This window comes from Bradyrhizobium acaciae, from assembly GCF_020889785.1.
GTDB classification, from domain to species: Bacteria; Pseudomonadota; Alphaproteobacteria; order Rhizobiales; family Xanthobacteraceae; genus Bradyrhizobium; species Bradyrhizobium acaciae.
Window position 1 is genome coordinate 1 of record NZ_JACMYK010000054.1, and the last position, 45,650, is coordinate 45,650.

Annotated in this window: 52 protein-coding genes and 10 tRNA genes; 27 read left to right on the forward strand and 35 right to left on the reverse strand. The window is 63.8% G+C overall.

What is annotated here, in order from left to right; translation table 11 throughout:
* The 4 genes from H8A92_RS20725 to H8A92_RS20740 form a co-directional block, all read left to right on the forward strand.
* Positions 1-277, forward strand: a 277-nt coding sequence (locus tag H8A92_RS20725; protein ID WP_229197471.1) for a hypothetical protein, incomplete at its 5' end; no start/stop codon positions are given.
* A 5-nt stretch (positions 278-282) separates the two neighbouring features.
* Positions 283-3,150, forward strand: coding sequence for a glycosyltransferase (locus H8A92_RS20730; RefSeq protein WP_229197472.1), 2,868 nt, complete (start codon positions 283-285; stop codon positions 3,148-3,150).
* Positions 3,151-3,383: 233 nt separating this feature from the next.
* A tRNA-Lys gene (locus H8A92_RS20735) sits at positions 3,384-3,459 on the forward strand.
* A 692-nt stretch (positions 3,460-4,151) separates the two neighbouring features.
* Positions 4,152-4,607 (forward strand): hypothetical protein, encoded by a 456-nt coding sequence (locus tag H8A92_RS20740; protein WP_229197473.1) that lies wholly within the window; start codon positions 4,152-4,154, stop codon positions 4,605-4,607.
* A 140-nt stretch (positions 4,608-4,747) separates the two neighbouring features.
* Here the strand turns inward: H8A92_RS20740 and H8A92_RS20745 are convergent, their stop codons facing one another.
* From H8A92_RS20745 to H8A92_RS20830, 18 genes are all read right to left on the reverse strand, one after another.
* Positions 4,748-4,993: a hypothetical protein gene (locus tag H8A92_RS20745; RefSeq protein ID WP_163160236.1), complete on the reverse strand. Its 246-nt coding sequence runs from the start codon at positions 4,991-4,993 to the stop codon at positions 4,748-4,750.
* Between the two features lie 224 nt (positions 4,994-5,217).
* Complete coding sequence (locus H8A92_RS20750; protein WP_229197474.1) at positions 5,218-5,463, reverse strand: hypothetical protein; 246 nt, start codon at positions 5,461-5,463, stop codon at positions 5,218-5,220.
* Positions 5,464-5,637: 174 nt separating this feature from the next.
* Complete coding sequence (locus H8A92_RS20755; protein ID WP_229197475.1) at positions 5,638-6,543, reverse strand: ribonuclease Z; 906 nt, start codon at positions 6,541-6,543, stop codon at positions 5,638-5,640.
* Between the two features lie 119 nt (positions 6,544-6,662).
* A tRNA-Glu gene (locus H8A92_RS20760) sits at positions 6,663-6,737 on the reverse strand.
* 50 nt (positions 6,738-6,787) lie between these two features.
* Positions 6,788-6,862 (reverse strand) — tRNA-Phe (locus tag H8A92_RS20765).
* Positions 6,863-6,888: 26 nt separating this feature from the next.
* Positions 6,889-6,962, reverse strand: a tRNA-Gly gene (locus H8A92_RS20770).
* Between the two features lie 5 nt (positions 6,963-6,967).
* Positions 6,968-7,052: transfer RNA gene (locus H8A92_RS20775), tRNA-Tyr, on the reverse strand.
* Between the two features lie 24 nt (positions 7,053-7,076).
* Positions 7,077-7,153, reverse strand: a tRNA-Arg gene (locus H8A92_RS20780).
* Between the two features lie 32 nt (positions 7,154-7,185).
* Positions 7,186-7,722: an HNH endonuclease gene (locus tag H8A92_RS20785; protein ID WP_163160234.1), complete on the reverse strand. Its 537-nt coding sequence runs from the start codon at positions 7,720-7,722 to the stop codon at positions 7,186-7,188.
* A 57-nt stretch (positions 7,723-7,779) separates the two neighbouring features.
* Positions 7,780-7,855: transfer RNA gene (locus H8A92_RS20790), tRNA-Asp, on the reverse strand.
* Between the two features lie 4 nt (positions 7,856-7,859).
* Positions 7,860-7,943, reverse strand: a tRNA-Leu gene (locus H8A92_RS20795).
* An 89-nt stretch (positions 7,944-8,032) separates the two neighbouring features.
* A tRNA-Ile gene (locus tag H8A92_RS20800) sits at positions 8,033-8,107 on the reverse strand.
* A 5-nt stretch (positions 8,108-8,112) separates the two neighbouring features.
* A tRNA-Val gene (locus tag H8A92_RS20805) sits at positions 8,113-8,187 on the reverse strand.
* Positions 8,188-8,420: 233 nt separating this feature from the next.
* Positions 8,421-8,615 carry a hypothetical protein gene (locus H8A92_RS20810; protein ID WP_229197476.1) on the reverse strand — a complete coding sequence of 65 codons (195 nt, stop codon included), beginning with the start codon at positions 8,613-8,615 and terminating at the stop codon, positions 8,421-8,423.
* Between the two features lie 545 nt (positions 8,616-9,160).
* The gene (locus H8A92_RS20815; protein ID WP_229184979.1) at positions 9,161-9,355 is read right to left on the reverse strand and encodes a hypothetical protein; all 195 of its coding nucleotides are present in this window, start codon (positions 9,353-9,355) and stop codon (positions 9,161-9,163) included.
* 297 nt (positions 9,356-9,652) lie between these two features.
* Positions 9,653-10,129 (reverse strand): hypothetical protein, encoded by a 477-nt coding sequence (locus tag H8A92_RS20820; RefSeq protein ID WP_229197477.1) that lies wholly within the window; start codon positions 10,127-10,129, stop codon positions 9,653-9,655.
* A 46-nt stretch (positions 10,130-10,175) separates the two neighbouring features.
* A complete protein-coding gene (locus tag H8A92_RS20825) occupies positions 10,176-10,340 on the reverse strand; it encodes a hypothetical protein (RefSeq protein ID WP_229197478.1) in 165 nt (54 codons plus the stop codon).
* Positions 10,341-10,429: 89 nt separating this feature from the next.
* Positions 10,430-10,690: a DUF3551 domain-containing protein gene (locus tag H8A92_RS20830; RefSeq protein ID WP_229197479.1), complete on the reverse strand. Its 261-nt coding sequence runs from the start codon at positions 10,688-10,690 to the stop codon at positions 10,430-10,432.
* Between the two features lie 331 nt (positions 10,691-11,021).
* Here H8A92_RS20830 and H8A92_RS20835 point away from each other — a divergent pair, with 331 nt between their 5' ends.
* On the forward strand, positions 11,022-11,822 hold the full coding sequence (locus H8A92_RS20835; protein WP_420831346.1) for a hypothetical protein: 801 nt from the start codon (positions 11,022-11,024) through the stop codon (positions 11,820-11,822).
* 157 nt (positions 11,823-11,979) lie between these two features.
* On the opposite strand, the gene H8A92_RS20840 is transcribed toward H8A92_RS20835, so the two are convergent.
* Complete coding sequence (locus H8A92_RS20840; RefSeq protein WP_229197480.1) at positions 11,980-12,831, reverse strand: 3-hydroxybutyryl-CoA dehydrogenase; 852 nt, start codon at positions 12,829-12,831, stop codon at positions 11,980-11,982.
* Positions 12,832-12,966: 135 nt separating this feature from the next.
* Positions 12,967-13,158 (reverse strand): hypothetical protein, encoded by a 192-nt coding sequence (locus tag H8A92_RS20845; RefSeq protein ID WP_229197481.1) that lies wholly within the window; start codon positions 13,156-13,158, stop codon positions 12,967-12,969.
* A 254-nt stretch (positions 13,159-13,412) separates the two neighbouring features.
* On the opposite strand from H8A92_RS20845, the gene H8A92_RS20850 reads away from it, so the two are divergent.
* The 7 genes from H8A92_RS20850 (at position 13,413) to H8A92_RS20880 (ending at position 17,529) form a co-directional block, all read left to right on the forward strand.
* Entirely contained in the window at positions 13,413-13,562 is a 150-nt protein-coding gene (locus H8A92_RS20850; protein ID WP_229197482.1) for a hypothetical protein, read from the forward strand.
* 157 nt (positions 13,563-13,719) lie between these two features.
* Positions 13,720-13,935, forward strand: coding sequence for a hypothetical protein (locus tag H8A92_RS20855; protein ID WP_229197483.1), 216 nt, complete (start codon positions 13,720-13,722; stop codon positions 13,933-13,935).
* A 129-nt stretch (positions 13,936-14,064) separates the two neighbouring features.
* A complete protein-coding gene (locus tag H8A92_RS20860) occupies positions 14,065-14,304 on the forward strand; it encodes a hypothetical protein (RefSeq protein ID WP_229197484.1) in 240 nt (79 codons plus the stop codon).
* Positions 14,305-14,473: 169 nt separating this feature from the next.
* On the forward strand, positions 14,474-15,763 hold the full coding sequence (locus tag H8A92_RS20865; RefSeq protein WP_229197485.1) for a hemolysin family protein: 1,290 nt from the start codon (positions 14,474-14,476) through the stop codon (positions 15,761-15,763).
* Between the two features lie 118 nt (positions 15,764-15,881).
* Positions 15,882-16,481, forward strand: coding sequence for a formyltransferase family protein (locus H8A92_RS20870; RefSeq protein WP_229197486.1), 600 nt, complete (start codon positions 15,882-15,884; stop codon positions 16,479-16,481).
* Between the two features lie 189 nt (positions 16,482-16,670).
* Positions 16,671-17,030 (forward strand): hypothetical protein, encoded by a 360-nt coding sequence (locus tag H8A92_RS20875; protein ID WP_229197487.1) that lies wholly within the window; start codon positions 16,671-16,673, stop codon positions 17,028-17,030.
* A 67-nt stretch (positions 17,031-17,097) separates the two neighbouring features.
* Positions 17,098-17,529: a hypothetical protein gene (locus H8A92_RS20880; RefSeq protein WP_229197488.1), complete on the forward strand. Its 432-nt coding sequence runs from the start codon at positions 17,098-17,100 to the stop codon at positions 17,527-17,529.
* 68 nt (positions 17,530-17,597) lie between these two features.
* Here H8A92_RS20880 and H8A92_RS20885 read toward each other — a convergent pair whose 3' ends face one another.
* Together H8A92_RS20885 and H8A92_RS20890 are read right to left on the reverse strand one after the other, a co-directional pair.
* Complete coding sequence (locus H8A92_RS20885; RefSeq protein WP_229197489.1) at positions 17,598-17,804, reverse strand: hypothetical protein; 207 nt, start codon at positions 17,802-17,804, stop codon at positions 17,598-17,600.
* 11 nt (positions 17,805-17,815) lie between these two features.
* A complete protein-coding gene (locus H8A92_RS20890) occupies positions 17,816-18,214 on the reverse strand; it encodes a RidA family protein (protein ID WP_229197490.1) in 399 nt (132 codons plus the stop codon).
* 144 nt (positions 18,215-18,358) lie between these two features.
* Here H8A92_RS20890 and H8A92_RS20895 point away from each other — a divergent pair, with 144 nt between their 5' ends.
* The gene (locus H8A92_RS20895; protein WP_229197491.1) at positions 18,359-19,237 is read left to right on the forward strand and encodes a DMT family transporter; all 879 of its coding nucleotides are present in this window, start codon (positions 18,359-18,361) and stop codon (positions 19,235-19,237) included.
* An 87-nt stretch (positions 19,238-19,324) separates the two neighbouring features.
* On the opposite strand, the gene H8A92_RS20900 is transcribed toward H8A92_RS20895, so the two are convergent.
* Together H8A92_RS20900 and cysK are read right to left on the reverse strand one after the other, a co-directional pair.
* On the reverse strand, positions 19,325-19,564 hold the full coding sequence (locus H8A92_RS20900) for a BrnA antitoxin family protein (RefSeq protein WP_163156906.1): 240 nt from the start codon (positions 19,562-19,564) through the stop codon (positions 19,325-19,327).
* A gap of 18 nt (positions 19,565-19,582) precedes the next feature.
* Entirely contained in the window at positions 19,583-20,557 is a 975-nt protein-coding gene (gene cysK, locus H8A92_RS20905) for a cysteine synthase A (protein WP_229197492.1), read from the reverse strand.
* A gap of 228 nt (positions 20,558-20,785) precedes the next feature.
* Here cysK and H8A92_RS20910 point away from each other — a divergent pair, with 228 nt between their 5' ends.
* Complete coding sequence (locus tag H8A92_RS20910) at positions 20,786-21,001, forward strand: hypothetical protein (protein ID WP_229197493.1); 216 nt, start codon at positions 20,786-20,788, stop codon at positions 20,999-21,001.
* A gap of 10 nt (positions 21,002-21,011) precedes the next feature.
* Here the strand turns inward: H8A92_RS20910 and tgt are convergent, their stop codons facing one another.
* Positions 21,012-22,145 (reverse strand): tRNA guanosine(34) transglycosylase Tgt, encoded by a 1,134-nt coding sequence (gene tgt, locus H8A92_RS20915; RefSeq protein ID WP_229197494.1) that lies wholly within the window; start codon positions 22,143-22,145, stop codon positions 21,012-21,014.
* A gap of 208 nt (positions 22,146-22,353) precedes the next feature.
* On the opposite strand from tgt, the gene H8A92_RS20920 reads away from it, so the two are divergent.
* From H8A92_RS20920 to H8A92_RS20935, 4 genes are all read left to right on the forward strand, one after another.
* Entirely contained in the window at positions 22,354-23,532 is a 1,179-nt protein-coding gene (locus H8A92_RS20920; RefSeq protein WP_229197495.1) for a patatin-like phospholipase family protein, read from the forward strand.
* 96 nt (positions 23,533-23,628) lie between these two features.
* On the forward strand, positions 23,629-24,390 hold the full coding sequence (locus H8A92_RS20925; protein WP_229197496.1) for a TetR/AcrR family transcriptional regulator: 762 nt from the start codon (positions 23,629-23,631) through the stop codon (positions 24,388-24,390).
* A gap of 328 nt (positions 24,391-24,718) precedes the next feature.
* Positions 24,719-25,297 (forward strand): PepSY domain-containing protein, encoded by a 579-nt coding sequence (locus H8A92_RS20930; protein ID WP_233285547.1) that lies wholly within the window; start codon positions 24,719-24,721, stop codon positions 25,295-25,297.
* A 289-nt stretch (positions 25,298-25,586) separates the two neighbouring features.
* On the forward strand, positions 25,587-26,624 hold the full coding sequence (locus H8A92_RS20935; protein WP_229197497.1) for an aspartate-semialdehyde dehydrogenase: 1,038 nt from the start codon (positions 25,587-25,589) through the stop codon (positions 26,622-26,624).
* Positions 26,625-26,774: 150 nt separating this feature from the next.
* Here H8A92_RS20935 and queA read toward each other — a convergent pair whose 3' ends face one another.
* The 5 genes from queA to coaD form a co-directional block, all read right to left on the reverse strand.
* The gene (queA, locus tag H8A92_RS20940) at positions 26,775-27,851 is read right to left on the reverse strand and encodes a tRNA preQ1(34) S-adenosylmethionine ribosyltransferase-isomerase QueA (RefSeq protein WP_229197498.1); all 1,077 of its coding nucleotides are present in this window, start codon (positions 27,849-27,851) and stop codon (positions 26,775-26,777) included.
* Between the two features lie 73 nt (positions 27,852-27,924).
* Positions 27,925-28,389: a peptidylprolyl isomerase gene (locus H8A92_RS20945; RefSeq protein WP_021081268.1), complete on the reverse strand. Its 465-nt coding sequence runs from the start codon at positions 28,387-28,389 to the stop codon at positions 27,925-27,927.
* A complete protein-coding gene (locus tag H8A92_RS20950; RefSeq protein ID WP_229197499.1) occupies positions 28,365-28,805 on the reverse strand; it encodes a TonB C-terminal domain-containing protein in 441 nt (146 codons plus the stop codon). Before H8A92_RS20950 ends, H8A92_RS20945 begins: the two co-directional genes overlap by 25 nt.
* 5 nt (positions 28,806-28,810) lie before the next feature.
* Complete coding sequence (locus H8A92_RS20955) at positions 28,811-29,374, reverse strand: peptidylprolyl isomerase (RefSeq protein WP_229184909.1); 564 nt, start codon at positions 29,372-29,374, stop codon at positions 28,811-28,813.
* A gap of 48 nt (positions 29,375-29,422) precedes the next feature.
* Positions 29,423-29,920, reverse strand: a complete 498-nt coding sequence (gene coaD / locus H8A92_RS20960) for a pantetheine-phosphate adenylyltransferase (protein ID WP_050400493.1) — start codon at positions 29,918-29,920, stop codon at positions 29,423-29,425.
* A 267-nt stretch (positions 29,921-30,187) separates the two neighbouring features.
* Here coaD and H8A92_RS20965 point away from each other — a divergent pair, with 267 nt between their 5' ends.
* Both H8A92_RS20965 and H8A92_RS20970 read left to right on the forward strand, forming a co-directional pair.
* Positions 30,188-30,445, forward strand: coding sequence for a hypothetical protein (locus H8A92_RS20965; RefSeq protein WP_229197500.1), 258 nt, complete (start codon positions 30,188-30,190; stop codon positions 30,443-30,445).
* Positions 30,446-30,756: 311 nt separating this feature from the next.
* Positions 30,757-32,655 (forward strand): potassium transporter Kup, encoded by a 1,899-nt coding sequence (locus H8A92_RS20970; RefSeq protein ID WP_420831347.1) that lies wholly within the window; start codon positions 30,757-30,759, stop codon positions 32,653-32,655.
* A gap of 79 nt (positions 32,656-32,734) precedes the next feature.
* On the opposite strand, the gene gyrA is transcribed toward H8A92_RS20970, so the two are convergent.
* The 3 genes from gyrA to H8A92_RS20985 all read right to left on the reverse strand — a co-directional run bounded on the left by gyrA (position 32,735) and on the right by H8A92_RS20985 (position 36,814).
* Positions 32,735-35,461 (reverse strand): DNA gyrase subunit A, encoded by a 2,727-nt coding sequence (gene gyrA / locus H8A92_RS20975; RefSeq protein ID WP_229197501.1) that lies wholly within the window; start codon positions 35,459-35,461, stop codon positions 32,735-32,737.
* Positions 35,462-35,673: 212 nt separating this feature from the next.
* Complete coding sequence (locus H8A92_RS20980; RefSeq protein WP_229197502.1) at positions 35,674-36,072, reverse strand: DUF2306 domain-containing protein; 399 nt, start codon at positions 36,070-36,072, stop codon at positions 35,674-35,676.
* 250 nt (positions 36,073-36,322) lie between these two features.
* Positions 36,323-36,814: a single-stranded DNA-binding protein gene (locus H8A92_RS20985; RefSeq protein ID WP_024583984.1), complete on the reverse strand. Its 492-nt coding sequence runs from the start codon at positions 36,812-36,814 to the stop codon at positions 36,323-36,325.
* A gap of 448 nt (positions 36,815-37,262) precedes the next feature.
* On the opposite strand from H8A92_RS20985, the gene H8A92_RS20990 reads away from it, so the two are divergent.
* The 5 genes from H8A92_RS20990 (at position 37,263) to H8A92_RS21010 (ending at position 43,342) form a co-directional block, all read left to right on the forward strand.
* The gene (locus H8A92_RS20990) at positions 37,263-38,006 is read left to right on the forward strand and encodes an outer membrane protein (protein WP_229197503.1); all 744 of its coding nucleotides are present in this window, start codon (positions 37,263-37,265) and stop codon (positions 38,004-38,006) included.
* Positions 38,007-38,021: 15 nt separating this feature from the next.
* Positions 38,022-38,381 (forward strand): hypothetical protein, encoded by a 360-nt coding sequence (locus tag H8A92_RS20995; protein WP_229197504.1) that lies wholly within the window; start codon positions 38,022-38,024, stop codon positions 38,379-38,381.
* 85 nt (positions 38,382-38,466) lie between these two features.
* Positions 38,467-39,096, forward strand: coding sequence for an outer membrane protein (locus H8A92_RS21000; protein ID WP_233285548.1), 630 nt, complete (start codon positions 38,467-38,469; stop codon positions 39,094-39,096).
* Between the two features lie 362 nt (positions 39,097-39,458).
* Positions 39,459-42,443 (forward strand): excinuclease ABC subunit UvrA, encoded by a 2,985-nt coding sequence (gene uvrA / locus H8A92_RS21005; protein ID WP_229197505.1) that lies wholly within the window; start codon positions 39,459-39,461, stop codon positions 42,441-42,443.
* A gap of 101 nt (positions 42,444-42,544) precedes the next feature.
* The gene (locus H8A92_RS21010; RefSeq protein ID WP_229197506.1) at positions 42,545-43,342 is read left to right on the forward strand and encodes a hypothetical protein; all 798 of its coding nucleotides are present in this window, start codon (positions 42,545-42,547) and stop codon (positions 43,340-43,342) included.
* Between the two features lie 82 nt (positions 43,343-43,424).
* On the opposite strand, the gene H8A92_RS21015 is transcribed toward H8A92_RS21010, so the two are convergent.
* Positions 43,425-43,796 carry a VOC family protein gene (locus H8A92_RS21015; RefSeq protein ID WP_229197507.1) on the reverse strand — a complete coding sequence of 124 codons (372 nt, stop codon included), beginning with the start codon at positions 43,794-43,796 and terminating at the stop codon, positions 43,425-43,427.
* A 128-nt stretch (positions 43,797-43,924) separates the two neighbouring features.
* Entirely contained in the window at positions 43,925-44,257 is a 333-nt protein-coding gene (locus tag H8A92_RS21020) for a PRC-barrel domain-containing protein (RefSeq protein WP_229197508.1), read from the reverse strand.
* A gap of 211 nt (positions 44,258-44,468) precedes the next feature.
* On the opposite strand from H8A92_RS21020, the gene H8A92_RS21025 reads away from it, so the two are divergent.
* Positions 44,469-45,032 (forward strand): hemerythrin domain-containing protein, encoded by a 564-nt coding sequence (locus tag H8A92_RS21025; protein ID WP_229197509.1) that lies wholly within the window; start codon positions 44,469-44,471, stop codon positions 45,030-45,032.
* A 140-nt stretch (positions 45,033-45,172) separates the two neighbouring features.
* Positions 45,173-45,577, forward strand: a complete 405-nt coding sequence (locus H8A92_RS21030; RefSeq protein WP_229197510.1) for a c-type cytochrome — start codon at positions 45,173-45,175, stop codon at positions 45,575-45,577.
* The last annotated feature ends 73 nt before the right edge of the window (positions 45,578-45,650 follow it).

Genomic DNA, 45,650 nt, shown 5'->3' on the forward strand with positions numbered 1-45,650 from the left:
CAACGGCAGGCAACGCCGCGCCCGCGCCGGCCGCCTCGCCCTCGCCTGCGCCGACCCCGTCGGCAACACCTGCGCCAGCGTCGAAATAGCCGCGTCGCGCGACCGGGACCGGCCGCGATTTTTTTCGCGGCTGGAACGGCTTGCGCCCTTAAAACGCCATCGCGGCACACCAGTTGTTAAATCGGATGGCGGAGATATCTTTCCCTCCGCCGTGATATTGGTCGAACCCAGGGGACGGGTTCGCTTAGTCCTCAATCTCAGGCCCCGTATGGTTTAACCGCGATGCGCGCCGTCGTCGCCGTCCTGTTGCTTGTCACCGCCGTCCACGCCGCCCTGTGGGGTCTCTTCCAGGAGAAGCAGTCGGCGCCCGATTTCCGTGGCACGCTGCCGAGCCTGTCCTATACGCCCTTCGAGCCGAAGCACACGGTCGTCGATGGCGATGCCGACAAGGTACGCGCCGACCTGAAGAAGCTCTCCACGTTAACGCGCGCGGTCCGTGGCTACTCCTCGACCGAGGGCAACGAACTGGTGCCGCCGATTGCTGCCGAATTCGGCATGAAGGTTACGATTGGCGTGTGGATCGGCACGGATGCCGACCGCAATAGCCGTGAACTTGCGGCCGCTGTCGAGCTTGCAAAGAACAATAGCAACGTCACGGGCATCGTCATCGGCAACGAGACCATCTATCGCGGCGAGCAGGTTCCGATCGAGAATCTCGGTCCGATACCGAAGCTCAAGCCAACCCCTGAAGAGAACGAACGCTATATTGCTGAATCTGCGCGCTTCCTTCGCGAAGAAACCCCGCGCATCGATCAGGAAGAAGAAGGACGGCTTCAAGACGCCAAGGCGCAGCCCGAGGACAAGCGGGATGAAGCCGTTAAATGGGCGATTGCCGAAAACAACGTGCATCGGCTGATCAAGGTGATCCAGCGGGTCAAGAAATCGGTGAGCGTTCCCGTCACGACGGGTGAAATCTGGAACATCTGGCGCGACCATCCGCAGCTCGCCAATTCGTCCGACTTCGTCGCCGCCCACGTGCTGCCCTACTGGGAAAACTTCACCGACAAGCAGGCGGTAGATCAGGCGGTCGACCGCTACAATCTGCTGCGCGACTCCTTCCCCGGCAAGCGCATCCTGATCGCCGAATTCGGCTGGCCGAGCCAAGGCTACAATCTGCGCAGCGCCGTGCCTGGCGCGTTCCAGCAGGCCACGGTGCTGCGCAACTTCGTCGCTCGCGCCGACGCCATCGGCATGGACTACAACATCGTCGAAGCCATCGATCAGCCGTGGAAGTTCTTCGAGGGCGGCGTCGGTCCCTATTGGGGCATCCTCAATGCCGATCGTGAGGCGAAGTTCGCCTGGACCGGTCCGATCACCGATCCGAACTACTGGAAGATCGCGCTGGTCGCCGTGCTGGTCGGGTTGTTCATGTCGCTGCCGATCCTGCGGCTGGACCAACCTACCGTGATGCAGGCGCTGGTGCTGTCGGCCGCCGCCAACGGCGTCGGCGCCTGGGTTGCGACCGTATTCTCCTACTGGACTACGCACTACTTCGTCTGGGGCTCGGCCTTTGCGCTCAGCCTCGGCCTGGTGCTGCTGGTTCCGCTGGTGCTGATCGCGATGGCGCGGATCGAGGAGATCGCGGCGGTGGCCTTCGGTCGTGGCCCGCGCCGGCTGATCGGCAAGAGCGCGCCGCTGGCGCCGGCCACGATCGGCGAGAACGTGAAGTTTCCGAAGGTTTCGATCCACATCCCGGCCTATTTCGAGCCGGTCGAGATGCTGAAGCAGACGCTCGATGCGGTGTCGCGGCTCGACTATCCGAATTTCGAGTGCGTCTGCATCATCAACAACACGCCCGATCCCGACTTCTGGCGGCCGATCCAGGATCACTGCCGGCTGCTCGGCGAGCGCTTCAAGTTCATCAACGCCGAGAAGGTGCAGGGCTTCAAGGCCGGCGCGCTGCGCATCGCGATGGAGCGGACTGCGGCGGACGCCGAGATCATCGGCATCATCGACGCCGACTACGTCGTGCATCCGGACTGGCTCAAGGATCTCGTGCCGGCCTTCGCCGACCCGCGCGTCGGCCTCGTGCAGGCGCCGCAGGAGCATCGCGACGGCGACCGCTCGCTGATGCACTACATCATGAACGGCGAGTATGCCGGGTTCTTCGATATCGGCATGGTCCAGCGCAACGAGTTCAACGCCATCATCGTGCACGGCACGATGTGCCTGATCCGCCGCGCCGCGATGGACAAGGTCGGCGGCTGGTCCTCTGACACGATCTGCGAGGACACCGATCTCGGCCTCTCGATCCAGCAGGCCGGCTGGCTCACGCACTACACCAATGTGCGCTACGGCGAAGGCCTGCTGCCCGACACCTACGAGGCCTTCAAGAAGCAGCGCCATCGCTGGGCCTATGGCGGCTTCCAGATCGTCAAGAAGCACTGGCGGCGTTTCCTGCCCGGCGCCAGCCGGCTGACGCCCGATCAGCGCCGCGAATTCTCGCTCGGCTGGCTCAACTGGCTGGGCGCGGAAAGCCTCGGCGTCGTGGTTGCGATCCTCAATCTGATCTGGGTGCCGATCGTTGCCTTTGCCGACATTGCGATCCCCGACAAGATCCTGACGCTGCCGATCATCGCCTCCTTCGTCGTCTCGCTGGTCCATTTCGTCGCGCTCTACCGGTTGCGCGTGAACATCAAGGCCGGCCAGATGGTGGGCGCCATGATCGCGGCGATGAGCGTGCAGTGGACGGTGTCACGCGCGGTGGCGCAGGGCCTGATCACCGAGCATCTCGCCTTCGCCCGCACCTCCAAGGGCGGCCTGTCGCGGATGTCGATCGAATTCCAGGCGTTCTGGGAAGCCGTGATCGGCGTGCTGCTGCTGATCGGCGCGACCGTGCTGGTCGTGACCAACGGCTACAAGCAGGTGCGGGAGATCTACATCTTCGCCGGCGTCCTGGTGTTGCAGAGCCTGCCATTCCTGGCGGCGGTCGCGATCGCGATCCTGGAGAATTCGCGGATCAACGAGTTCGCATTCTGGCGCAACAGCGCCATTCGCGCCGCCGAACTGATCGGGTTGCGCCCGGTCAGCCTGCCCTCGGTCGCCGCCCCGCAGCAGCCGGTCGGCTCGGAAATCCGCCACGACAGCTAGCGCCTGATCCGGAAAAGTGCGCAGCGGCTTTCCGGAAAGATCATACGCAAACAAAGTCAACTTCAAGAAACGGCCCTAACCTCGCGGGCTGGAACAGCAAATCCGCCGCGACGGTGCACAACTGACCGTCCCTCGGCTATTGACCCGATGGGCCCCGCCCCCTACACAGCGCGGGCTGAAGCATGATCCGGAGCGGTTTCACCGCTCGGTCCGGATCGGATGTTCAGGTGAGTGAGCGCGTAGCTCAGGCGGTAGAGCACGTGACTTTTAATCATGGGGTCGAGGGTTCGAGTCCCTCCGCGCTCACCAAATTAAATCAATCACTTAAGACAGAAACAGACCCAAGCCAGCCGGAAGTCGGTTCGGATCGCGCACACACCATGCACACTGGGCGTGCCCGGTATGGCCTACTTCGCCGCGGCGATAGTAGCCGATGCGATGAACGCCGGCCGGCAAACCTGAGCCAGGCTGATCCGACTGGCACTGAACTTGCGATTTCGTTCTGTGCTGGGATTGCAGTCCCCAGATTGAAACAGGGCGCCGCCGGGACAAATCATTTCGGGCCCGGCGGCGTACTTTTTCGAGACGGTCGGAACAGCATGCCGCCGCCGGCGGGATGCCCGGCCGCCGGCCAGATCAACGAACCGGCGGGTTGTAGCGATCCCAGATCACGGTTCTCGAGACACTCTGCGCCGATCGCGAGATGGCGTCGTCGAACCTGTGATAACGGTCGAACTGCTGCTGCTCATCGCGCAGCTGCGGCTCTTGGGCAGACGGGTAAGGACTATTCGTACCGTTCCAACGATCAGATCCCGACACGACGCAACCCCATCTTGGTTCAGATGCAGGCTGGTTAGCACCGTTGCGCGGGTAGCCCTGTATCGTCGCGGCAACAGCGCCGGCAATCCGCGCAAATATGAGCACACGGATTGTTTCCGTGCTTCTCAGCACGTGAACAGTGCCCCAACCTTTGATTTCGGTGCGATGTCAGGAGCCAGCACATGAAACTTGCCGGGGCAGTCGCAGTTTGGCTCGTGCCTTGCGTCCTTGCCGCAACTGCCAATGCACAGAGCTGCCTCACGGGCCCCATCAAAACGAAGGACGGCTCCTTGCAGACGTGGACCGTCGTCAATCGCTGCGGCGCACCGGTGACACTGCGCTATTCGCTGACAGGCCCCCTCGGCAAAGAACCAAGAAGCGCAACCGTCTCTGCCTGCAGCAGACAGCGGATCGTGCAGACCTTCGAGACAGATCAGATCGATTTTCTCAACACGACCTATGGTCCAGGCTGGGAGAAAATTTGCCCGTCATTGGACGATGAGGTTCGTCCCCAGAGACGACCGGAAAAATCGACCAACGAAGCAGATCAGATCCCTTTCCCATCCATCAGCCCGCCGCCCCTGACCGGTCCCAAGCCGATAGGCCCTGCGGGAGGGAAACCGATTCCCAAAGGATAGCCTCAGAGCTGTAGAATCAATCGGGCATGCTTCAGCACCGCGGCCCGATCAGCGTCGACCGAACTTCACGCTGCCGGGGATGACAAAGTTGCAGCCGTGCGGGGTGCTCCATCATCGCAAATGCCCGGCACGCCGCACGCTCAGGGATCGACCGTGAGCGGCAGCTCGCCCTGACCGCCGGTCCAGTCAATGATCTCGACCTGGAGCCCGCGCTTCAGCATCTCCGACTCGAGGCTGCCGGCGTGGCGTTTCCATTCGGGCGTGGCGCGGACGCGGAATTTCGGATCTTCGCCGTTGGCCTCGAATTCATCGTCGGCCCTGAGCGCGCCGCGGACGGCCTCGTACATCATCTTCAGGCTGGCGTCGGTGAAGGCGCCGTAGTCCATCGGTCGTCTCCTTCGGCACTGTCAGACGCAAAAGGCCGCCACGTAACTTCCCGTGGCGGCCTTCTGCTAGCGGCCCATCCAGACGGACAAGGACGAGGTTGCGTGAGTCGGGTTAACGAAACGTTGTTGGCGCGGCGTCGTCGCTTCATGGCGTCCGCCCACAAGGAAGGGCCCCGCCGAAGCGAGGCCCTTCTCGTAATGCAGCACAATGTGCTCAGGACTTGCTAGTCGTCCCAGTCATGACCACGGATCACGAAGCCGCGGTCGCGATCGTAGTCCCGGTGATGGTTGTACCAGCCATGGTGCCAGCCGCGGTCGTATTCCCGATAGACGCGCGGACCGTCATAGCGATGGCCGTAATAGTCGCGGTCGCCGCCGATATAGACGCCCACACCCTGTGCGCTGGCAATGGTCGGTGCCGCGATCGAGAGTGCCGCAACGGCGGCAAGTGCGTAAGTAAGCTTCCTCATGACATCCTCCTTCCAGTACGGGTGATAACGACTGGCGTCCGCGCACGTTGCAGGAACAAGTTCGGAACTTTCCTGAACGCCTGTTCAACATCGTGGCGAGGTCGACGTGATCAGCCCTTATGTTGAGGAACCCTCGACAGCGTGCGCCGCCGGGAACACGCAGGCTTCCTGCACTCAGATCATGATGCGGTCGAAGTCGATGGCAACCCGGGTGTTCCGGAAGACGCTCGTCGCCTCCGCCAGAATGTCCTCGTCCGGGTAGCGGCCCGAGATGTGCGTGAGGACGAGTTGCTTGACCCCGCTCGCTGCGGCAAGCGCGGCTGCTTCGCTTGCGGTCAAATGTCCGTACTCACGCGCGGTGGCTGCGTCACGCGCGAGAAACGTCGCCTCGATCACCAGCACGTCGGCATCTCCAACGTGTTCGGCCAGCCCCTCGGTGGTTTCGGTATCACCGACAATGACGAGCTTCTTTCGTCCTTCGGCGGGACCAAGCACCTGCTCCGGATCGATGGTGCGGCCGTCATCCAACCTCACCTGCCGTCCCTCCGCGAGCTCCTTCCGAATAGGCCCATCCGGCACGCGCAACGCCAGCAGCCGGTCGGAGAGGAGGTGCCGGCGTATCGCGCTCTGGAAGGAAAACGCGAAACTGTCGGTGTCCCGGTGACGGACCGGGAAACAATCGATGGTGAATTCGCCGGCGTCGATGACGCGGCCCTCGGTCAACGGCACCAGATCGAGCGGGATCGGCGCTCTGCCCTCGCCCCACAGCCCTGCCAGCATGCGCACGACGACATCGAGCGTGCCGGGCCCGCCATGAACGGTCATGGCATCCGGACTTCGCCGCAACCGAAGGGTCGAAAACAGCCCGGGAATGCCGAGCACGTGATCGAAATGTCCGTGGGTCAGCAACAGGTGATCAAGCCGCCGAAAGCCGGCGCCACTCCGCAGCAGCTGGCGCTGCGTCCCCTCGCCGCAATCGACCAGAATCCGCGTGCCGGCCGCCTCGACGAGGATGCCCGGGTGATTGCGCTCGGAAGACGGCACGCTTGCCGACGTTCCCAGAAAAGTCAGCGCGAACATCGCAACACCTGTTGTTGTCGCCGGCCGACGGCTCCCTGCCACCGGGATGAAGCATCTGATGGCAGTCTCGCCCTGCGTATTCAAGCGCCTCGATGCCCGTGACGACGACGAGATGAGGGTGGCACTGCCAGCGGGACTCGAACCCGCGTCAACCGGCTGAAAACCGGTTATCCTGACCGCTAGACGATGGCAGCATGTTTCGGTTTGAAGGCGCGCGGCAGCTCCGCTCGCTGCCGCTGTGAGATGGCGCCCGGAAATGGAATCGAACCACTGACGCGCACGCCTTCAACGTGCCGCTCTACCGCTGAGCTATCCGGGCGAGGTTTGGGAGGTTGCACACGTTGATGGTGCGGACACCGGGAGTCGAACCCGGGCCGCAAGAATGGCGCTCTCGGCGACGACCGCAATCTTTTGTCCGCGGATTTGGCGGGTAACCCTGGAATCGAACCAGGCAGGCGCACAGGCGCAGGCTTTACAGGCCCGCTCAGTCCCCAGACTTGGCGTTACCCCAAACTCGGCGTTACCCGGAAATATGGCTGCCCCGGCACGACTCGAACGTGCGACCTCCGCCTCCGCACGGCGGCGCTCTCATCCACTGAGCTACGGGGCAACAGCCAGCCGGCGGCAACTCGCCGCCGGCTGTCACTTTTCGAGTTCGACGTCCCAGTACAGATAGTCCGTCCAGGACTCGTGCAGGAAGTTCGGCGGAAACAGACGCTGCGCCGCCACGAGGTCGTGCTGCGTCGGCTCGAACGGCTCCCGCAACGGCTTCTGACGAAACCGGTCCTTCCGCATGTTGCAGGGACTGCACGCTGCGACGATGTTGGTCCAGGACGTCTGCCCGCCATCGGCCCGAGGCACGACGTGGTCGAAGGTGAGCTCTCCGCGGAGGTGCTGCACGCCGCAATACTGGCAGCGAAAGCGATCGCGGAGGAAGACGTTGAAGCGCGTGAACGCAACCCGCGTCTGCGGCTTCACGTACGCGCGCAACGCGATCACCGACGGCAACCGCATCACCGTCGACGGGCTGCGGATGACCTGGTCGTATTCCGCGACGACGACGTGCGATCCACGCACCACCGCCCTGACGGCGTCTTCCCAGCCGGACAAGGACAGCGGGAAATAGCACAGCGGCTGGAAGTCGGCATTCAACACCAGCGCCGGATTTGCGGCGAACATCGTCGACCTCCATCAATTTGATTGCGTCATCGTCCTGCGAACGTGTGTGTGTGTGTGTGGCGCCTCCGACGGGAATCGAACCCGCCAATGCTCGATCGACAGTCGAGTCCCGTCACCAGCTGGGTCCGGAGGCAATTTGGTGCGGCCGCCGAGACTTGAACTCGGATGCATGAGGCGCGCGCCCCTCAAGCGCGTGTGTCTACCGTTTCCACCGCGGCCGCAGCGACTTGAGCTTTCGCAACGCTGACTGACTTGCGGCGCGAAAGCCTTCGTATCGAAGGAACGGCCATGCCGGCCTCCTGTGTTGTGTTGGTGCACGCTGCTGGAATCGAACCAACTGCCACTCGCTTATCAGGCGAGGCCCTCACCGGTCGGACTAGCGTGCGTTGATGGTACGCGCTGACCGGATCGAACGGCCGACATCCTGTATGTAAGACAGGCGCTCTACCGCTGAGCTAAGCGCGCGAAATTTGGTGCATCCGAATGGGCCGGAGGAGCTACCGCGCGATCGATCGCGTTACGCGCGCGCTGCGCCACACCGGCGAGAGAAATTTCACAAACGGCCGGGGCCGGCCCGGCCAATACAAAAACCTTCGCTGCCTGAAACCACCGCTTGCCGCTCCACTGAAGGAGACCGGTACCGGTCAGCGGATCGCCTTATGTCCTCGCGGGGGCGATCATCCCGTATCGAAATTGCTTCACGCAATCGAACGCTCGCCGCGTCGATGCGGCTGGGTTCGGTTGAGGTAATCGAGGTAGATCTTGCGGGCCTGAGCCTCGGTGACCTTGCGGCGCGCCACGACGATACGCACGAAGGCGCGCGCGACCGGCGAGGAGAAAATCCTCTGCTCGGCAAGGTTCTCGAGACCTGTGGTATTGTTGGTGCGGGCCATCTGCCCTCTCCGCCTGATTTGGCGGAGGGTGAAATTCCCGCCGCCGGTTACGCTCTTGCTGGTATCGCTAGCCCTGAACCGGGCAGATAATTCGGACCATCCTTCGTCACGGACATGCGCGACCAATCGCTCGCCCGGGTAAACGGACGTTCGATGGCGGCGAGCGCGACGATGTGTGAGCGTAGGCGCAACACGGTTCGGTCCTCAGAGCGCGGCAATTCAATTGCCGGCGGATTCGATGGGGCAGCGGTATGCGCAGAAGTCGGCGAATCCGTCAAGGCCCCCTGCTCCGCGCGATCATCGGGCGAGGCGTCCGTTCCGGGGCGCCACCGGCGGTTGGGCGCGGCAGCTAACTCCCTCAGGACACGAGCGATTTGATCGGGGTGGCGCGCGCAACCTTCACTGCGGCATCATGACCGGAAAAAAATTCGCCGGGCGCTTCCGCGCTCGCGCGAAAATCGATGACTGAACGCATCGGATGGCGCGTTTGCGGCGACGGAGTCTGTCCGCTGGATCGCGCCCGCGCCGTTGCCCTCTCAATCGGTTCACAGCCTCAAGCATCGGAACAGTTGCGCGAGCGCGGTGTTGGCGGATTGGGCGCGGCGCTCGATCAGCTCGGCTGCGTTGGCGTAGTTGCGTGCCAGTATCTTCAGCGCGCGGCGGGCGTCAGGGAGTGTAGATTGCTCCGCCATCTCAAGGCATTGGTGCTCGAAGTATCTGAGCTCCTCGAGTTCGGTCATTGCGAATCGTCCGATTGGGTTCTGCATTTTCGATCTCAGTGCGCGCGCGACCTAGTGAAAGTTAGGCAAGTTTGTTGCCGGCCCCTGACGATCTGGTCGGAATGTTTCTGGACGCATGATTTGACGATCACTGCTCCGTGACGGGGATCGACGCGTGCCGTGCGGATCTACAGGCGCGTCCAGTCGCTTTGGAATGCGGAGATCTTGCTGCGCCGGTCACGACGTCTTGACCGGAGTGCGGGCGAATCGTTCGTGCCGCTGCTCCAGTTCGCAGCAGTGAGGCCAAGATGGTCCGGACTAGGCCCAAGCCAGACCTGCAGCGACGGCCGCGTCATCATCGTCGGTCGTGGTGAGCCGCCTGCGGCGCGTGCTGTCCTTTGCGCGACGATGACGAACGCCGAACCGGTACAGCGCCGCCGGTACCTGCCGCAACATGTCGCGCGCGAAATCGACGGCCTGCCGGACGACGGCCACGACCGTCGCCACGCGCGTGAACAAGCCGACCAGGAAGATCATCGAGAAGATATCGATATAGGCCAGCATGTCGCCAACCAGCATCAATTCGGGAGGAAGCGGAATCCGGTGCAGATAGGCGGCGATCAGGATGACGACCGGGATCAGCGCAATCAGCTTCCGGATCGTCAGCCGGTCGAGCAAGGCGGCGAGCTCAACGACCAGGATCTGCCAGAGCCAGTCGCCAAGCGCAGCCAGCTTGTCGATCGTCCAGGTCTGCCACAATGGCTGCCACAGCTGCTGCCAGATCCGTTTCCACATCGCGGCGTCTGCCTGGTCGTCCATGCTCGGGGGGCAATAACGGCGGCTACGGCTTCGACGACGCCCCGCTGCCGTCGCCGTCGACCGCGGCGTCCTGGGCATCCGCAGAATCGGCCGACGGAAAAATGCGCTCGTAATTCGCGCGGGCCTCGCGGATCAGGCGCGCACGCTCCCGCTCGGATTTCGAAATGAACCTGATGATCTCGCCCATATGCTCTCCAACGCAGGGGGCCAATTATCCAACCACAGGCAATGCAACCATCGTGCCTGATGGGCGTACGGCCGACATTCTTGCTCGGCTCACCGGACCGCCCGCGGCGGCATGCGCTGCTGGCTGAACGCCACGCGCGGATTGACGCCGCAATAGGCATCGCGGCCCGAGGCCGACGCCTGGCACTGCTCGTAGGTCTGGTAGCCGCAATAGCCGGGATATCCCTCCTGCCTGCCCTGAATGCACCAGGGGTAAACGTAGGGATCAGCCGCAGCCGGCTGTGCGGAACCGACAATCCAGCTGGTGCCGAGCGCCGCGAATGCCAGAATTGCCCAATTCGACCTGCGCATGATCCTGCTTCCTTTTCGATCGGCGCCCAGCCGTTGATGTAGGTACGCAGGCAAGATCTGCGAGGTTTCCAGCCGCCGCCTCAAGAAGCTGTGAGATTTGCTGAACGCTCGTTCACGGCATCGACAAGGCCGGCTGACCGGCGTCGACCACCGGGTCCGTCGCCGCTCTGCCCGGGGACACCGAGGGCATGTGGTTAACCGGCACCTAATCAGACGCGCGCGGTTGAAATCTGCAATTTAAGCGCGCTGCAAGACGCCTCCCCTAGTCTTCGGCGCAGCTCACCGCAACGGACGACGACACCCGGACAGGTTCGTCGCAAGGGGGATAATCATGCGCAGCGCGCTCATTGCTTCAATGATCCTGTCACTTGCGGTCGGACAGGCGGTTGCCGGACCCCGCACGTCGGGATCATCAGATGCGTCCGCTCCGGCACCGACCGGCGTCGAGACCTATCGCGGCTACGTGTTCGATCTCTCCGAAAACGCCGACCGCAAGGACGTCACCACCATTGCCGACATGGTCCGCCGTCAGCTCGACGTCGTGGAAACCGCAGGTTTCAGCCCGAAGGTGTTGCAGTTCCTCCATCGGGTGCCGATCGTCGCGAGCGAGATGGCGTGTCTCGACGAAGGTGCAGCGGCGGCCTGCTATGGCCTGGCGCCGCCGGAATGGGACCGCGCCAAGACCCGCGACATCACCATCTGGGATCACGACAAGCAGCAGTGGACAAATTCGGACCCGCTCGCGCTGGCCCTCGATTCCGGCATCGGCATCATCAGGTTGCGCCCGAACATGATGCGCTACGCGAAGGACCCGGTGCTGCTGCACGAATTCCTTCATGCCTATCATGCCCGGCTGCTGCCGAGCGGCTATGAGAACAAGGCAATCAAGGGCTTCCTCAGCCAGGCCAAGTCAAAGGAGCTGGTCGCCAAGGAAGCCTACGCGTTGAAGAACCAGCAGGAGTTCTTCGCGGTGACAGCGAGCATCTTCCTTGCCGGCAAGGATTCCGAGCACGAACCCTACACGCGCGCCACGCTCAAGGAAAAGATGCCGGACTACTACAAGTATCTTGTCGGCCTGTTCGGCACCGATCCCGAGGAAACCAGCGTCACGCCGGTCGCATCGGCCAACTGAGTCAGGATCCCACAAAAAAACGAGGCCCGGTGTGCCTAGGAGCCCGGGCCTCGTTTCTGATGTCCCCCGCCTCAGTGGCGGATCAGGTGTCGTGGTTACGCGAGCTTGTCCGCGCGATCCATCCCGGATGATTACGGGGGTCAGGCGGAAGCAGGTCTCACTTGCTGTAGCTGTAGAACCCCTGCCCGGTCTTGCGGCCGAGATGGCCGGCATCGACCATCTCCTTCAGCAGCGGCGCCGGCCGGTATTTGGGATCGTTGAAGCCGGTGTAAAACACCTCCATCACCGACAGCATGGTGTCGAGCCCGATCAGGTCGGCGAGCGCGAGCGGGCCGATCGGATGGTTGCAGCCGAGCTTCATGCCGGCATCGATCTCCTCCGCGGTCGCGATGCCCTCCTGCAGCGCAAAGATCGCCTCGTTGATCATCGGGCACAGGATGCGGTTCACCGCAAAGCCCGGGCTGTTCTTCGCCGTGATCGCGACCTTGCCGACGCGCTTGGCGAAGGCTTCGGCATTGGCGACCGTGTCGTCCGAGGTCTGCAAGCCGCGGATCAATTCGAGCAGCGCCATCACTGGCACCGGATTGAAGAAGTGCATGCCGATGAAGCGGTCGGGACGATCGGTCGAGGCCGCAAGGCGGGTGATCGAGATCGACGAGGTGTTGGTCGCGACCAGCGCGCTCGGCTTCAGCCCGGCGCAGAGATCCCTGAGGATCTTGATCTTCAGCTCCTCGTTCTCGGTCGCCGCTTCGATCACGAGATCGCAGGCCGCGAGCTTGGACTTGTCGGTGGTGGCATCGATGCGCGCAAGCGTCGCGTCGCGATCGGCCGCGGTCATCTTCTCCTTGGAGACCAGGCGATCGAGACTGGTCCCGACCGTCTTCAGGCCGCGTTGCACCGCCGCGTCGGAGATATCCACCATGGTGACAGCGAGCCCCGCTGCCGCGCAGATCTGCGCGATGCCGTTGCCCATGGTCCCGGCGCCGATAATGCCAACCGTCTCAATCATTGCATTGTCCCTCGCAGCTAGCGCGGCCGCATCGGCCGCGTCCTCAAAACGGCGGACCGTGGGGTCCGCGGATGGCGCAGGAATAGCAGTCCGGCCGGATGGCCGATACAGGGGATGCCGGTATCCTGGTGAGGTTTATTCGGGGCGCGGGGGCAGCGGCCGCCGTGGCGGGACGGCGGGGCGCGATGGCAAATCGGTACGCGGGGGATCGGCCATCCGCGAAGGCTCGAACACGCGATTGAGCCGCACGATCCACCAGGCCATTCGCCCGTAGCTGCGGCGCAGTGCCGATCCGAATCCCTCGTCGATGTCCTGGTCACGATCCATACCCCTATCATTAACGTGCATCATTGAAGGAACGGTGAGCGCCATCACGTGCTGCGGCGATATTCGTTAGGAACTTGGCAACTATTTCGCGCAAGCCTTGCTGGGTTGACGGCGCGGGTGCCGGTAATCTCCCGGATTGCGTATTGAAGACCCCGCGCCGCAGCATCGCCATATCGGCGCGACTCGCATTTAGTTGATCGAATTTTCCGCGGACCGCCGCGACACAAGGAAATTAGACGACGAGGGCTACGCCCATGCTTGCTGAGAAATTCTTTTTGCTGCTCGAGACATTGCTCAACGGCCAGACCCATTCCGACGGAAGCCCGCGTGTGGTGAGCACCTCGCCTCACATCCCGGTCGAGCTGCCGCGCAAAGTCCAGCCGAAGCTCAGCCTTCCCCGCTAGGCTGCTTGCCGGCAGCGGGTCAATCGCCGCGGCCTTGCGGCGGCTCGCGACGTTTGCTGCGCTAGCTGGCAGCGTCGTCCCGTTCGCCCGTGATCCAGCTCATAGTTGGTTCAAGTCGGACCACGCTACACCACTCCCGCAACGAGGTGGTGCAGCCATGGACTGCAAGAGCGACAGCAAGATTGATTTCGCCGGCATCGCCGTCGCCATCTGCGTCGCCGCATGCACAGCGATCATGCTTGCCTGTCTCGCCCAGGACGATCTCGGCCTGACCGCCACGCAAACGCGTAAGCTCGCAGTGATGGCTGCGCTGTTCCTCGCATTGCCGATCGTGCTGGATTTCCTGCGCACGCGACCCGGCGACGCTCGCTGAGTCCGGCCGCAGCGCACCTGCTGCATCCCGATCTTCCCCGCCGTAAACGCGCCTGCGCAACATAGCGCTAGGTGAAGCAACGCGAATCAGCGTTACTTTACAACTGACCACTAGGCGGGATTTGGCTGCATGACCCAGCCAGACGGTTTGGATCAGAATATTCGCGAACTGCAGGAGTGGCTGCGCAAGGCCTGGCAGCAACTTGCGGACCCCTCGCTCACCGCCTTCTCCCGCCGCGAACTGCGCAGCCAGATGAAGCAATGCAACGCGGATTTGCACGTGCAGCTGCAAGCCATGTCCAAACGACTTAGTCAGCCCTTGCCGGCGGGCAGAGCATTCGTCAGGCCGGAGCTCCGGATCCTCGTCTAGCGCTCGTGCGCCTGTCATCGCGCCAAAATGCCGCGATCTCCTGCTGCATGCACGCCATACGCCCTCTCTGCTTGTGCAGGAACGCCCGACGAGGCACAGCAAAACCGCTCCGGAATGCCTATATTGGGCGCCGTATCGCGGCCAACGCCGCCAAAGCTCAGGGACTCCCGTGCTATATCTGGAACTTGCGATCGTGGCGGTCTTGATCGTCGTCAACGGTCTGTTGTCGATGTCGGAACTCGCGATCGTCTCCTCCCGCCCGGCACGCCTGGCGGCGCTGGTCGAACGAGGCGTCAGCGGTTCGCGCCGCGCGCTGGCGCTGGCCTCCGATCCCGGAAAATTCCTCTCCACGGTGCAGATCGGCATCACGCTGATCGGCGTGCTGTCGGGCGCCTTCTCAGGTGCCACGCTCGGCCAGCGCCTCTCGCAATGGCTGTTCGAGCTCGGTGTGTCCGCGAACGTTGCCGATGCGGCCGGTGTCGGCATCGTCGTCGGCGTGATCACCTATGCCTCGCTGATCGTCGGTGAGCTGGTGCCGAAGCAGATCGCATTGCGCGATCCGGAGTCCGTCGCCGTGCGCGTCGCCCCGGCCATGACGATGATGGCGCGGCTGTCGCTGCCGCTGGTCTGGCTGCTCGATCGCTCCGGCAAGCTGCTGCTGTGGGCGCTCGGCCATCGCGAGGACGCGCAGGATCGCGTCAGCGAGGACGAGATCAAGACGCTGGTGGTGGAAGCCGAAAACGCGGGCGTGCTGGAGCCCGGCGAAAAGGAGATGATCGCCGGCGTGATGCGGCTCGGCGATCTGCCGGTGGGCGCCGTGATGACGCCGCGCCACGAGGTCAGCCTGATCGACCTCGCAGCTCCCGCGCCCGAGATCCTGTCGACGCTGCAGAGGAGCAATCACTCGCGCTGCGTAGTGTTCGACGGCAACCGCGATCATGCGCTCGGCATCGTGCAGGCCAAGGACGTGCTCGACGTCTACCTCGCCGGACAGACGCCCGACATCCGCGCGCTGACGCGCGATGCGCCGATCATTCCGGAAACCGTCGACGCGCGCGACGTGGTCGCGATCCTTCGTGACTCCGCGGTGCATATCGGCCTCGTCCATGACGAGTACGGTACCTTCCAGGGCGTCGTCACCAGCGCTGACATCCTCGAGGCCATCGTCGGCGCCTTCCACACCGAGGAAGGCCCGGCCGAGCCTGCCTATGTCAGGCGCGACGACGGCTCCTACCTGGTTTCAGGCTGGATGCCGGCGCTCGAGTTCAGCGAACTGCTCGGCATCGCACTGCCCTCGCCGCGGCCCTACCAGACCGCGGCCGGCTTCCTGCTGCATGCGTTCGGCGCGATCCCGGATACCGGCGCGAAAACCACCGCGCAGGGCTGGGAATTCGAGATCGTCGACCTCGACGGCCGGCGCATCGACAAGGTCCTGGCGAGCAAGCAGGCGGCGGCCTGACATTGCCAGCCGGCCGGCCTGTTGATAACGGGCAGGACAGCGAAACAGGCGGCCGCTGTGTGCTATCGGCATAACGGCCGCCGAATCCCTTCGAGTGAACCCTCACGGAATTGATCCCATGCGCATTACCCTCGTCGGTTCCCGCCATTTCGGCGTGGCGACTCTGAACATGCTGCGCGAGCACCACGTCACGCTCGTCAGGGTGGTCGTCCATGACGGCGAGGACCGGCTGGCGGCAGCCGCCAGGGCGGCCGGCATCGAGGTCGTGGTCCAGGCCGATCCCAAGCTGGTGACAGCCGCCGAGATCGCGCCGGGCACCGAGCTGATCGTGACCGCCCACAGCCACGCGCGCGTCAGCAAGGAGGCGCTTGCCGTGGCCAAGCTTGGCGGCATCGGGTACCACCCGTCACTGCTGCCGCGTCACCGCGGCATCGCTGCGGTGGAATGGACCATCAAGGAAGGCGATCCGATCGCCGGCGGCAGCATCTATCACCTCGCCGATCGCATGGACGCCGGCGCTATCGCCGCCCAGGACTGGGTGTTCGTCAAGAAAGGCGAGACCGCCCGCGATCTCTGGGAGCGCGCGCTGGCGCCGCTCGGCCTGCGTCTGCTCGCCCAGGTCATCGACTACGGCAAGGTCAATGGCTCGCTGCCGGCCAAGCCCCAGGATGAGCAGTTTGCAACCAAGGCGCCCAATTTGAGCCCCGGCAAGCACTGATCCTGCGATCTGGTATCGAGATACCTCGATGCTGAAAGGCACGAGCGCCCGTTCCTGATCGGGAACCAGATTCAGCATGATGTGTTTGAGTTCACAGGAACAATCGGGGGTTCCCGCGACGCAGCAAATTTTGAACACATTGTGACAGGATAAGCCGCGTCATCACACGAAATTACAGGGATTTGATTCATGCGTTCGATCCGCATTCGCGACCTGATTTTGGTCACTTCGGTCGCTTCGGCTGCCGCCCTCACCGCTGCTCCCGTTTCCGCTCAGCAGCCCTATGACGGCCTTTGGAACGTCACCGTCGTCACCAAGACCGGAAGCTGCGAGCCGTCGCAGAGTTCGACCGTGACCGTCGCCGAAGGAAGGATCTCGGCGCAGGGCGCAGCGGTCTCCGGTACCGTCGGCAGCGGGGGACTTGTGCGGGTCTCGATCAATGGTGCATATGCGAACGGACAACTCAGTGGCAACTCCGGATCGGGGAAGTGGAATGGGGCATCAGCTGGCGTACCGTGCAGCGGCCGATGGGAAGCATCCCGTCAGTAAGATCACCAGCGTATCGAGTTTCTTCGCCATCACGCGGCGGCCAGCAATCGCAGCCGCCGCGTTTTTCGTGACCGTACTCGCAAGCACCGCGGGCCACGCCCAGTCCGGCCCGTTCGCCGGCATGGCCGGCACCTGGTCGGGCGCCGGCACGGTGACCCTGGACGACGGCTCCAGCGAGCGGATTCGTTGCCGTGCGACCTATCACGTCGGCGGGCCCAGGATGACCATGAGCCTGACCTGCGCCAGCGACGCCTACAAGTTCAACCTGGCGGCCGACGTACAGGCTGAAGGCAGCGCGGTCTCCGGCAACTGGAGCGAGACCAGCCGCAATGTCAGCGGCGACCTGCGTGGTCGCGGCGGCGGCGGCAACTTCCAGGTTGTTGCCAGCGCCCCCGGCTTCAACGCCGACATCTCGATGCGCACCTCAGGCAACAAGCAGTCGGTCACGATCAGGGCCGACAGCCAGTTCCGCGGCGCCAACATCACGCTGTCGAAGTAACCGGCCTTCAGACAACAACGCCCCCGGGATCCAAATCTCGAGGGCGTTTTTTATTGGCCATGCGATCGCTAAGCGGTGCGCGGCTTGCCGAGATTCTCGGCAGTCTGCTGGATGGTGCGGGCGATCAGCAGCGCCTGCTCCTTGTTGACCGCAAAGTCATGCACGCCTTTGTCCGTCGTCATGGAGATCACCATGATATCCGGCTGTTGCTCCGGCCAGCCGGTCGCGAACCCCGTGAGGAGCTCGGGCGCCTTTCGCATGTTGCTCTTGTTCATGTCTGAATGTCCTATGCTGCGGGAATGAACGCTGTGACCTCGATCTCGACCTTGGCGCGCTGATCGACCAGGCCGTCGATATAGAGCAGCGTCGACGGCGGGAAATTGCGTCCGAGCGTCTCCTTCCACGCCGCGCCGATGCCGGCGCCCGCAGCCTCGTATTCGCTGCGGCTGGTCAGGTACCAGGTCAGGCGGACGATGTGCTCGGGGCCGGCGCCGGCCTCGTTCAACAGCTTGATGATGCGCTTCAGCGCCGTCCCGACCTGCGCCGCCATCTCGGGCGCGTACTCGCCCTTCTCGTCGCCGCCGGTCTGTCCCGCGAGCACGATCCATTTGCCGGGAGCGTCAAACGCGACACCGTGCGAGAAGCCGCGGGGTTTCGACCAATCGGCCGGTTGCAAGACGCGCATGAGCAGATCCTCCTGATGTGATTTTTCTCGACCTGCTTAGCATCGATCACGCACCCTGCGCATCACCGCATCGGCAGATTTGCGCGTTGCAAATTCATGGCAGCTCGCCGATACCGGGCACCCCTCCTCACCGCGTTACCCAATATGGATCGCACGCCCTCAAAAACCCGCGCAGCGCTGTGGATGTCCGGCTGGCTCGCGCTGATGCTGATCGTGGCGGTGGCCGGCCGCGAGGCGACGCGCGAGGTCAACGTCTTCCAGCTGATGGCCGTTCGCGGCGTGCTCGGCTTCATGATGCTCTATCCGCTGATCCATATGAACGGCGGATTTGCGATCGTGAAGACCGCGCGGGTGCACGTGCACATCGCGCGCAACCTGATCCATTTCTGCGCGCAGCTCGGCTGGTTCTATGCACTGACCTTGATTCCGATCGGCCAGGTGGTCGCGATCGAATTCACCATGCCGATCTGGACCGCGATCCTTGCCGCGAGCTTCCTCGGCGAACGGATGACCTCCTGGAAGATCATTGCGATCGTGCTTGGCCTGGTCGGCGTGCTGGTGATCGTGCGGCCCGCGACCGGCGCGATCAATCCGGGCCAGCTGATCGCGCTCGCCGCGGCCGTCGGCTTCGGCGTCTCGGTCGCCGTTGTCAAATCGCTGACCCGAACCGAGCAGACGCTGACGATCATGTTCTGGATGCTGGTGGTGCAGTCGCTCGCGAGCATCGGGCCCGCGCTCTATGTCTGGACCTGGCCGCCGCTCTCGACCTGGGGCTGGCTCACCGTGATCGCGTTCTGCGGCACCTTCTCGCACTACTGCATGGCGCGCGCCCTGCTCCACGCCGACGCGACCGTGGTGATCCCGATGGACTTCATCCGGGTCCCGCTGACGGCGATCGCCGGATGGCTGATCTATGCCGAACGGCTCGACGCCTACACGGTGCTCGGCGCGGCGATGATCCTGGCCGGCAACCTGCTGAACCTGAAACCAGCAAGTGCAAAGGCCCCGGCGCGCGCAAGGTGACGCGCACGGCGCGCCACGGCCAACGCCGTTACATCCATGGCGGCAACGAGCCCCGGGGATCATCCAGGGCCGCTGGTCCCGGAAGCGCTACTTGCCGGCGGCCTTGCGCAGCGCCGCGTTGATGCGGTCCTGCCAGCCCGGACCGCCCGCCTGGAAATGCTCCAGCACGTCCTGATCGATCCGCAGCGTCACCTGCTCGCGGACCCCCGGGACCGCCGTCGTCTTCGGCACCGCGTCTGCGACCTTGGTGGTGGCGCGCTTGAACGCCGCCTCGGCTTCGCTACGGGCATCGTTCAGGGTTCGCGGTCGCCTCGGCTGATCGGCCATATCTTGGATTCCTGTGCCTCAAATTCCTTCAAACAACGCAGTTGAGAGATAGCGCTCCGAGAATGACGGCACAATCGCCAGGATGGTCTTACCCGCAGCTTCCGGTCGCTTGCCGATCTGCATGGCGGCTGCGATCGCGGCACCCGACGAGATGCCGCCGGGAATTCCCTCGTTGCGCGCCAGCGCGCGCGCGGTCTCGATCGCGGTCGCGCTGTTGACCTTGACGATCTCGTCGATCACGGAGCGGTCGAGGATGTCAGGAATGAAGCCCGCGCCGATGCCCTGGATCTTGTGCGGCGTGTGCTGGCCGCCCGACAGCACCGGGCTCTCTTCCGGCTCCACGGCGACAATGCGCAGCGACGGCTTGCGCGGCTTCAGCACCTGACCGACGCCGGTGATGGTACCGCCGGTGCCGACGCCGGCGACGAAATAGTCGATGTTGCCGCCGGTGTCGTTCCAGATCTCCTCGGCGGTGGTGCGGCGATGGATTTCGGGATTGGCGAGGTTCTTGAACTGCTGCGGCATCACAGCGTTGGGTGTCGTGCGCACCAGCTCTTCCGCAGTCGCGATCGAGCCCTTCATGCCCTGCGCGGCCGGGGTCAACACGATCTCGGCGCCGAGGAAGGCCAGCATCCGCCGCCGCTCGATCGACATCGATTCCGGCATCACGAGCTTGAGCCGGTAACCGCGCGACGCTGCGACATAGGCGAGCGCAATCCCGGTATTGCCCGAGGTCGGTTCGATCAGCACGGTGTCGGCGTTGATGATGCCGGCCTTCTCCATCGCCACGATCATCGCGGCACCGATGCGGTCCTTCACGCTTGCGGCCGGATTGAAGTATTCCAGCTTGGCGAGGATCGTCGCGTTGACGCCGTTGGCTTGCGGCAGTCTGCGCAGCCGCACGATCGGCGTGGAGCCGATCGCATCGACGATGGAGTCAAAGACGCGGCCGCGTCCGGGTTGCACTGCACTCGTTGTCGACGGCGCGTCCATCAAGCGGCTCCTGTTGCAGGATGTGCTGAAAATATAGGTCTTCTCTCATTAGAAGCAGCGCATCATAACGCGCAAGTGAGAAACCGCCGCGGCACAAATTCGTTGCATTGCAAAATAAGAACCTACGCAAATAACGTAAAACCTACGCATTTGTGTTGCGACAAGGTCAAACAAGTGCGTCTATATGCTTTCGTCAGGTGCAGCTCAGAACGCAAAGGGAGGCGCACAATGCCAGCACTTGCTGAAGTCCTGTCGACAGTCGTGTCGAGGCCCGATCCCCGCGGCAGCCATTTGCCGACCTGTCCGGTGTGTGCGGACTCCATGGTGGCGGCCGAAGCGTCGGCGTACCTTTTCGACAATCTGATCAGCTATCTCTGGACCTGCGACACCTGCGGTTACGGGTTCGTGACCAAGCACTCGGTGAAACCGATCGTGTGCAACTGATCACTTAAGCTCACCTTGGAGCAATGTCACCGCGCGCCCATCCGGCGCGCGTTTTCGTTCTGAAATCCTCGAACGTGCCGTTCGTCACCGCATCGCGGATGCCCTGCATCAGCTCCTGGTAATAGGCGACGTTGATTTCGGACAGCAGCATTGCCCCAAGTGTTTCGCCGGCACGTACGAGATGATGCAGATAGGCGCGCGCGTAGCTGCGTGCCGCCGGCCACGGGCTCTCCTCATCGAGCGGACGCGGATCGTCGATGTGCCGGGCATTGCGCAGGTTGATCTGCCCAAATCGGGTGAACGCCATGCCGTGGCGCCCGTTCCGTGTCGGCATCACACAGTCGAACATGTCGACGCCGCGCGCCACCGCCTCCAGAATGTCCTCGGGCGTGCCGACGCCCATCAGATAGCGCGGCCGATCGGACGGCAGCGCCGGCGCGGTCTCCTCGATCATCGACAACATCACCGCCTGCGGCTCGCCGACCGCAAGCCCGCCGATCGCGTAGCCGTGAAAGCCAATCCCGGTCAGCCCGCGTGCGCTGGCGTGCCGGAGATCCGGCACATCGCCGCCCTGCACGATGCCGAACAGCATGTAGCCGTCCGGCGCCGCCTCGAAGGCGCGCTTGGAGCGTTCGGCCCAGCGCAGCGAGAGCTGCATCGCGCGCTCGATGTCGGCGCGCTCCGCCGGCAGCCGCACGCATTCGTCCATCTGCATCGCGATGTCGGAGCCGAGCAGCCGCTGCACCTCGATCGAGCGCTCCGGCGACAGCTCGACCTTGGCGCCGTCGATATGCGAGCGGAAGGTCACGGCCTTCTCGGTCACCTTGCGGAGCTCCGAGAGCGACATCACCTGGAAGCCGCCGGAATCCGTCAGCATCGGGCCGCCCCAGCCGGTGAAGCGCTGCAAGCCGCCAAGTGCCGCAATCCGCTCGGCGCCTGGCCGCAGCATCAAATGATAGGTGTTGCCGAGCACGATATCGGCGCCGGCATCGCGTACCTCGCGCCAATGCATGCCCTTCATGGCACCGGCGGTGCCGACCGGCATGAATGCGGGCGTCCGCACGACGCCGTGCGGCGTGGTCAGGCGTCCGGTGCGGGCGGCGCCGCTTGTTGCGATCAATTCGAAATGATTGGGAACGGTCATGCGGCTGCTTATTGCGTGTCGCAAGTGCCCGATCAACCCGTCGGATAACGCCTCCCGCGCGACTTCGTGAACGCGACGGGCCGGGCCGACGCTTGCCCTGGAACCGCTCTTCCGCTAAACAAAACGAAACCGTATCGTTTTGTGTCGAGAATAAGGCGGCAGTTCTCGCCGCCGCGGCTGCAATCCGGCCGAAACCTGACTGACCGAGATGTTCTCACCCTCCAGCGCCCGGTCTGACGGCGTCCGCCATCGCATCACGGCCGCCCGCGTGATCCGGCAAATCACCCTGCTGTGCGGCCTCGTCCTCGCACTGACGGCGTGCAGCTCGCTGCCGCGGACGCCTTACACCGCCGCCGACGCCTCCAGTTCGCGGGTGCTCGATCTCGACGGCCTGCGCCGCTATGCCGACGAGCCGGCGTCCAAATTCAAGCTCGAGAAGAGCGACCTCGCCCCGATCAAGACCTATCTCGCCCTCTCCGGCGGCGGCGCCGACGGCGCCTACGGCGTCGGCGTTCTCAACGGCTGGACCGCGGCCGGCAACCGTCCGAGCTTTTCGGTCGTCTCCGGCGTCAGCACCGGCGGACTGATTGCGCCCTTTGCATTTCTTGGCTCGCGCTACGACGACACGCTGAAGGAGGTCTACACATCGGGCATCGCGGAAAGCCTGCTGCAGGACCCGAGCCTGATGCGGGTGCTGTTCGGCTCCGGCCTGTTCGGCAACAAGCGGCTGCGCGAACTGGTGGCGCGTTACGTCGGCCAGGACGTCATGAGCGAGGTGGCGCGCGAGAACGCCAAGGGCCGCAAGCTCCTGATCGTCACCACCGATCTCGACACCCAGCGCACGGTGATCTGGGACATGGGACGGATCGCCTCGGTCGGAACGCCCGAGGCGCTGCAGCTGTTTCGCGACGTGATGGCCGCCTCCGCCAGCATCCCGCTGGTGTTTCCGCCGATCATGATCGACGCCGAGGGCCAGGGCCGGCGCTTCCAGGAGATGCATGTCGACGGCGGCGTCACCGCGCCGGTGCTGACGCTGCCCGACGCGCTGATGTTCCGTGAACGCCGCTGGCCGGCCAGCGGCCGCATGGACATCTACATCCTCGTCAACAAGAAGCTCGAAGGAAACTTCCAGCTGGTGTCGAACTCGACGATCGACGTCGCCTCGCGCAGCATTTCGGCGATCACGCAGGCGCAGACGCGCTCCGTGATCCTCGCGACCTATGATTTCGCCCGGCGCAACCGGCTGGGCTTCCATCTGTCCTACATCGAACGTGATTATCCGGCGCCGGAAACCCAAGGCTTCGACACTGGCTACATGCGCGCGCTCTACCAGTACGGCTACCAGAAGGCCGCCGCGGGCCAGGCCTGGACCGCGACGCCGCCCTGAGCGGCCCGCCCCGGGTACCGCCGATTGGACGAATCCGCATTGCGCGGGTTATAGACCGGAGCGACCCGTCCGAACGCACAACGAGATGAATGGGCAATGGGATTGACGGCAGCCAAGGCCAAGGCGGCTAAACAGCCGGCCAAGCGCGGCGTGATCAAGTCACGCGGCGGCCGGCCGACCCGGGACGCGGCGATCGAGCGCGACCAGCGGCTGATCGAGGTCGCCACCCGCCTGTTCCTCGAGCGCGGCTTCGACGCGACGTCGATCGACGCGGTGGCCGAGGCCGCCCGCGTCAGCAAGCCCACCGTCTATGGGCAGTATGGCGACAAGCGCGGCCTGTTCGCCGCCGTGCTCCGGCGCGAAATTGCCCGCTGGCTGGCCCCGCTCGCCGCCGCGGCGGCCGAAATGCACGGCGACGGCAGCTGCGACGGCCTGGTCGAGGAGCGGTTGATCGATCTGGGACGCCAGTTGCTGGTGCTGAATTGCAGCGCGGACTCCATCGCCTTCAGCCGGATCCTGACCGCGCAGGCGATCAATTTCCCCGAGGTGGCCAAGCTTGCCGTCGACGAGGGGTGGTCGAAAGCCGTGTCCACGACGGCGGATTTCTTCGACCATCTGGTCGACAAGGGCGCTCTCGATCTCGAGGACACCACGATCGCAGCCGAGACGTTCCTCAACATGGTGGTCGGTCATACGCACCGGATGGCGACGTTCGGGATTCCGATCGACATGAAAGCCGCCGAGACGCGGATGGAAGTGTCGATCCGGCTGTTCCTGGCCGGCGCGGTCGGGCCGCGGGACCGGCTGCGCGACGCGGCCAAAGAGACCACCAAGGGCCGCCGCCGGCCGGCCCGCTGACAGTTCGATAGGATCGTTTCAGTACCCTACACGTTGCCGTGATGAGCCTTGAATGAAACAGAACGAAACCGTATTGTTTAGTTGCAAAGAGACGCCGGACCCGGTTCAGCCCCCCAAAGGGTTTTGTGTCGCCTTGTAACTTCGATCGTCACGACGGAGCAGCCGCCATCGCTTCGTCTGAACGTTCGGCGGCCGACCTCTGACAAACTAGGGGTCGGCCGCATCTTCTCGGCCGCCCGGCCGCTCAATGGCGCGGGGGCGCGTGCACGAGTTCGATACAGGTTCGACGATGAGGACAGGACGATTGCGCGCATCGAGGCATTGGTCATTGGGAATCTGGCTGCTTGCAGCCGCGCTGCTGGCCCTGCCCTTCGCTGCGCCGGCCCGTGCGATCACGAGCTCGGCTGCCGCAGCGCTCACCCCGCAGGACGGTGACAGCCCGCTCGACGTGCATGCGGTTCGCCGCGAGCTCGACAGCTTCCAGGCCGCCCAGATCTCGCTGCGCAAGGCGATGGCGATCGCGGAGGCGCTGCACACGGGTTCGATCACCGCCGACATCAGCTTCGACGGCGCAATGGAGCCCGCCGTCTACCGGGTCAAGACCATGCAGCGGGACCGCATTTGGCAGCACTCCATCAACGCCTCAACCGGCGAAGTCATCGGTGGCGAGGCTCCTTCGTTGCTGGCATCCCTCGACGCCGAAGACCGCGACAACCTCGCTGTGCTCAGGGCGCTCCGGCATCGCCTTGCCGATGCGGTGCGCGTCGCCGAGCACACGACCTCGGGAAAGGCGATCAGCGGCGGCCTGACGCGCGAGCGCGGCAAGCTCAATTTCGTCATCGTCGTGCTCGCCGGCAGCGATCTGAAAGAGGTGATCCTCGAGCCGCCCGGCCCGCGCCGGCGCTGAGCATGCCAAGTATTCCGTCGCCAAGTTTTCGCCCAAAAGCCGTTGACGGACGCCGATCTGTCCCGCATAAGTCGCGACCATGATCACCGCGACCAAACGCACCACCAAAACCACCAAGCCCTCTGGGGCCTCGGGAGGCGTGCGCGCGTAGTCGGTCGAACCGCATCATCTCTACCCGAAGCCCCGCCTGATGAAGGTCCGGGGCTTTTTTATTGCCTGCAACACAACAGCATGATCCGGAAAAGTGGGAACCGGTTTTCCGATCAGATCATGCTCAACCGAGACTCGAATGGAGGACACAGTGAGTAACGATCCCGTCGTCGCGATTGTCGGCGTCACCGGTGCAGTCGGCGCCGAATTCATCGCCACCATGGACAAGCGCGGCTTCCGCGTGGGCAAGCTGAAGGCGCTGGCGAGCGCCCGCTCGGCCGGCAAGACCGTCACCTTCCGCGGCAAGCCGGTCGTGATCGAAGAGCTGAGCGAGCGCGCCTTCGAGGGCGTCGACATCGCGCTGTTCTCGGCCGGCAGCGGCATCTCCAAGAAGTTCGCACCGGTTGCGGTGAAGTCCGGCGCCGTCGTGGTCGACAACTCCTCGGCGTTCCGCATGGACCCAAACGTGCCGCTGGTGATCCCCGAAATCAACGCCAGGCGTATCCGCGACCACAAGGGCATCATCGCCAATCCGAACTGCGCCGCGATCACCGCGCTGGTGCCGCTTTGGCCGATCCACCAGAAGAACCGCATCAAGCGCGTGATCATCTCGACCTACCAGGCCGCGAGCGGCGCCGGCGCTGCCGCGATGGACGAACTCGTCGAATCCACCCGCGCCAATCTCAACGGACAGGTCTACACCCCGAAGGTGATGCCGCACCCCTACGCCTTCAACCTGTTCAACCACAACACGGCCGTTGATCCGGAAACCGGCTACAACGACGAGGAGACCAAGGTCATCAAGGAGACCCACAAGATCTTCGAGGACGAGAAGATCGCGGTCGGCGTCACCTGCGTGCGGGTGCCGGTGCTGCGCGCGCATTGCGAGGCGATCACCTTCGAATGCGAGAAGCCGATCACCGAGGACCAGGTGCGCGCGATCATGGCGCAGGCGCCGGGCGTCAAGATCGTCGACGATCGCGTCAAGAACTACTTCCCGATGCCGATCGACGCCTCTGGCCAGGACGACGTGCTGGTCGGCCGCATCCGCAAGGATCTCAGCGATCCCTCCGGCCATTCGATCTCGATGTTCGTCGCCGCCGATCAGCTGCTCAAGGGCGCCGCGCTGAACGCGGTGCAGATCGCCGAGCTGCTGCCCGAGCGCGCGATGGCGTGAGATGAAGACGTCGTTGCTAACTCCGTCATCCTGAGGTGCGAGCAGAGCGAGCCTCGAAGGATGCACGGCCCAAGTCGGGCCGTCGCCCTTCGAGGCCTCCGCTACGCTCCGGCACCTCAGGGTGACGGTGATGGAGCGTTGTTTGCGGAGTCAGTCGCCTGCCCGAAACAACAAACACGCATCGCCGTACGAATAGAACCGGTAGCCGTCCCTGATCGCGTGCGCGTAGGCGGCCTGCATCGTCTCGAGGCCGGAGAAGGCCGAGACCAGCATGAACAGCGTCGAGCGCGGCAAATGGAAATTCGTCAGCAGAATATCGACCGCGCGGAAACGATAGCCCGGCGTAATGAAGATCGAGGTCTCCGCCGCAAACGGCTGGATGGTGCCGTCGGCATTGGCGGCGCTTTCCAATAGCCGCAGCGACGTGGTGCCGATCGCAATGATCCGGCCGCCTTTTGCGCGCGCGGCATTCAATGCGTTAGCGGTCTCCGCGGTGATGCAGCCCCATTCGGCATGCATCTTGTGCTCGGAGGTTTCGTCCACCTTGACCGGCAGGAACGTCCCTGCCCCGACATGCAGCGTCAGCCGATGCAGCGCGACGCCACGGCTCTTCAGTGTGGCCTCCAGCGCCGGCGTGAAATGCAATCCGGCCGTCGGCGCTGCGACCGCGCCTTCATTGGCGGCAAACATGGTCTGGTAGTCGCTGACGTCCTGGTCGTCGGGCGTGCGCTTCGAGGCGATGTAGGGCGGCAGCGGTGTGGCACCGACATCGGCGATCGCCTGGTCGAGCACCGGACCGTGGAACGAGAATGACAGCGTCACCTCGCCCTCCTGTCCCTTGGCCTCGACCTGCGCGTCGAGATTGCCGAGCAGGCAGACCTTGCCTTCGTTGCCGAAGCGGATGGTGTCGCCGGGGGCGAGCTTCTTCGCCGGCTTCACCAGCGCCTGCCAGCGCGAGCCGTCGAGCCGCTTGATCAAGGTCGCCTCGATCTTCGGCTCGGTCTCGCGCCCGATGCGGCGGCCTTTGAGTTGGGCTGCGATCACCTTGGTGTCGTTGACGACGATCTGATCGCCCGGCGCCAGCCAATGCGGCAGGTCCGCGATGGTGGCGTCGCGCAGCACGCCGTCGGAATGCACCACCAGCATCCGCGCGGAATCGCGCGGGCTCGCGGGCCGAAGCGCGATGCTTTCGGGCGGCAGCTCGAAGTCGAAGAGATCGGTGCGCACGGCGCGATGACCACAACATTGTCAGTCCGGGGTCGTCGCTTTCGCGACGCCCCGGAATGACGGAGTGTTCGACTTACGCCGCGTCGGCGGCCATGCGCGCCTTGACGATCTTGTCCGGGTTCTGAACCGGCTCGCCGCGCTTGATCTTGTCGACGTTCTCCATGCCCTCGGTGACCTTGCCCCAGACCGTGTACTGGCCGTTGAGGAAGGAGGCGTCGTCGAAGCAGATGAAGAACTGGCTGTCGCCGGAATCCGGATTGGCGGCGCGGGCCATCGAGGCGGTGCCGCGGACATGCGGCTCCTTGTTGAACTCGGCCTTCAGCTTCTTGCCGGAGCCGCCCATGCCGGTGCCCTGCGGGCAGCCGGTCTGCGCCATGAAGCCGTCGATCACGCGATGGAACACGATGCCGTCGTAAAAGCCTTCACGGACCAGCTCCTTGATCCGCGCGACGTGGCCGGGCGCGAGATCCGGGCGCATCTCGATCGTGACCGGGCCCTGGGTGGTTTCGAGGATCAGAGTATTTTCGGTAGCAGCCATGCTCGCTTCTCCTGGCTTCGGGGTGGGTATTTCTTGTTCCTGAACGGGATCGCGAATGGGCGGCCAGCCACTGCGCCGCCCAGGCTCTCGGTAAATGGCATCGGCGTGCAGCGTTGCAACGCCTCCATCACCGCGACCCGGTATGCGATCCGGTCATTGTCGGTCGCCTCCTGCGATTCATAGCTGATCCTGGGATGTCCGAGGATCGCGCCCTCGCGGTTGAAGCTGACAATGACGGTAATGTCGATCGGGCCGGCCTTGTCCGCCGGCGGCGGCCGCCAGCAGCGGTGGACGGCAAGCACGACATCCCTGATCGTATTGAGTTGCTCCGGCGGCTCGGCCCGCGCCGGCACGGCGAGCGCAAGGCAGATCAGCGGCGCAGCGAACCAGGCAAGTGGTTTGCTGCGCGCCGCCATCCAGATCACTTGATGTCGGATGCGACCTGCACCTTCACCATCTTGTCGGGATCGGTGACGGTGCCGCCCGGCGAGCCCGCAGACGCCTTCTTCAGCTTGTCGACCACATCCATGCCCGACACCACCTCGCCGATCACGGTGTACTGGCCGTTGAGGCTCGATCCGTCGGCGAACATGATGAAGAACTGCGAATTGGCGCTGTCGACGCTGTCGCCGCGCCGGGCCATGCCGACGATGCCGCGCTTGAACGGGACCTGCGAGAATTCCTGCTTCAGGTTCGGGTATTTCGAGCCGCCGGTGCCGTTGAAGTTCTGGCCGTCGCCGGTCTGCGCCATGAAGCCATCCATCACGCGATGGAACGGCACGTTGTTGTAGAAGCCCTCGCGCGCCAACTGCTTGATGCGCTCGGCGTGCTGGGGCGCGATGTCGGTGCGCAGCTTGATGACGATGCGGCCCTTGGTGGTGTCGATCACGATCGCATTGGCCTTGTCGAGATTGGCAGGCAGCGGCTGCGCCACTGCGGGCACGACGCAGAGCAGCGCGGCGACGAATGCAAGAATGCGGATCATGGAAACTCCGGATCTCTGTAACGTTCGGGATGTGGCAGGCCGCCGGTATCAGCCGGCGAACTTGGCCTTCAGGCTAGCGGCGACTGATGACGGCACGAATGCAGAGAAGTCGCCGCCCATCTGGGCGATTTGGCGCACCAGTGTGGCGGTGATCGGGCGAACCGCGACCGACGCCGGAACGAACACGGTATGCACTTCGGGCGCCATGGCCTCATTCATGCCGGCGAGCTGCATCTCATAGTCGAGATCGGTGCCGTCGCGCAGGCCGCGAATCATCAGCGTGGCCTTGGCCGCACGGGCTGCGGCAACCGTGAGATTATCATAGGTCGCGCTCTCGAAGGCGCAGCCCGCGTTCTGGGCGATGGGCCCGAACACCTCGTGGACCATGGCCAGCCGCTCCTCGGTGGAGAACAGCGGCTTCTTGCCGGGATGGACGCCGATGGCGACGATCAGGCGGTCGCAGAGGAAGACGGCCTGTCTCACCACGTCCAGATGGCCGTTGGTGACGGGATCGAAGGAGCCGGGATAGATCGCGATACGGGACATGGCCCCTCCTAACCCGCCCGGCTCTCCCCGGCAAGCCGCCCGGGTTCCCGCGACCGCGCGAAATAAATTCCTCCTGGTCCAGTGAACGAGTTTTGGGATGCCAGCGTCTACGAGGGTGAATGTTTCGTCGGCCGTTGGCGGACGAAACAAAGCCGGTCCGCGACGAAACCATTTCCTGGGGTGGCGAAGACACCAGGAAACTTGCGGCCGGTAGACATTGGACAACGAAACGACGGGCCCGGGGGGTCCGATCACATGGGGACCGTCATGATCAAGGCACTTTCCGCTATCGCCGTTGCCGCGTTCATTGCCGCCGCGCTCACCGTTCTGCCGGGCTTTGCGCCGCAGGTCGAGGCCTCCACCCCGCAGCCACTGGCCAAGAGCGATCGTCTCGACATTCACCCGGTCGGCAAGGACTGCTCGCAGCAGGCCTGGCCGAATTTCGAAGCGTCCTGTCTGCGCAGCGCTGGCAACAAGACGGGGGTTCGCGAAGCCCGCCTCGTCACCGCCGATCGCACCCCGTAGGTGATTTGAGGACACCCGGCACTGGTCCAGGTGCAGCGACCAATCCCGACAATTTGCGTGGGCGTTGCCAAAATATCGAAAACAACCCCATGCAACGTGGCCGCCCGTCGCAGCAGCCCGAAGCGATCGCCTTGCCACTCCGCCGTGATCGGAGCGGAAACCGGCCCGTCAGTTCGGTGCAAGCTCAATCCGTCACACAAAACCCAATGGTAATTTGCGACGTCCCGTCGCAGACTATCGTCTAAGGCGCCCGACCGGATGACCCGGCGAGCGCAAGCCATCGGGGGATTGCCGTGACCAGTACGCCCGCCATCGTTTCTTCCGGCCATCCTCCAAGCAGTCCGATTCCGGTTGCCGTCACGCTTGGTGCCCTCGGCGTCGTCTATGGCGACATCGGCACCAGCCCCCTTTACGCCCTGAAGGAAGCTGCCAAGGCCGCCGCCCATGGCGGACCACTCAGCCAGAGTGCGGTGCTTGGCACGGTCTCGCTGATCCTGTGGGCGCTGATCCTCATCATTTCAGTCAAATACGCGATGCTGATCCTGCGCGCGGACAACCGCGGTGAAGGCGGTATCGTCGCCCTGCTGGCGCTGCTCTCGGCGCGCAATGCCGCGCCCGGCACCTGGCGCGCCCATCTGCTGGTCGTCGGCCTGATCGGCGCGGCCCTGCTCTATGGCGACGGTGCGATCACGCCGGCAATTTCCGTGCTGTCGGCGATCGAAGGCCTCAAGGTCGACGCGCCTTCGCTGACGCCGGCGGTGGTGCCACTCACCGTCGTGATCCTGATCGGCCTGTTCTTCATGCAGAAGCAGGGCACGGGCTTCATCGGCAAGATCTTCGGCCCGGTGATGCTGTTCTGGTTCGCCGTGCTCGCAGCGCTCGGCATTCACGGCATCGTCAAGGCGCCCGGCGTGCTGGTCGCACTGAGCCCGTTCTATGCATTCGATTTCCTGATCCATCAGGATTTTCACGTCAGCTTCGCCATCCTCGGCGCCGCATTCCTCGCGGTCACCGGCGGTGAGGCGATGTATGCCGACATGGGGCATTTCGGCCGCTTTCCGATCCGACTCGCCTGGTTCGCCATCTGCCTGCCCGCGCTGGTGCTGAACTATTTCGGCCAGGCCGGCGAGCTCATCAACAACCCGAACTCGATCGACAACCCGTTCTTCCAGCTTGCACCCGACTGGGCGCATTACCCGCTCGTCCTGCTCGCGACCGTTGCCACCGTGATCGCTTCGCAGGCCATCATCTCCGGCGTGTTCTCGCTGACCCAACAATCGATCCAGCTCGGCTTCCTGCCGCGCATGCACATCGAGCACACCACGAGCGACGCGATCGGGCAGATCTATGTGCCGCTGGTGAACTGGCTGCTCGCGGCGGCAACGCTCGGCGCCGTGCTCGCCTTCGGCACCTCGGACGCCCTCGCCGGCGCCTACGGCATCGCCGTGTCGCTGCTGATGGCGATCACCACGCTGCTCGCCGCGCTGGTCGCGATCCAGTGGGGCTATCCGCCGATCGTCGTGCTCGCGGTGAACGGCTTCTTCTTCATCATCGATGCGATCTTCTTCGCGGCGAATACCGAGAAGCTGTTCGAAGGCGGCTGGTTCCCGCTGCTGCTCGCGGCCGCGGTGGCGTTCCTGATGCTGACCTGGCGCAGCGGCGTGAAGCTGGTCGAAAAGGCGCGCGCCAAGCTGCGCCAACCGGAAGAGGATCTGATCGAGACCGCGGTCAACAAGTGCAGCGCGCGCCTGCCCGGCACCGCCGTGTTCCTGGCCTCAGCCCCCAACGGGGTGCCGCTCGCGCTGACCCAGTTCGTCAAGCACAATCACGTGCTGCATCAGCGCGTGCTGCTGGTCACCGTGCAGATCGAGGAGCGGCCCAGGATTTCGGACGAAGAGCGCGCCGACGTGATCGAGATCAGCCCGGGCATCACCCGCATCATCCTGCACTACGGCTTCATGCAATATCCAACCATCTATGAGGGCCTGAAGCTCGCCTGCCAGCAGAGCAAGCTGCCCGGCATCGATCTCTCCGACGTGACCTATTATATCGGCCGCGAAACCATCATCCCGCGGGAGGACGTTCCGGGCATGTGGGTGTGGCGGGAATCGCTGTTCGCCTTCCTGCAACGCAACGCCGAACGGTCCGCGGCCTTCTTCGGCGTGCCGACCGGTCAGGTGGTGGAGTTCGGTACGGAGATCGAGATCTGATCGCAGTATCTGCGTAGCCCGGATTTCGCTTCACGGCATCCGGGCTACGGATTTCTACGGATTTCTCCGAAACGGCGCGCTAGCCGCCGTTGCCGTTCTCGCCGTTTTCCTCTTCCGGAATGTGCTCGACCGAGACCACGTGCTCGTCCTCGGCGGTATCGAACACGATCACGCCCTGGGTCGAGCGGCCGGCGACGCGGATGTCGGCCACCGGGCAGCGGATCAGCTGTCCCTTGTCGGTGACCAGCATGATCTGGTCGGCGTCCTCGACCGGGAACGACGCCACCAGATTGCCGTTGCGGTTGTTGACGCTCATCGCAACGATGCCCTTACCGCCGCGGCCGGTGGTGCGGTACTCGTAGGACGAGGTCCGCTTGCCGTAGCCGTTGACCGAGACGGTGAGTACCACCTGCTCGGCCGCCGACAGCTCGGCATAGCGCTCCTGCGACAGCTGGATCGCGTTCGCGGTCTCCTCGCCCTCGGCCTCGACCGGTTCCTCGGCCGTGGTCTCGCCGGCCACCGCGCGGCGCATCTTCAAATAGGCCGAGCGCTCGTCCGAGGTGGTCTCGACGTGGCGCAGGATCGCCAGCGAGATCAGCTTGTCGGCCTCGGGGAGCGCAATGCCGCGCACGCCCATCGAGGTGCGGCCGGTGAAGACGCGCACATCGGTGACCGGGAAGCGGATGCACTGGCCGCCGGCGGCGGTCAGCAGCACGTCGTCACGCTCGGTGCAGATCTGCACGTCGACGATCGCCTCGCCCTCGCCGAGCTTCATGGCGATGATGCCGGAGCGGCGGACGTCGACGAAATCCGACAGCTTGTTGCGGCGAACCGTGCCGCCTGTTGTCGCGAACATCACGTCGAGATTGGCCCAGGAGGATTCATCCTCCGGCAGCGGCATGATCGTGGTGATGCGTTCGCCCTGCTCCAGCGGCAGGATGTTGATCAGCGCCTTGCCGCGCGCGTTTGGCGCGGCCATCGGCAGCCGCCAGACCTTCTCCTTGTAGACCTGGCCGCGCGACGAGAAGAACAGCACCGGCGTGTGCGTGGACGCCACGAACAGGCGCGAGACGAAATCCTCGTCGCGGGTCTGCATGCCGGCGCGGCCCTTGCCGCCGCGGCGCTGTGCCCGGTAGGTCGACAGCGGCACGCGCTTGACGTAGCCCGCATGCGACACCGTCACGACCATGTCCTCGCGCTGGATCAGGTCCTCGTCCTCGACCTCGCCTTCCTGCTCGATGATCACGGTCTTGCGCGGCGTAGCGAACTGCTCCTTCACCTCGGCGAGCTCGGTCTTGACGATGCCCTGCACGCGGGCGCGCGAGCGCAGGATGTCGAGGTAGTCGGCGATCTCAGCCGCGAGCTTGTCGAGCTCCTCGGAAATCTCGTCGCGCCCGAGCGCGGTCAGGCGTTGCAGGCGGAGGTCGAGGATGGCCCTGGCCTGCTCCATCGACAGCCGCAGCGTGCCGTCGTCGTTGATGCGATGCCGGGGATCGTCGATCAGCGTGATCATGGCCTCGACGTCGCGCGCCGGCCAGTCGCGCGACATCAGCGACTCACGCGCGGTGTTCGGATCGGGCGAGGTTCGGATGACACGGATCATCTCATCGATGTTGGCGACGGCGATCGCAAGGCCGACCAGGATATGGGCGCGATCGCGGGCCTTGCCGAGCAGGAACTTGGTCCGCCGGGTCACCACCTGCTCGCGGAACGCGACGAAGATGGTGAGCAGGTCCTTCAGATTCATCGTCTGCGGACGACCGGAATCCAGAGCCAGCATGTTGGCCGGGAAATTGGTCTGCAGCGGCGTGAACCGGTAGAGCTGGTTGAGCACCACATCGGGCACCGCTTCGCGCTTCAGTTCGATGACGACGCGATAGCCGTCGCGGTCGGACTCGTCGCGGAGATCGCCGATGCCCTCGATCTTCTTCTCTTTCACGAGGTCGGCGATACGCTCGACCATCGTCGCCTTGTTCACCTGATAGGGAATTTCGGTGATGATGATGGCTTCGCGATCCTTGCGGATGGTGTCGATCGCGACCTTGCCGCGCATCACGATCGAGCCGCGGCCGAGATGGTAGGCCGAGCGGATGCCCTGGCGGCCGAGGATGACGCCGCCGGTCGGGAAGTCAGGTCCGGGAATGATGTCGATCAGTTCGTCGATCGTGAGCGCCGGATTGTCGATCAGCGCCACGCAGGCGTCGACGACCTCGCCGAGATTGTGCGGCGGGATGTTGGTCGCCATGCCGACGGCGATGCCGCCGGCGCCATTGACCAGCAGGTTCGGGAACCGGGCCGGCAGAACCGACGGCTCTTTCTCCGAGTTGTCGTAGTTCGGCTGGAAATCGACGGTCTCCATGTCGATATCGGCGAGAACCGCCAGCGCCGCCTTGGTCAGCCTCGCCTCGGTGTATCGATAGGCCGCCGGCGGATCGCCGTCGACCGAACCGAAATTGCCCTGGCCGTCGATCAGCGGCACCCGCAGCGAGAAATCCTGCGCCATGCGGACCATCGCGTCGTAAATCGACTGGTCGCCATGCGGGTGATATTTACCGATCACGTCGCCGACGACGCGCGCGGACTTCACGTACTTCTTGTCCGGGGTGTGTCCCTGCTCGTGCATCGAGTAGAGAATGCGCCGATGCACCGGCTTCAGCCCGTCGCGGGCATCGGGCAGCGCACGCGACACGATCACGCTCATCGCGTAATCGAGGTAGGACTTCTTCATCTCGTCGAGGATGGAAACGGGACGAATATCTGAGGGCACCGGCGGCTCGCCGGGCTTGTCGTCTTCGGGTTCGGACAAAGGGGAAATCCGGTCAGTTTTACTGGGGAATCATATAGCCCATCGAGGGTCTGATAACCACCCTTCGGCGGCTCCCGCAAGCCGTTTTTCCCTTCGTTTTTTCATGCACTTACTGGCGACACTGCAGGTTCCCGGACGGTCCGCTCCGGGCCGCGATTGCCTGACGGCAAAGGCCAGCTGGAACCGGCCTCGCAGCAGCCGCATTCGCACTTTCAGTGGCCGAAAATCACGGCGTGCATGATCCGTCCGGGCATGAAGGTGAACAGTCCGGCGATGACCAGCGCGCCGAAGAAGATGCCGATCATCGTGAACTTGTGGCTGCGGACGTTGTGGCTCCGGGCAGCCGTCACGCCGAGCACCAGCATGACCAGCGAGAAGATCGACAGCAGATGGATCGGGCTCCACGGCCCCACCAGGCGGATCTGGTGGATCCAGAACGAGCTCGCGGCGACGACCAGCATCAGGATCACCCAGATCCAGCCCAGCGTCCGATGCGGCAGCGTGCCCTTGGGCGCGGCGAGCTGAATGCAGCCGAGCACGAAGGCGGCCATTGCGGCAAAGGCATGGAGCGGGACCGCAGGCGCGGCGTCGAGCAACGGCGCGAGGCTCATGGAGGCGGCCCTCGAGTGAAGCGCGCGGCCGGACAGCGCTTGCCGCGGGCCAATGTAAATATCATTTACATCGACCTGTGTCAAAGTCCCGGGAACTCGCGCTGTTCACCGTCAGCGACGGAAAACACTCCAGATAGTTGGGAAGTTATCCTCACAATTCACATGAGGAAATTGCCATGACGCGTAGAGCCACCGTCCCGGGAAATGATCTTCACGGGGCGGCGGCCGACGTAATGTTCGAGGGGCGCGCTCAGAACGGGATGTCGTCGTCCATGTCGCTGTTGCGGCTGCCGCCGCCGGCGGCAACTGCGCGGCGCGGTGCCGAGCTGACCGGTCCGGACGAGCCGAAATCGCTGCCGCCATCATCAGAGAAGCTGCCGCCTCCACCGCTCCGCCCGTCGAGCATGGTGAGGTTGGAGTTGAAGCCCTGCAGCACGACTTCGGTCGAGTACTTCTCGACGCCGCTCTGGTCGGTCCATTTGCGGGTCTGCAACTGACCCTCGATGTACACCTTGGCGCCCTTCTTCAGATACTGCTCGGCGACCTTGCAGAGCCCCTCGTTGAAGATCACGACGCGGTGCCACTCGGTCTTCTCCTTGCGCTCGCCGGTGCCCTTGTCGCGCCAGGTTTCCGAGGTGGCGATGGAAAGATTTGCAATCGGACGGCCGTCCTGGGTCCGCCGGATTTCCGGATCCTTGCCGAGGTTTCCAACCAGGATCACCTTGTTCACGCTTCCTGCCATCGCATCATCTCCACTCAAAAACCGGGCGTCCGGACATCGGCCGCCGCTCTCAACCTTCGCCACTTACATTGCAGGCGTCGTGGATGACCCTATACGCCGGTGCCGGCTCGCCGCCTTGGTCCTCGCGCGGTTATCCACGATAATCAGATATAGCATTCCGGCCGGGAATGTTCCAGTTTTGTTCGCCACAACCAACCGTAGAAGCGGGCGCGAGCAATGGAGCGACAGCCGATTTCGGCTCAGGCCGCTGAGCGGCTTCGGCACTTTAGAAAATAAGTATATAAATCAGCATCTTATTCTCGCCGCACTTCTTCCCTGAGTGTGGCTTTTGGGAGACGGCCTTTCCGGTTGAATCAGCGTATAGCTACCAACCATCAGGCGGGCGCTCGCGTCTGAGTTCGGCTTCGGGACCCTTTTGGAAGCCGATCGGGAAGCTGGGGAGTTTGAAATGAAGAAGTTTTTGCTCGGAACGGTTGCTCTGTTCGCGTTTGCTGCGCCTGCCGCCGCCGCTGACCTCGCTGCGCGCCCCTACACCAAGGCGCCGCCGATGATCGCTGCCGTCTATGACTGGAGCGGCTTCTACATCGGCGCCAACGGCGGCTGGGGCTCGAGCCACAATTGCTGGGACCAGGTCCCGGGCGGCATCTTCATCGGATCGGATGGTTGCCATGATGCGACCGGCGGCGTCGCCGGCGGCCAGATCGGCTACCGTTGGCAGGCGGGCACCTGGGTGTTCGGCCTCGAAGCGCAGGGCGACTGGGCCGACCTGAAGGGCAGCAACAACAGCGCGATCTTCCCGGCCCTGTTCACCAACCAGACCAAGATCGACGCCTTCGGCCTGTTCACCGGCCAGATCGGCTACGCCGTCAACAACGTGCTGCTCTACGCCAAGGGCGGTGCGGCGCTGACCGACAACCGCTTCAGCACCTACTTCACGCCGACCGGCGCGCTCGCCGGCCGCGCCAGCGACACCCGCTGGGGTGGCACCATCGGCGCCGGCATCGAAGTCGGCTTCGCGCCGAACTGGACCGCAGGCGTCGAATACGATCACCTGTTCATGCAGGACAAGACCTACAACCTCACCACCCCGACCGGCGCGCTGTTCAGCAGCGTCCGTGATCGCCAGGACGTCGACCTCGTCACCGTCCGCGTGAACTACAAGTGGGGCGGCCCGGCCGTTGCGCGCTACTGATCGCGCGACCCGGATTTGATCCAGACGAAAGGCCGGCCTCGCGCCGGCCTTTTTGTTTGTGGGTCGCCCGCGAGCGGCGGCGCCGCGGTCGGCGACATCCTGCGTCGCTACAATGCCGGCTCTCGCCTACCTCCGCCGCAGCCGGCGACGCGCACGGGAGCTGCACCGGCGTCGAATGAATATTCGCCGCAAATTACTGAGGCGGCTGCCGCTCACGCACCGCTCCGTCGCATCGAAATACCGGAGCGCGCCTTGCGCCGGCTCTTCGCTGCGCATGCGCGCTACAGCCGTTTTCCGTGCATTGTGGTTTCACGGATACACAACCTCCAAGATTTCTATGTAGAAACACAGGATCGTCACGCGACACTGCTGTGACGCTCCCTTCAATGTTTTGAGGGGACAACAAGAAAATGGGACTGGGTCTTTGAAAATCAGGAATGTTTTGCTGGCATCGGCCGGCATGTTTGCACTGAGCGCTTTTGCACCTGCCAACGCCGCTGATATGGCGGCTCGCGCCCCCTACGTGAAGGCTCCGCCGCTGGCCGCGATCTACAACTGGACCGGCTTCTACATCGGCGGCTTCGGCGGCTACGCCAGCGAGAACTCCGGTAGTCCGAAGATGGAAGGCGGCTTCGCCGGCGGCACCATCGGCTACAACTGGCAGTCCGCCAACATCGTGTACGGCATCGAGGCCGACGGCGGCTGGGCTGACGTCGATGCGTCGGCCAGCGCGCTCGGCATCACCGTGAAGAGCAAGACCGATGCACTCGGCACCGTGCGCGGCCGCATCGGCTTCGCCGTCGACAAGGTGCTGTTCTACGGCACCGGCGGCTATGCCTGGATCGACAACAAGATCAGCGTCACCGCGCTCGGCGTGACCGCCTCGCAGAGCAACTTCCACTCCGGCTGGACCGTCGGCGCCGGCATCGAGGCGTTCATCGCCCCGCAGTGGTCGATCAAGGGTGAGTACCTGTATCGCAGCCTCGGCGGCGAGAGCTATTTCGGTGTGCCCACCGGCGACCTCAACCTGCACAGCGTGCAGTTCGGCGTGAACTATCACTTCGGCGGCCCGATCGTCGCCAAGTACTGAGCAAGTACCAAGCTGATCCGAGAAGTTCGGATCGCTCGGAAAGGCCGGCCTCGCGCCGGCCTTTTTGCGTGAGAGCCGTTTTCGAGCGAAGCGGATCCCGGTTCGCGTTACAGAAATCCGCCAGAACAAGAACCCGGAGCCCTGTTCCGACTCCGTCGGGACGGGAAAAGCCTCCAGCGGAACCGGTCCTGCTGACGGCTGCTGCCATCAGGCAAACTATCCGTTGATGGACCCGACTCAGCACTGGAAATTGTCGACCGTTCTTCCTACGTTCCAGTCTTCACACCCATCGGCGCAAGGTCCCGGCATCACCGGCGATGCGCGCCCAAAAGGCGCCCGATCATGCGCCCGGAACTGTCGCAATGGATGAAGTGCTCAAGGCGAAGCGCCAACAGAACGCCGGCTCCTCATCGCGCGCCATCACGATCCGCGGCGCGCGCGAACACAATCTGAAGAACATCGACGTCGAGATTCCGCGCGACAAGCTCGTGGTGTTCACCGGCCTGTCCGGCTCCGGCAAATCGTCGCTCGCATTCGACACCATCTACGCCGAGGGCCAGCGCCGCTACGTCGAGTCGCTGTCGGCCTATGCGCGGCAATTCTTGGAGATGATGCAGAAGCCCGACGTCGACCAGATCGACGGCCTGTCGCCGGCGATCTCGATCGAGCAGAAGACCACGTCGAAGAACCCGCGCTCCACCGTCGGCACCGTCACCGAGATCTACGACTACATGCGCCTGTTGTGGGCCCGCGTCGGCGTGCCCTATTCGCCCGCCACCGGCCTGCCGATCGAGAGCCAGATCGTCTCGCAGATGGTCGACCGCGTGCTGGCGCTGCCGGAAGGCACGCGACTGTATCTGCTGGCGCCCGTCGTGCGCGGCCGCAAGGGCGAGTACAAGAAGGAGCTCGCCGAGTACCTCAAGAAGGGCTTTCAGCGCGTCAAGATCGACGGCACCTTCTACGAGCTGTCGGAAGCGCCCGCGCTCGACAAGAAATTCCCGCACGACATCGACGTCGTGGTCGACCGCATCGTGGTGCGCCCCGACCTTGCCCAGCGCCTCGCGGAAAGTTTCGAGACCGCGCTGAAGCTCGCCGAGGGCCTCGCGGTGATCGAATACGCCGACGCGCCGGTGGCGGCGCAGGACGAGAAGAAAGAAGACAAGAAGAAGACCGCAAAAATCCACGACAAGAGCGGCCCCGAGCGCATCCTGTTCTCCGAGAAGTTCGCCTGCCCGGTCTCCGGCTTCACCATCCCCGAGATCGAGCCCAGACTCTTTTCCTTCAACAATCCGTATGGCGCCTGCCCGGCCTGCGGCGGCCTCGGCGTCGAGCAGCATATCGACGAGGACCTGGTCATCCCCGACAAGGAGCTGACCCTGCGCAAGGGCGCGATCGCGCCGTGGGCGAAGTCGTCCTCGCCCTATTACATCCAGACCCTGACCGCGCTCGGCAAGCACTACAAGTTCACGCTCGACACCAAGTGGAAGGACCTGACCAAGAAGGTCCAGAACGCGCTGCTGCACGGCTCCGGCGACGACGAGATCAAGTTCTCCTATGAGGACGGCGTCCGCTCCTACGACACCAAGAAGCCGTTCGAGGGCGTCGTCACCAACATCGACCGCCGCTACCGCGAGACCGAGAGCGAGTGGGCGCGCGAGGAGCTCGGCAAGTATTTCTCCGACGTGCCCTGCGAAGGTTGCCACGGCTACCGCCTGAAGCCCGAGGCGCTGTGCGTCAAGATCGGGGCTAGGCACATCGGCGAGATCTCGGAGCTCTCGGTGAAGCGCGCCGGCGAATGGTTCGAGACGGTGCCCGAGGCGCTGAATGCGCAGCAGAACGAGATCGCCGCGCGCATCCTCAAGGAGATCCGCGAGCGTCTGACCTTCCTGCTCGATGTCGGCCTGAATTACCTGACGCTGTCGCGCTCGTCCGGCACCCTGTCCGGCGGCGAGAGCCAGCGCATCCGCCTCGCCTCGCAGATCGGCTCGGGACTGACCGGCGTGCTCTACGTGCTGGACGAGCCGTCGATCGGCCTGCACCAGCGCGACAATGCGCGCCTGCTCGACACGCTGAAGCGGCTGCGCGACCTCGGCAACACCGTGGTCGTGGTCGAGCATGACGAGGATGCCATTCGCCTTGCCGATTACGTGCTCGACATCGGCCCCGGCGCCGGCATGCATGGCGGCCACATCGTCGCCGAAGGCACGCCCGACCAGATCATGCGCAATCCGAAGTCGCTGACCGGCAAGTACCTCACCGGCGAGCTTTCGGTGCCGGTGCCCGACCGGCGGCCGCCGAACCACCGCCGCACCATCAAGGTCATCAACGCGCGCGGCAACAATCTGAAGAACGTCTCGGCCGAAATTCCGCTCGGCCTGTTCACCTGCGTGACCGGCGTCTCCGGCGGCGGCAAGTCGACCTTGCTGATCGACACGCTCTACAAGTCGATCGCCCGCAAGCTGAACAACGCCAGCGAGGGCGCGGCGCCGCACGACCGCATCGAGGGCCTCGAGCACATCGACAAGATCATCGACATCGACCAGTCGCCGATCGGCCGCACGCCGCGCTCCAACCCCGCGACCTATACCGGCGCCTTCACGCCGATCCGCGAATGGTTCGCCGGCCTGCCGGAGGCGAAGGCCCGCGGCTACGAGCCCGGGCGCTTCTCCTTCAACGTCAAGGGCGGCCGCTGCGAGGCCTGCCAGGGCGACGGCGTCATCAAGATCGAGATGCACTTCCTGCCCGACGTCTACGTCACCTGCGACACCTGCAAAGGCAAACGCTACAACCGCGAGACACTGGAGGTGCTGTTCAAGGGCAAGAGCATCGCCGACGTGCTCGACATGACGGTCGAGGAAGCCGCCGAGTTCTTCAAGGCGGTGCCGCGCGTGCGCGAGACCTTCCAGACCCTGCATCGCGTCGGCCTCGACTACATCCATGTCGGCCAGCAGGCCACCACGCTGTCGGGCGGCGAAGCCCAGCGCGTCAAATTGGCAAAAGAGCTGTCAAAGCGCGCCACCGGCCGCACGCTCTACATCCTGGACGAGCCGACCACCGGCCTGCACTTCCATGACGTGGCAAAACTGCTCGAGGTGCTGCACGAGCTGGTCGCCCAGGGCAACACGGTCGTGGTGATCGAGCATAATCTCGAAGTCATCAAGACCGCCGACTGGGTGATCGATCTCGGCCCCGAAGGCGGCGACGGCGGCGGAGAGATCGTCGCCTGGGGACCGCCGGAGGACATCGTGAAAGCGCCGAGGAGCTACACCGGCAAATTCCTGGCGCCGGTGCTGAAGAAGGCGAACAGCAAGCCGAGGAAGAACAGTGCGAGCGAGGCGGCGGAGTGAGGGGCGTAACCGCCCCCGACTTTCGCGTTTTTCCAGTGACGTGGCCATCCGATTTAAGATGGCGCTCGTCTTCTACGTCTCGGCTTTTGCGGTGAGATGTTGTGATTGAAAATCACCCTCTTCTGAAGGTGTTGGCAAACTGGCCAGGTCGTGTTTCGACGCAGCTTGCTTTTGAGACGCGCGGCTTTCTGGTCCACAGGGCACGGCAGAACCGAATGATCGAGTTCTGCGGTCAACATCAGGCGGAATTGCTCAATCGATATTGGGATGAAGTCGCATTGGAGACAATGCGGTGCGCAGGCAAGGTTATTTCAGACCAGCGGATATTTGGTATTGAGCCAAAATACCGGTCTACATTTTTGGACGAACTCTTTGCGACCAGGGATTTTGTCGAGCCTCCATTTCGCTATCCACCCCTCGTCAGATGCTTGTTTGAGCATATCAAGAAAACCGGGCATGACGCAGAGTTCAGCACGAACGAAGCAGCCTTCATAAGGAATCAGAAGAAGCACGAGAGCGAACGTTTTGGAATTCAGACGACAGGCTGGACAGGAAAGAAGCGCGACGTCATTCCCTTCATTGATGAATTTTGCTCGGCGCAAGCATTTGAACGCCGTCGTCACCGCTGGCATCGGAATCTAGACTGCGGCCTTGTCTTCGAAGTCGGCGCTGATCTCGCGGGGAGTCAGTATTGTACCCAAATGCCATTGATATTTCGGATATTCCACGCGGACGATCCCAAGTTTGTATTTGAGTTGGGAGGGAATGAACCGTTTGATCAGCTTATCTACGGAAGTCGATTGTACGGAGGAGGAGGAGATGCCAGCGATTTTGTTTTGGGAGTTCGGGCTAACATTGAATTGTTCGATGTAATCGCCGCATCCTTTGGGGCTTCTTAGCGCGTAGGATGGGTAGAGCGAAGCGAAACCCATCAAGTCATTCCGCGACACGAATGATGGGTATCGCTTCGCTCCACCCATCCTACGGAGTGCCGCGGTAAGTGGCGATCTGCCAGACGTTTGCCCAAGAATCCCGGACCATCGCTCGTCTGTCGCAGTAAGGCGTATCCGCGGGGGTCTCGATCGATTCTGCCCCTGCCGCCACCGCGCGTCGGTAGGTCTCGTCGGTGTTCTGAACATAGACGTAGAGAAAGGCCGGCATCGCCTCGCGGACTCCTCCGCCGTCGCTGATCAGGATGATCGAGTCTCCGATCCGGATTTCCGTGGGCGCGCCGGACCGGACTTCGCCTTGCGCAGCGAAAACATCTCGCAGGAATCCGACCAGCCCGATGAGGTCGGGCGTGACAATCCTCGGGATGACGGAAGGCCAGCCGACGGGTTTGTATTGGGTCATGTGCCTGATTTTGACTCAGTAGATAGCCCGGATGAGCGAAGCGATATGCGGGTTTATCGGCCGGACAGCTTCAGCGCCCCCGCATGTCGCTTCGCTCATGCAGGCTACGACGCCGCCCCCTCTCCGAGCTACACCGCCCAATAATTCGGGTGCGTATACGACCGGGAGCGGTCGCCCCAGTCGAATTCGTCGCCGTCGAACTCCGACGGCCCCGTGCGCAAATCCTCCAGCGTCACTTCGGCCTCGAAGGCCTGCCGGTTGGGATCGAAGTGGAGCGCGGTCCATCTGATGGGATAGTGGTGGTGACTGCTTAGCACGCCGCCAGTCTTGATGATGGCGTAGGCCACCGTTCCGCTCACCTTGTCGAGCATCAGCCGCTCGATCGAACCGAGCTTCGCACCATCGCGCCCGAAGACGCAGACGTGCTCGACGCGGTCACTGGGCACCAAGGTATGATGCATGGCATCCTCCCTGTTTTCTCCCTGTTTTCCCTTGTTCGGGCGGTATCATACGCCCAATACCTTGATCGGCCAATGGGGCGCGCGAGCGCGCGCAATAATCTCCCATGGCGTTGGACCGTCACACCCATCCGGCGTGGTTTTGATCCAGCGCAAAGTTGGCGACGGTCTTTTCGTCTATTGGTTTGCGCAGCCTTTTGCGTGGATCAGTGCCATGATCATCGACATGCTGTCCCGGGAACACCGCAACATCGAGCGGCTGCTCACCGTTCTCGAGCATGAGCTGGATATTTTCGATCACGCCGGCCGTCCGGATTACGAAGTGATCGGCAGCATCATCGCCTATTTCGAGGTCTATACCGAGCTCTATCATCACCGTCAGGAAGATCTGATCTTCGCAAAGCTCGCGCATCGCGATCCGGCGACCGCCGCGAAGATGGGCGATCTCGCGCGCGAGCATCAGAAGGGCTCCGATCGTCTGCACTTCGTCGCCCATGCCGTCGCCAATGTGCGCGCGGGCGCCGAGATACCGCGCGAAAACGTGGACGCCGTCATCCGCGATTTCCTGGCGCACGAGCGGCGGCACATCATGATGGAAGACCGCGATTTCTTCCCCGCCGCGGTCAAGGCATTGACGCCGCAGGATTGGGCCGACATCGCCTCGACCCTCTCCCCGCACAAGGACCCGTTGTTCAGCGATGCGACCGAGGCGCGATTCGACGTGCTGCGCGCCCACATCATGGAACTGGAGAAGGAGGCTGAAGCCGAGCGGCATTAGAGCGTGACCCGGAAAAGTGGAAACCGGCTTTCCCTCGCGGCAACGCGGAACGCGTTTGTGCGGAGATCATGCTCGAACCAACAGATCAGATCGACCCGACATCCCACCAATTGCAATCCAAACTGTTTCCGGAGAAATTCATGATGGAGACGAAATTTGCCGTGGCCTGCGCCGTCGGCAACATGACCCTCGCCACCGCCCTGCTCGCGACTTCGGCTGCGCCGGCCTGGGCGCTCGATGGCGATCCGATTGCGGGCCAGGCAATCTTCCAGCGGACCTGCCAGAACTGCCATTCACTGGACGTCGGCGTCAACAAGATCGGCCCGAGCCTTTGGCACGTCGTCGGCCGCCAGCCGGCGTCGGTCCAGGGGTTCGACTATTCAGAGGCGATGCGCGGCAACAAGACGCCTTGGGACATCGCAGCGCTGGATTCCTATCTCGCCGACCCCCGCGGCGACGTTCACGGCGTGAAGATGTTCTTCAAGGGGCTCGGCGACGCCCGCGACCGCGCCGACGTGATCGCCTATCTGCAAACCAAGCAGTGAGCCTCGATATCGGGAGGCGATCGGCAACTCGCCCGGATGCGCGAAGCGATATCCGGGCTAGAGCGTGATGAGA

What these genes read in the sequence shown, in the direction of transcription:
- H8A92_RS20730 (WP_229197472.1), top strand. Translation starts at nt 283, where the DNA reads ATGCGCGCCGTCGTCGCCGTCCTGTTGCTTGTCACCGCCGTCCACGCC.
- H8A92_RS20740 (WP_229197473.1), top strand. Translation starts at nt 4,152, where the DNA reads ATGAAACTTGCCGGGGCAGTCGCAGTTTGGCTCGTGCCTTGCGTCCTT.
- H8A92_RS20745 (WP_163160236.1), bottom strand. Translation starts at nt 4,993, where the DNA reads ATGGACTACGGCGCCTTCACCGACGCCAGCCTGAAGATGATGTACGAG.
- H8A92_RS20750 (WP_229197474.1), bottom strand. Translation starts at nt 5,463, where the DNA reads ATGAGGAAGCTTACTTACGCACTTGCCGCCGTTGCGGCACTCTCGATC.
- H8A92_RS20755 (WP_229197475.1), bottom strand. Translation starts at nt 6,543, where the DNA reads ATGTTCGCGCTGACTTTTCTGGGAACGTCGGCAAGCGTGCCGTCTTCC.
- H8A92_RS20785 (WP_163160234.1), bottom strand. Translation starts at nt 7,722, where the DNA reads ATGTTCGCCGCAAATCCGGCGCTGGTGTTGAATGCCGACTTCCAGCCG.
- H8A92_RS20810 (WP_229197476.1), bottom strand. Translation starts at nt 8,615, where the DNA reads ATGGCCCGCACCAACAATACCACAGGTCTCGAGAACCTTGCCGAGCAG.
- H8A92_RS20815 (WP_229184979.1), bottom strand. Translation starts at nt 9,355, where the DNA reads ATGACCGAACTCGAGGAGCTCAGATACTTCGAGCACCAATGCCTTGAG.
- H8A92_RS20820 (WP_229197477.1), bottom strand. Translation starts at nt 10,129, where the DNA reads ATGTGGAAACGGATCTGGCAGCAGCTGTGGCAGCCATTGTGGCAGACC.
- H8A92_RS20825 (WP_229197478.1), bottom strand. Translation starts at nt 10,340, where the DNA reads ATGGGCGAGATCATCAGGTTCATTTCGAAATCCGAGCGGGAGCGTGCG.
- H8A92_RS20830 (WP_229197479.1), bottom strand. Translation starts at nt 10,690, where the DNA reads ATGCGCAGGTCGAATTGGGCAATTCTGGCATTCGCGGCGCTCGGCACC.
- H8A92_RS20835 (WP_420831346.1), top strand. Translation starts at nt 11,022, where the DNA reads ATGCGCAGCGCGCTCATTGCTTCAATGATCCTGTCACTTGCGGTCGGA.
- H8A92_RS20840 (WP_229197480.1), bottom strand. Translation starts at nt 12,831, where the DNA reads ATGATTGAGACGGTTGGCATTATCGGCGCCGGGACCATGGGCAACGGC.
- H8A92_RS20845 (WP_229197481.1), bottom strand. Translation starts at nt 13,158, where the DNA reads ATGGATCGTGACCAGGACATCGACGAGGGATTCGGATCGGCACTGCGC.
- H8A92_RS20850 (WP_229197482.1), top strand. Translation starts at nt 13,413, where the DNA reads ATGCTTGCTGAGAAATTCTTTTTGCTGCTCGAGACATTGCTCAACGGC.
- H8A92_RS20855 (WP_229197483.1), top strand. Translation starts at nt 13,720, where the DNA reads ATGGACTGCAAGAGCGACAGCAAGATTGATTTCGCCGGCATCGCCGTC.
- H8A92_RS20860 (WP_229197484.1), top strand. Translation starts at nt 14,065, where the DNA reads ATGACCCAGCCAGACGGTTTGGATCAGAATATTCGCGAACTGCAGGAG.
- H8A92_RS20870 (WP_229197486.1), top strand. Translation starts at nt 15,882, where the DNA reads ATGCGCATTACCCTCGTCGGTTCCCGCCATTTCGGCGTGGCGACTCTG.
- H8A92_RS20875 (WP_229197487.1), top strand. Translation starts at nt 16,671, where the DNA reads ATGCGTTCGATCCGCATTCGCGACCTGATTTTGGTCACTTCGGTCGCT.
- H8A92_RS20885 (WP_229197489.1), bottom strand. Translation starts at nt 17,804, where the DNA reads ATGAACAAGAGCAACATGCGAAAGGCGCCCGAGCTCCTCACGGGGTTC.
- H8A92_RS20890 (WP_229197490.1), bottom strand. Translation starts at nt 18,214, where the DNA reads ATGCGCGTCTTGCAACCGGCCGATTGGTCGAAACCCCGCGGCTTCTCG.
- H8A92_RS20895 (WP_229197491.1), top strand. Translation starts at nt 18,359, where the DNA reads ATGGATCGCACGCCCTCAAAAACCCGCGCAGCGCTGTGGATGTCCGGC.
- H8A92_RS20900 (WP_163156906.1), bottom strand. Translation starts at nt 19,564, where the DNA reads ATGGCCGATCAGCCGAGGCGACCGCGAACCCTGAACGATGCCCGTAGC.
- cysK (WP_229197492.1), bottom strand. Translation starts at nt 20,557, where the DNA reads ATGGACGCGCCGTCGACAACGAGTGCAGTGCAACCCGGACGCGGCCGC.
- H8A92_RS20910 (WP_229197493.1), top strand. Translation starts at nt 20,786, where the DNA reads ATGCCAGCACTTGCTGAAGTCCTGTCGACAGTCGTGTCGAGGCCCGAT.
- tgt (WP_229197494.1), bottom strand. Translation starts at nt 22,145, where the DNA reads ATGACCGTTCCCAATCATTTCGAATTGATCGCAACAAGCGGCGCCGCC.
- H8A92_RS20920 (WP_229197495.1), top strand. Translation starts at nt 22,354, where the DNA reads ATGTTCTCACCCTCCAGCGCCCGGTCTGACGGCGTCCGCCATCGCATC.
- H8A92_RS20925 (WP_229197496.1), top strand. Translation starts at nt 23,629, where the DNA reads ATGGGATTGACGGCAGCCAAGGCCAAGGCGGCTAAACAGCCGGCCAAG.
- H8A92_RS20935 (WP_229197497.1), top strand. Translation starts at nt 25,587, where the DNA reads ATGGAGGACACAGTGAGTAACGATCCCGTCGTCGCGATTGTCGGCGTC.
- H8A92_RS20945 (WP_021081268.1), bottom strand. Translation starts at nt 28,389, where the DNA reads ATGGCTGCTACCGAAAATACTCTGATCCTCGAAACCACCCAGGGCCCG.
- H8A92_RS20950 (WP_229197499.1), bottom strand. Translation starts at nt 28,805, where the DNA reads ATGGCGGCGCGCAGCAAACCACTTGCCTGGTTCGCTGCGCCGCTGATC.
- H8A92_RS20955 (WP_229184909.1), bottom strand. Translation starts at nt 29,374, where the DNA reads ATGATCCGCATTCTTGCATTCGTCGCCGCGCTGCTCTGCGTCGTGCCC.
- coaD (WP_050400493.1), bottom strand. Translation starts at nt 29,920, where the DNA reads ATGTCCCGTATCGCGATCTATCCCGGCTCCTTCGATCCCGTCACCAAC.
- H8A92_RS20965 (WP_229197500.1), top strand. Translation starts at nt 30,188, where the DNA reads ATGATCAAGGCACTTTCCGCTATCGCCGTTGCCGCGTTCATTGCCGCC.
- H8A92_RS20980 (WP_229197502.1), bottom strand. Translation starts at nt 36,072, where the DNA reads ATGAGCCTCGCGCCGTTGCTCGACGCCGCGCCTGCGGTCCCGCTCCAT.
- H8A92_RS20985 (WP_024583984.1), bottom strand. Translation starts at nt 36,814, where the DNA reads ATGGCAGGAAGCGTGAACAAGGTGATCCTGGTTGGAAACCTCGGCAAG.
- H8A92_RS20990 (WP_229197503.1), top strand. Translation starts at nt 37,263, where the DNA reads ATGAAGAAGTTTTTGCTCGGAACGGTTGCTCTGTTCGCGTTTGCTGCG.
- H8A92_RS21000 (WP_233285548.1), top strand. Translation starts at nt 38,467, where the DNA reads ATGTTTGCACTGAGCGCTTTTGCACCTGCCAACGCCGCTGATATGGCG.
- uvrA (WP_229197505.1), top strand. Translation starts at nt 39,459, where the DNA reads ATGGATGAAGTGCTCAAGGCGAAGCGCCAACAGAACGCCGGCTCCTCA.
- H8A92_RS21015 (WP_229197507.1), bottom strand. Translation starts at nt 43,796, where the DNA reads ATGACCCAATACAAACCCGTCGGCTGGCCTTCCGTCATCCCGAGGATT.
- H8A92_RS21020 (WP_229197508.1), bottom strand. Translation starts at nt 44,257, where the DNA reads ATGCATCATACCTTGGTGCCCAGTGACCGCGTCGAGCACGTCTGCGTC.
- H8A92_RS21025 (WP_229197509.1), top strand. Translation starts at nt 44,469, where the DNA reads ATGATCATCGACATGCTGTCCCGGGAACACCGCAACATCGAGCGGCTG.
- H8A92_RS21030 (WP_229197510.1), top strand. Translation starts at nt 45,173, where the DNA reads ATGATGGAGACGAAATTTGCCGTGGCCTGCGCCGTCGGCAACATGACC.